At 39.7% G+C, this 57,671-nt stretch carries 57 protein-coding genes, 1 other RNA gene and 1 pseudogene (1 of these 59 running past the window's edge); 37 read left to right on the top strand and 22 right to left on the bottom strand.

Features of this window, described 5'->3' with window-relative positions:
* The 6 genes from QNI15_RS31705 to QNI15_RS31680 all read right to left on the bottom strand — a co-directional run.
* Nucleotides 1-83: the beginning of a hypothetical protein gene (locus QNI15_RS31705; protein ID WP_313983832.1), read on the bottom strand. Its footprint begins 1,459 nt before the window's first position; only the first 83 of its 1,542 coding nucleotides appear in the window; it begins with the start codon at nt 81-83; its stop codon lies off the left edge, out of view.
* Nucleotides 84-275: 192 nt separating this feature from the next.
* Nucleotides 276-1,592, bottom strand: a complete 1,317-nt coding sequence (locus QNI15_RS31700; RefSeq protein WP_313983830.1) for an ABC1 kinase family protein — start codon at nt 1,590-1,592, stop codon at nt 276-278.
* Nucleotides 1,593-1,643: 51 nt separating this feature from the next.
* Entirely contained in the window at nt 1,644-2,288 is a 645-nt protein-coding gene (locus QNI15_RS31695) for a TetR family transcriptional regulator C-terminal domain-containing protein (RefSeq protein WP_314035766.1), read from the bottom strand.
* 516 nt (nt 2,289-2,804) lie between these two features.
* Nucleotides 2,805-3,602 carry a LytR/AlgR family response regulator transcription factor gene (locus QNI15_RS31690; RefSeq protein WP_313983828.1) on the bottom strand — a complete coding sequence of 266 codons (798 nt, stop codon included), beginning with the start codon at nt 3,600-3,602 and terminating at the stop codon, nt 2,805-2,807.
* A 3-nt stretch (nt 3,603-3,605) separates the two neighbouring features.
* A complete protein-coding gene (locus QNI15_RS31685; protein ID WP_314035764.1) occupies nt 3,606-4,805 on the bottom strand; it encodes a sensor histidine kinase in 1,200 nt (399 codons plus the stop codon).
* A gap of 14 nt (nt 4,806-4,819) precedes the next feature.
* Complete coding sequence (locus tag QNI15_RS31680) at nt 4,820-6,385, bottom strand: sensor histidine kinase (RefSeq protein WP_314035762.1); 1,566 nt, start codon at nt 6,383-6,385, stop codon at nt 4,820-4,822.
* A 486-nt stretch (nt 6,386-6,871) separates the two neighbouring features.
* Between QNI15_RS31680 and QNI15_RS31675 the strand changes: the two genes are divergently transcribed.
* From QNI15_RS31675 to QNI15_RS31570, 22 genes are all read left to right on the top strand, one after another.
* Nucleotides 6,872-7,126: a hypothetical protein gene (locus tag QNI15_RS31675; RefSeq protein WP_314035760.1), complete on the top strand. Its 255-nt coding sequence runs from the start codon at nt 6,872-6,874 to the stop codon at nt 7,124-7,126.
* Nucleotides 7,127-8,274: 1,148 nt separating this feature from the next.
* Nucleotides 8,275-8,589 carry a hypothetical protein gene (locus QNI15_RS31670; protein ID WP_314035758.1) on the top strand — a complete coding sequence of 105 codons (315 nt, stop codon included), beginning with the start codon at nt 8,275-8,277 and terminating at the stop codon, nt 8,587-8,589.
* A 147-nt stretch (nt 8,590-8,736) separates the two neighbouring features.
* Nucleotides 8,737-10,110, top strand: coding sequence for a hypothetical protein (locus tag QNI15_RS31665; protein WP_314035756.1), 1,374 nt, complete (start codon nt 8,737-8,739; stop codon nt 10,108-10,110).
* A 64-nt stretch (nt 10,111-10,174) separates the two neighbouring features.
* Nucleotides 10,175-11,218 carry a hypothetical protein gene (locus tag QNI15_RS31660; protein ID WP_314035754.1) on the top strand — a complete coding sequence of 348 codons (1,044 nt, stop codon included), beginning with the start codon at nt 10,175-10,177 and terminating at the stop codon, nt 11,216-11,218.
* A gap of 454 nt (nt 11,219-11,672) precedes the next feature.
* Nucleotides 11,673-11,849, top strand: a complete 177-nt coding sequence (locus tag QNI15_RS31655) for a hypothetical protein (protein WP_314035752.1) — start codon at nt 11,673-11,675, stop codon at nt 11,847-11,849.
* A gap of 399 nt (nt 11,850-12,248) precedes the next feature.
* The gene (locus tag QNI15_RS31650; protein WP_314035750.1) at nt 12,249-12,476 is read left to right on the top strand and encodes a helix-turn-helix domain-containing protein; all 228 of its coding nucleotides are present in this window, start codon (nt 12,249-12,251) and stop codon (nt 12,474-12,476) included.
* A gap of 167 nt (nt 12,477-12,643) precedes the next feature.
* Nucleotides 12,644-13,207, top strand: a complete 564-nt coding sequence (locus QNI15_RS31645) for a restriction endonuclease subunit S (protein WP_314035748.1) — start codon at nt 12,644-12,646, stop codon at nt 13,205-13,207.
* 4 nt (nt 13,208-13,211) lie between these two features.
* Nucleotides 13,212-14,741: a type I restriction-modification system subunit M gene (locus QNI15_RS31640; RefSeq protein WP_314035746.1), complete on the top strand. Its 1,530-nt coding sequence runs from the start codon at nt 13,212-13,214 to the stop codon at nt 14,739-14,741.
* 18 nt (nt 14,742-14,759) lie between these two features.
* On the top strand, nt 14,760-16,100 hold the full coding sequence (locus QNI15_RS31635) for a Fic family protein (protein WP_314035744.1): 1,341 nt from the start codon (nt 14,760-14,762) through the stop codon (nt 16,098-16,100).
* Nucleotides 16,101-16,269: 169 nt separating this feature from the next.
* Nucleotides 16,270-17,544 carry a restriction endonuclease subunit S gene (locus QNI15_RS31630; protein ID WP_314035742.1) on the top strand — a complete coding sequence of 425 codons (1,275 nt, stop codon included), beginning with the start codon at nt 16,270-16,272 and terminating at the stop codon, nt 17,542-17,544.
* Between the two features lie 42 nt (nt 17,545-17,586).
* The gene (locus QNI15_RS31625; protein WP_314035740.1) at nt 17,587-17,733 is read left to right on the top strand and encodes a hypothetical protein; all 147 of its coding nucleotides are present in this window, start codon (nt 17,587-17,589) and stop codon (nt 17,731-17,733) included.
* An 87-nt stretch (nt 17,734-17,820) separates the two neighbouring features.
* Nucleotides 17,821-18,690 carry a hypothetical protein gene (locus QNI15_RS31620; RefSeq protein WP_314035738.1) on the top strand — a complete coding sequence of 290 codons (870 nt, stop codon included), beginning with the start codon at nt 17,821-17,823 and terminating at the stop codon, nt 18,688-18,690.
* Between the two features lies 1 nt (nt 18,691).
* Nucleotides 18,692-19,108 carry a hypothetical protein gene (locus tag QNI15_RS31615; RefSeq protein WP_314035736.1) on the top strand — a complete coding sequence of 139 codons (417 nt, stop codon included), beginning with the start codon at nt 18,692-18,694 and terminating at the stop codon, nt 19,106-19,108.
* Between the two features lie 144 nt (nt 19,109-19,252).
* Nucleotides 19,253-19,717: a hypothetical protein gene (locus QNI15_RS31610; RefSeq protein ID WP_314035734.1), complete on the top strand. Its 465-nt coding sequence runs from the start codon at nt 19,253-19,255 to the stop codon at nt 19,715-19,717.
* Nucleotides 19,689-20,654, top strand: a complete 966-nt coding sequence (locus QNI15_RS31605; RefSeq protein ID WP_314035732.1) for a hypothetical protein — start codon at nt 19,689-19,691, stop codon at nt 20,652-20,654. Before QNI15_RS31610 ends, QNI15_RS31605 begins: the two co-directional genes overlap by 29 nt.
* Nucleotides 20,655-20,836: 182 nt before the next feature.
* Nucleotides 20,837-24,070, top strand: a complete 3,234-nt coding sequence (locus QNI15_RS31600) for a type I restriction endonuclease subunit R (protein WP_314035730.1) — start codon at nt 20,837-20,839, stop codon at nt 24,068-24,070.
* The gene (locus QNI15_RS31595; RefSeq protein WP_314035729.1) at nt 24,070-24,771 is read left to right on the top strand and encodes a M48 family metallopeptidase; all 702 of its coding nucleotides are present in this window, start codon (nt 24,070-24,072) and stop codon (nt 24,769-24,771) included. The genes QNI15_RS31600 and QNI15_RS31595 overlap by 1 nt, the downstream gene beginning before the upstream one ends.
* 278 nt (nt 24,772-25,049) lie before the next feature.
* Entirely contained in the window at nt 25,050-25,469 is a 420-nt protein-coding gene (locus QNI15_RS31590; RefSeq protein ID WP_313989888.1) for a hypothetical protein, read from the top strand.
* A gap of 166 nt (nt 25,470-25,635) precedes the next feature.
* Entirely contained in the window at nt 25,636-25,890 is a 255-nt protein-coding gene (locus QNI15_RS31585; RefSeq protein ID WP_314035727.1) for a hypothetical protein, read from the top strand.
* A gap of 273 nt (nt 25,891-26,163) precedes the next feature.
* A complete protein-coding gene (locus QNI15_RS31580) occupies nt 26,164-26,349 on the top strand; it encodes a hypothetical protein (RefSeq protein WP_313979795.1) in 186 nt (61 codons plus the stop codon).
* Nucleotides 26,350-26,427: 78 nt separating this feature from the next.
* The gene (locus QNI15_RS31575; protein WP_314035724.1) at nt 26,428-26,718 is read left to right on the top strand and encodes a hypothetical protein; all 291 of its coding nucleotides are present in this window, start codon (nt 26,428-26,430) and stop codon (nt 26,716-26,718) included.
* A 100-nt stretch (nt 26,719-26,818) separates the two neighbouring features.
* Nucleotides 26,819-27,340 (top strand): N-acetylmuramoyl-L-alanine amidase, encoded by a 522-nt coding sequence (locus tag QNI15_RS31570; RefSeq protein WP_314035722.1) that lies wholly within the window; start codon nt 26,819-26,821, stop codon nt 27,338-27,340.
* A 265-nt stretch (nt 27,341-27,605) separates the two neighbouring features.
* Here the strand turns inward: QNI15_RS31570 and QNI15_RS31565 are convergent, their stop codons facing one another.
* The 4 genes from QNI15_RS31565 to QNI15_RS31550 form a co-directional block, all read right to left on the bottom strand.
* Entirely contained in the window at nt 27,606-28,289 is a 684-nt protein-coding gene (locus QNI15_RS31565; RefSeq protein WP_314035720.1) for a porin family protein, read from the bottom strand.
* Between the two features lie 93 nt (nt 28,290-28,382).
* Nucleotides 28,383-28,517, bottom strand: a complete 135-nt coding sequence (locus QNI15_RS31560) for a hypothetical protein (RefSeq protein WP_314035718.1) — start codon at nt 28,515-28,517, stop codon at nt 28,383-28,385.
* 1,195 nt (nt 28,518-29,712) lie between these two features.
* Nucleotides 29,713-30,870 carry a transaldolase gene (tal, locus tag QNI15_RS31555; RefSeq protein ID WP_314035716.1) on the bottom strand — a complete coding sequence of 386 codons (1,158 nt, stop codon included), beginning with the start codon at nt 30,868-30,870 and terminating at the stop codon, nt 29,713-29,715.
* 753 nt (nt 30,871-31,623) lie between these two features.
* On the bottom strand, nt 31,624-32,172 hold the full coding sequence (locus tag QNI15_RS31550) for a hypothetical protein (protein WP_314035715.1): 549 nt from the start codon (nt 32,170-32,172) through the stop codon (nt 31,624-31,626).
* Nucleotides 32,173-32,361: 189 nt separating this feature from the next.
* Here QNI15_RS31550 and QNI15_RS31545 point away from each other — a divergent pair, with 189 nt between their 5' ends.
* Entirely contained in the window at nt 32,362-34,038 is a 1,677-nt protein-coding gene (locus tag QNI15_RS31545) for a glycerol-3-phosphate dehydrogenase/oxidase (protein ID WP_314035713.1), read from the top strand.
* A 38-nt stretch (nt 34,039-34,076) separates the two neighbouring features.
* Here the strand turns inward: QNI15_RS31545 and QNI15_RS31540 are convergent, their stop codons facing one another.
* From QNI15_RS31540 to QNI15_RS31525, 4 genes are all read right to left on the bottom strand, one after another.
* A complete protein-coding gene (locus QNI15_RS31540) occupies nt 34,077-34,709 on the bottom strand; it encodes a porin family protein (RefSeq protein ID WP_313979816.1) in 633 nt (210 codons plus the stop codon).
* 235 nt (nt 34,710-34,944) lie between these two features.
* The gene (locus QNI15_RS31535) at nt 34,945-35,469 is read right to left on the bottom strand and encodes a hypothetical protein (protein WP_314035711.1); all 525 of its coding nucleotides are present in this window, start codon (nt 35,467-35,469) and stop codon (nt 34,945-34,947) included.
* Between the two features lie 112 nt (nt 35,470-35,581).
* Entirely contained in the window at nt 35,582-36,313 is a 732-nt protein-coding gene (locus QNI15_RS31530) for a tRNA threonylcarbamoyladenosine dehydratase (protein WP_313979821.1), read from the bottom strand.
* A 43-nt stretch (nt 36,314-36,356) separates the two neighbouring features.
* Entirely contained in the window at nt 36,357-37,091 is a 735-nt protein-coding gene (locus QNI15_RS31525; protein ID WP_314035709.1) for a TatD family hydrolase, read from the bottom strand.
* Nucleotides 37,092-37,141: 50 nt separating this feature from the next.
* Here QNI15_RS31525 and rnpB point away from each other — a divergent pair.
* Nucleotides 37,142-37,542, top strand: an RNA gene (gene rnpB / locus QNI15_RS31520) — RNase P RNA component class A.
* Between the two features lie 56 nt (nt 37,543-37,598).
* Here rnpB and QNI15_RS39035 read toward each other — a convergent pair.
* Nucleotides 37,599-38,492: pseudogene (locus QNI15_RS39035) on the bottom strand (GAF domain-containing protein); the annotation flags it as partial.
* Between the two features lie 1,087 nt (nt 38,493-39,579).
* On the opposite strand from QNI15_RS39035, the gene QNI15_RS31515 reads away from it, so the two are divergent.
* Nucleotides 39,580-40,737 carry a sigma-54-dependent transcriptional regulator gene (locus tag QNI15_RS31515; protein WP_314003708.1) on the top strand — a complete coding sequence of 386 codons (1,158 nt, stop codon included), beginning with the start codon at nt 39,580-39,582 and terminating at the stop codon, nt 40,735-40,737.
* 137 nt (nt 40,738-40,874) lie between these two features.
* Nucleotides 40,875-41,699 carry an SGNH/GDSL hydrolase family protein gene (locus QNI15_RS31510; RefSeq protein ID WP_314035706.1) on the top strand — a complete coding sequence of 275 codons (825 nt, stop codon included), beginning with the start codon at nt 40,875-40,877 and terminating at the stop codon, nt 41,697-41,699.
* Here the strand turns inward: QNI15_RS31510 and QNI15_RS31505 are convergent.
* Nucleotides 41,683-42,744: a hypothetical protein gene (locus QNI15_RS31505; RefSeq protein ID WP_314035704.1), complete on the bottom strand. Its 1,062-nt coding sequence runs from the start codon at nt 42,742-42,744 to the stop codon at nt 41,683-41,685. The two genes, QNI15_RS31510 and QNI15_RS31505, sit on opposite strands and share 17 nt — an antisense overlap.
* A gap of 254 nt (nt 42,745-42,998) precedes the next feature.
* Between QNI15_RS31505 and QNI15_RS31500 the strand changes: the two genes are divergently transcribed.
* From QNI15_RS31500 to QNI15_RS31485, 4 genes are all read left to right on the top strand, one after another.
* Complete coding sequence (locus tag QNI15_RS31500; RefSeq protein ID WP_314035702.1) at nt 42,999-43,787, top strand: helix-turn-helix domain-containing protein; 789 nt, start codon at nt 42,999-43,001, stop codon at nt 43,785-43,787.
* 91 nt (nt 43,788-43,878) lie between these two features.
* Complete coding sequence (locus QNI15_RS31495; RefSeq protein ID WP_314035700.1) at nt 43,879-44,295, top strand: DoxX family membrane protein; 417 nt, start codon at nt 43,879-43,881, stop codon at nt 44,293-44,295.
* A gap of 13 nt (nt 44,296-44,308) precedes the next feature.
* A complete protein-coding gene (locus QNI15_RS31490; RefSeq protein ID WP_314035698.1) occupies nt 44,309-44,674 on the top strand; it encodes a dimethylsulfonioproprionate lyase family protein in 366 nt (121 codons plus the stop codon).
* Nucleotides 44,675-44,832: 158 nt separating this feature from the next.
* Nucleotides 44,833-45,738, top strand: coding sequence for a DUF6929 family protein (locus QNI15_RS31485; RefSeq protein ID WP_314035696.1), 906 nt, complete (start codon nt 44,833-44,835; stop codon nt 45,736-45,738).
* A gap of 117 nt (nt 45,739-45,855) precedes the next feature.
* Here QNI15_RS31485 and QNI15_RS31480 read toward each other — a convergent pair whose 3' ends face one another.
* The gene (locus QNI15_RS31480; RefSeq protein ID WP_314035694.1) at nt 45,856-46,590 is read right to left on the bottom strand and encodes a DUF305 domain-containing protein; all 735 of its coding nucleotides are present in this window, start codon (nt 46,588-46,590) and stop codon (nt 45,856-45,858) included.
* Between the two features lie 474 nt (nt 46,591-47,064).
* Here QNI15_RS31480 and QNI15_RS31475 point away from each other — a divergent pair, with 474 nt between their 5' ends.
* Both QNI15_RS31475 and QNI15_RS31470 read left to right on the top strand, forming a co-directional pair.
* Nucleotides 47,065-47,217 (top strand): hypothetical protein, encoded by a 153-nt coding sequence (locus QNI15_RS31475; protein ID WP_314035691.1) that lies wholly within the window; start codon nt 47,065-47,067, stop codon nt 47,215-47,217.
* Nucleotides 47,218-47,386: 169 nt separating this feature from the next.
* Entirely contained in the window at nt 47,387-47,608 is a 222-nt protein-coding gene (locus QNI15_RS31470) for a hypothetical protein (protein ID WP_314035689.1), read from the top strand.
* 25 nt (nt 47,609-47,633) lie between these two features.
* Here QNI15_RS31470 and QNI15_RS31465 read toward each other — a convergent pair whose 3' ends face one another.
* On the bottom strand, nt 47,634-48,587 hold the full coding sequence (locus QNI15_RS31465; RefSeq protein ID WP_314035687.1) for a rod shape-determining protein: 954 nt from the start codon (nt 48,585-48,587) through the stop codon (nt 47,634-47,636).
* Between the two features lie 29 nt (nt 48,588-48,616).
* Nucleotides 48,617-49,282, bottom strand: a complete 666-nt coding sequence (locus QNI15_RS31460; protein WP_314035685.1) for a hypothetical protein — start codon at nt 49,280-49,282, stop codon at nt 48,617-48,619.
* Nucleotides 49,283-50,274: 992 nt separating this feature from the next.
* Between QNI15_RS31460 and QNI15_RS31455 the strand changes: the two genes are divergently transcribed.
* Nucleotides 50,275-50,772 carry a hypothetical protein gene (locus tag QNI15_RS31455; RefSeq protein ID WP_314035683.1) on the top strand — a complete coding sequence of 166 codons (498 nt, stop codon included), beginning with the start codon at nt 50,275-50,277 and terminating at the stop codon, nt 50,770-50,772.
* A gap of 83 nt (nt 50,773-50,855) precedes the next feature.
* Here the strand turns inward: QNI15_RS31455 and QNI15_RS31450 are convergent, their stop codons facing one another.
* Nucleotides 50,856-51,689 carry a family 16 glycosylhydrolase gene (locus QNI15_RS31450; protein ID WP_314035681.1) on the bottom strand — a complete coding sequence of 278 codons (834 nt, stop codon included), beginning with the start codon at nt 51,687-51,689 and terminating at the stop codon, nt 50,856-50,858.
* Nucleotides 51,690-51,902: 213 nt separating this feature from the next.
* Nucleotides 51,903-53,003 (bottom strand): pectate lyase family protein, encoded by a 1,101-nt coding sequence (locus QNI15_RS31445; RefSeq protein WP_314035679.1) that lies wholly within the window; start codon nt 53,001-53,003, stop codon nt 51,903-51,905.
* A 683-nt stretch (nt 53,004-53,686) separates the two neighbouring features.
* Here QNI15_RS31445 and QNI15_RS31440 point away from each other — a divergent pair.
* Complete coding sequence (locus QNI15_RS31440) at nt 53,687-53,890, top strand: hypothetical protein (RefSeq protein WP_314035677.1); 204 nt, start codon at nt 53,687-53,689, stop codon at nt 53,888-53,890.
* A gap of 64 nt (nt 53,891-53,954) precedes the next feature.
* On the opposite strand, the gene QNI15_RS31435 is transcribed toward QNI15_RS31440, so the two are convergent.
* Nucleotides 53,955-54,437: an SMI1/KNR4 family protein gene (locus tag QNI15_RS31435; RefSeq protein ID WP_314003737.1), complete on the bottom strand. Its 483-nt coding sequence runs from the start codon at nt 54,435-54,437 to the stop codon at nt 53,955-53,957.
* Between the two features lie 110 nt (nt 54,438-54,547).
* On the opposite strand from QNI15_RS31435, the gene QNI15_RS31430 reads away from it, so the two are divergent.
* The 3 genes from QNI15_RS31430 to QNI15_RS31420 are packed head-to-tail and all read left to right on the top strand — an operon-like array spanning nt 54,548 to nt 57,655.
* Nucleotides 54,548-55,507 carry a TIGR03885 family FMN-dependent LLM class oxidoreductase gene (locus QNI15_RS31430; protein ID WP_314003739.1) on the top strand — a complete coding sequence of 320 codons (960 nt, stop codon included), beginning with the start codon at nt 54,548-54,550 and terminating at the stop codon, nt 55,505-55,507.
* A gap of 10 nt (nt 55,508-55,517) precedes the next feature.
* Nucleotides 55,518-57,143, top strand: coding sequence for an alpha-amylase family protein (locus QNI15_RS31425; RefSeq protein ID WP_314003741.1), 1,626 nt, complete (start codon nt 55,518-55,520; stop codon nt 57,141-57,143).
* Nucleotides 57,144-57,190: 47 nt separating this feature from the next.
* On the top strand, nt 57,191-57,655 hold the full coding sequence (locus tag QNI15_RS31420; RefSeq protein ID WP_314035675.1) for a hypothetical protein: 465 nt from the start codon (nt 57,191-57,193) through the stop codon (nt 57,653-57,655).
* The last annotated feature ends 16 nt before the right edge of the window (nt 57,656-57,671 follow it).

Genomic DNA, 57,671 nt, shown 5'->3' with positions numbered 1-57,671 from the left:
AAGACCTGATTGAGCTGTGCTCTGGTAAGTATTGGATTAATCCAGGCTAGTAAAACAGCAAGGATAAGTATGCGTTTTTTCATCGGGAGTCTGGTGTATATGATTATAGATCATGTAAGCTGGTACTGTAAATGGATTTCTCCAGTGTTTTTATTACACTTAGTTAAGATACAAATAAGTTGTAAATTCCATATAAAAAATGGAAATATTTTACTGGAAAAACAGATGACCCCCGATGCAAAACTCTTTTATTGAAGCATTTATATAGTGTTAGTTCAGATAGGTTGCCATAGCCATGCCGGACTGCTGGTGCGAACTACTGCCTTCAGTTGATTCAGCATGGAATACAATCCATAATACGTCCGGTTAATATATAAAGAATCTTTTGAACCACGTGCTACTTTTGATTCTCTTAATTCTTTTAGATTGGAAAGATATTCTGCATAATCATAAATAGACTGGAAATAAGCATCATCTCCAAAGTCAAACTCTTGGGTATGAAAAGGTTTGCCCAACAAGCCAATCATAGTAATAAATAAATCACTATAAAATTTTCGTTCCTGAGGAGTGTCTTGTTCGTGTAAAAATTCCAGATTAACAAAAACTTTATCACAGATAGCCGGGTCTTTCAGATTATCAGGATTGATCAGCGTGAAATAATTGCGGTAATAGTTTTCCGGAATCTCTTTGACACAACCAAAATCGATAACACCCATCGTTCCATCCGGACGCATCAGAAAGTTTCCCGGATGGGGATCTGCATGTACTTTCCGTAGTATATGGACCTGAAAGTCATAGAAATCCCATAAGGCCTGACCTATTTTATTACGTACTTCCTGAGAAGGATTGGTTTTAAGAAAGTCGTCCAGATGGAAACCTTCCAGCCAGTCCATAGTAAGTACCCTTTCGCTGGAAAATTCAGGATAGTAGGTCGGAAATACCAGACCGTTAATGTGGCCACAGGCTGTTGATATTTCTTGAGAACGTTGAAGTTCAAGTTGATAGTCTGTCTCTTCCAGAAGTTTCGTCTCAACTTCGTCCATATACTTATCTACATCTTTTTCATTCAGATTCATCAAACGGACAGCAAAGGGCTTAACCATTTTCAGATCTGACTTAACGCTTTGAGCTACCCCCGGATACTGGATCTTCACGGCCAGCTTTTTGCCATTTTTTGTAGCCTGATGTACCTGACCGATAGATGCTGCATTGGATGCGTCCATCGCAAACGTATCAAACAATGCTTGAGGCGCTTTGCCGAAGTAGCGGGTAAAGGTTTTGATTACTAATGGACCAGATAGAGGAGGTGCACTGTATTGTGCCATTTGAAATCGTTCAGAGTAGGCTTTCGGTAACAGATTGCGGTCCATACTCATCATCTGTGCTACTTTTAGTGCGCTGCCTTTTAATTCACTAAGAGTTTCATAAATATCAGCTGCATTGCTTTCATGAAGCTCATCACGGGATAGGTCCGGATTGATGGCTTTCTTTGCATAGTGCTTAATGTAGTTTCCTCCAACTTTAATACCTGTGGTAACAAACCGGGTTGCTCTTTCAACTTTGGTTGCTGGAATATTATTCTGCGATTTCATAGTGTAGGTTTGATTGATGACAAATGCCTGTTTTTACTACGTAGTCCGATCTTATAGTCCGTATCCTGCTCGCTGAGTCTGATAAAGGAATTTGCCAAAGTCAAACAATGTATCCAGTGCTGACTTACCAATAAAGTCAAACGATGTATTTACTGCTTTTTCTATAGCGGCATCTGTCAATTCATAACCAGCACTATTGTCTTTTACCCAAAAACGTAGTACAAATAAGGCTTGAACCCAGAATCCATCAGCATATCTTTCAGTCACAAATGGTCTGTTTACAACCTCTCCTGTATTACGACCTTCAGTAATTAATTCATTTGCATATTCGGTAAATGCTCTCTTGAAAGGACTTAGCAGGGCTGTTTCCTGGTGTAGATGTCTGGTTCCTGCAGCAAACAGTACAAAACTCCGGTGATTTTTCAATACCTCCACCCAGGTATAATAAAAGGAAAGAAGTTTTTCACGGACAGAATATCGTTCATACACTTCCTGGGAAATGGTTTGTTGTTTGGCTTCCTGAAAAAACTGGAGCCAGATATCTGCCTCTACTGCCTGTAGCGAATTGTAGATGGCATAAAAATCTTTTTCATCAATTCCGGCTAGTTTAGCTAAAAGATAGGGAGAAGGAGGGACCTTGCCATTTTCAAGAAGGTACTCGATATAGGTTTTTTGAATAAGTTCTTGGTTGTTCATAGAAGTAATGAGTCAGGTTTACAAAATAACCCAAAAGTCAGGTAAATGGTTTTGATTTAGGATGATAAATAGTTGAGTAACTATAGGTCACCCATTCTATCTGGTAGACGTATGGGTGTTGGATTTATTTTATTTCAACAACCTTCTTATTTGTTTGATATCTGACATTTCTATCTGTCTGTGTATTTTATTGCGATACACATTGTTTTGTGTATAACTATGTTCATACAGACGTGTTGAACTGGTTTCAGTACATGATAAGTCGTGCGGTGAAGTCACCGCAGCGGAGATGTAGAAGTGTGGATCATGGTAGATTGAGTCAAAACAATTTTTGCCCAGAGTTGACGGCAAAATTGCCGATGTGTTGAATTCACCGCAAAAAAGTTTTTGCATAGAATTAACCACAAGGTTGGTGTTTAAACGGAATTCACTACAAAAAAATTCATGCGCATAGTTCAGGTCAAAACAAAGATCCATAAAACTATGCGCATGTAGGGCTATGTTATGCTATACATGTTATTTTCCCATCCATTTCTTAAAATCCTGTACTTTTTCGCGGCTTACCAATATTTCTTTGTCAAGAATAGGTTTTAATACCAGTGATAGCCTGTTACCGAAATAGGGTTGAATCTGGTCAACAGACTTATGGGTAACAAGCATTGCCCGATTAATTCGGAAGAAATGGGCTGGATCGAGTGACTGGGATATTTCATCAAGTGTATAATCTACCAGAAACTTCTGATTGGTATGGGTGACAAAAAAGCTGTATCGTTCATCTGTAAAGAAATAGGCGATCTCGCTGGTTTCAATAGACAGATACCGTTGCCCTTGCCGTACCAGAAAACGTTTGCGGTAATCTTTGGCAGATTGTAACTGCAGTTCGCGTAATAGTTTATCTACATTTAAAGTAACATTGGTTTCAGTACCTGCCTGAGTCATTGATGTTTTCAGATCCTGAAATTTTTTGAGGCTGCGCTGCAAATCTTCTTTCTGAATCGGTTTGAGCAGATAATCAATGCTATTTACCTTAAAAGCTTGTAAGGCATATTCATCATAGGACGTAGTAAAGATGACCGTACTATATACTTCTACCTGATCAAAGATTTCAAAACTTTGCCCGTCTGCCAGTTCAATATCCATAAATATCAGATCTGGCTTGGATGGATGGGTACTGTCATATTCTCCAAGCCAGGCAACCGTATCTTCAATGCTGTTGGTGACGCCAACAATGGTTAAAGAAGGATCAACCTCTGTCAGTAACTTTTGTAATTTGCGGACGGCTAGTTCTTCGTCCTCTACGATTAAGATATTCATAATTTATGGGAGAAAAAGCGGTAAAACAACAGTAAAGTAATGATCGTCACAAAGGATGGCAGGCTCGGTTATACCCGTTTTTCCTGCTCCTGCTTTGTTTCGGTTTAGCAATCGGTATTTGGCTGTAATATTGGTTAAGCCAACACCATTGGACGTATCCCTGTTTGAATCCGGTAAATGGATGGTTGCGCCGATTTTGCGCTGAAGGTTATTGCGTATCAACAGATTTGTTGCAGCTTGATCCTGCTGAATAAATAGTTCCAGCAGAAGAGGCTTTCTGTTTGAAATTACATTGTGCTTAACAGCATTTTCAACCAGCATTTGTAATGCCAGAGGAGGTAACCGATAGGTCATATATTCTCTATCTATCTCAATTTGCAGCTCAATACCAGCACGGTAACGGGTTTTAAGCAAATGGAAGTAGGATTCAATAAAATCCAGCTCAGTTGCTAAAGTTGTGAGTTCTCCATTGCCTTCCTGGCCATTGTTTGTTTGCAGAAGATAGCGATATACTTTGGCCATTTCGTCTACAAAATGTTCCGCTTGTTGGGGTTCATCAGCGATCAATGATGACAGTGAATTGAGACTGTTAAATAGAAAATGGGGATTTACCTGATGCTTTAAGCTTTCATACTGACTTTGAAGAGTTACTTTTTCCAGCTCTTCACGTTCTAACGCATTTTCTCTCCATTTACGAAGCGAATAGACTGTTTCATCGATACCTACAGACAATATATTGAATCCCACATTATAGAGTAGAATCCGTGTGGTTAATCCTGGGGTATGTTGAAATCCAAACAGGTGAAAATAACTATAGATAAAAATTCCAACTACTAAATAAGAGGGTGTAACAAGAAAAAATACCAGAAACGTACGACCTGCACGGGCTGCACTTTGATCTAATCCAGGGTATTGGCGAATAACCTTTTGGGTTAGAGTATCTAGTGTAAGTACACAGCAACCTGTCAGGAAATAGTTAAGAAGTGATGCCTGCAGAAATATTTTTCCATCAGAGAAATAGGCAGGACCAACCAGCCAGTAGGAAACCAATGGAATGAATACCATAGGCATTAATAAAACATGCCATCGCAAACCTTCTTTTTGCGTTACTGGTATCGTATTATGTACAGTAGCATTCTGCTGGTGTTTAGGTAAACGCCTGAATGGTAGTTTGGAGATGATATGTTTTAGTCTGGAGTTCATACTATACAGTGCCCTTATCGATTGCTTTCGAGAAGAGGTACGATTACTTCAAAATATTGATCATTTTCTATGATTTGTGGTTCACTTTTACATACTAACTGATACTTGGCTGCCAGATTAGCTAATCCGGACTGACCTGTTTCCAGGCGCATAGTTTTACGTTGTATATTATTTCGTACTCTCAAATGTCCGGGATCACTTGTTGTAATGCAGATAGTAAGAGGACGGCCCGGAAGCATACTATTATGTTTCATGGCATTGTCAATTAATGTTTGCAGAGTGAGTGGAGGTAATGTACGGTTTTTGTATGCCTCGGCTATGTGTTGCTCAATAAGAAGGCTTTTGCCATACCGGGTTTTTAATAAGCTGATATAGGAGGCAATAAAATTGAGTTCGGTTTGCAGTGTTACCAACTCACTATGTTCGCCATCAGGTTGAGATGATCTGCCTGTTTGTAAAAGATAACGGTATACTTTAGCCAGATCATCCACAAAATGTTCCGCTTGTTGGGTATCTTCACTGATCAAGGAAGAAAGCGAATTGAGACTGTTAAACAGAAAGTGTGGATTTAGCTGGCCCTTGAGTGTATCAAACTGGTGTTGTAGTTTCTCTTTTTTTAGTTTTTCAATTTCAACCTGTTGTTTTTGCCACATGGATAAGGCATAAAAATAACCATGTGCTATACAGAACAATAAATCAAAAATTAAACCTAACAGAATAAGAGTATATATATTATCGTGAGAAAACCGGACATCCAGTATGTCGATTTTACTAAGTACCCACACACTTCCAATTGCAGAGATACTTGAAACAATTCCGGTTAACAACAACATGAACCCAATGCGAAGTACTGTACAATGCAGGCTGGGATAACAATAGATTGCCAGTCGTACACTCAACGTTAACAAGGCTGCAATGGGAATATATAGGAGTGTTACTACCGCTGATCCTAGTGCGAGTAACAATCCATTGGTCCAGTAGCGGGGGCCAATAATCAGATGGTTGGCAATCGGTATAAAAACCAGTACGGCCAGTCCATGAAAGCCCCAACCCAGAGGTGAAATTCCTAATCGTGTCAGAGCCGGATTAGCCAGAGCTAGCCAACTGGCTGAATTAGTGGGGGTGTTGGATTTCCAGATCAGATTTGAGTTGAAAAGAAGAACGGCTGTACACAGAAAGAAATCAAAGACTCCACCCAGAATAAGGATTGGACAAACTGTTTTCCACGAAAATTTTACACCTGTCTGATGAAATAAACTATAGATCCAAACATCAAAAAAAGCAAGAAAGAAGGTAAGTATGCCTACTACCAGAAACACGAAAGAAGTTCGTATCCACACCTGTTCTTTTTCTGACCAATAAGCCAATACTTTTCGTACTGCCACTGTGAGTATACTAATGGAAAACCAGTATAAAATGAATACCAGCAGAGTACCGATAAGAAACAGGCTGGGTTGCTGAAAGTAGGACGGACCAATAAGGTAATAGTTGCCCAGAGGGAACAACACCGGCATCATGAGAAGGTGATACCTCCATTCTGCTTTGGAAAAGAAGCCAGGATGCAAACCTGCTTGTATCAATATGCTGAAGAGTTTCTGTGGAAAGAGTATATATGCACTAGTATCCAAAAATACTAACTCTTAAGCCAGATATCAGACCGATATTGGATGAATTGTCAAAAAAGATGTATGAACTGTAAAAGAGAGATTTGAATAGTAGTGGTTTTTTTAGTCTACATGTAATTGTCTGATTGAGAAAGTTCGGAAAAATAAAAATCACTGGCGCAAAAAGAGATTTTCATCTTTCTCAATTGCCAATCGGCTTTCAGGTCATGGTTTTCTTTCCTGAATTTTCTATTCCTGATCATCCTACTCACAGGACTTGTAAAGCAGCAATGACTAGCAAATCAAATTGCCGTTTTCCTTTAAAATCTGGAAATGAAACAATGTATTTTGTTGGTAATGTGTGATATATGCAAGATTGATTATGTGATATGTAATATTATTACGGTTAAATAAGTATACCTTTATATTGAGTACTTACTTATAAACGTACTCACAAAATCCATGGATAGGCAAAACAATAATGGTGTAGCTAAATATCCTGTAGGTATAGCTCCTTTTAAAATAACTGGCGACTGGTATCTGCAAGCCAAAGCCCTTCAGCAGAGGTTTCCTCAATTAACGGATGCTGACCTGAGGTTTCAGACAGGTAAGGTAGAAGAACTCCTTTGCCGTATAGTGACACGGCTCGATCAGACGCGCGAAGAGGTGATTGAGTGTATCAAAATAATTCAATCAGGCATTCCAATCAGACATTAACAGAAATAGCTACTATATCTATGAATAACTATCTGAACATAGGAGCAAGGTATAATGGCATTGATCTGTTGAACTAATTGGAAACTAATGGAAACATTACCCTTTTGATACATAGGAAGTAGGATAGAATAATATATAATTTCATGAGATGTAAACCATTGTAAATCGGTGCATTTAAGACAATCTATTATATTTTTATTTTCTTCCTGTTGCTTATATTCACAATTAATCGATGAGACTGTCCCGCTTATCCTTGAGAAAAGAAGTATATACTAAAACGGAAGCAATTTGTATCAGTATCTATTGCGGAACAGTATGAAGGCAGTCGCTACAGAATTCAATAGAATCTGGCTTTGATCACTTGAGTTTTAGTAAGGGAGTGTACACAGCCAATAGAAAAGGTATCCCCACCTTTGTAGGTAAGAAACAGATTTGCCTGTAGAAACAAGAATAGAACATCCTCCCTTGATTGACTTGAGGGTATACTATCCTCCAAAACCAGTAGTCCTATGTATTTGTTAGTCTGAATTTATAAGCTTCACTTATATTTTCTCTCACTTCCCGCAGTTATAAATCTATAATCAAATATCTCTCCTCGAAATTGCAATAAATCTGGATAAATATGCCTGTTGTTACAAAATGACACTTCCCGTATATCCAAGAAAAATCATATAAATTTTATTTTCGCCATAAATTCTGCTTATTTCATTTGCACCTGTTATCGGTTTGGATTATTTTTGCTTTTAGAGATTCAGACCTGAGAAATGATCAAAATCAGGTGCTGAATTTTGATCAGTCTATTTACTTTTTTAGTGCTTCAAACCCATACAACTTTCATGAGAACCGTAAAATCATCCGTCGAAAAAGGTGTTCCTATTGGCCATTTATCCACAAAAAACACTTTATCTAAAAATCAACCCTTATCATTTTTAGTACACACAAGTTTGTCACTTGTGAACAGTTTCTCAGTAATCGGCTTATTTGTATCTGGTAGTACCCCGTTATTTTTCAGTAATCCTCCAAGTATCCCTCGTCGACCGGGACACTAACCTGCCTTCCGCAAAAAAGTACAATTAATCAGTTGTACACCCTGCCTCTGCATTCTTTTCTGTTTTATTCTTTTTTTAATTCTCATCCAGGTATACACTATGGACGCATTGCGCCTATCCCAGCAACTAGAACAGCTACAAACCGAACTAGCCTGTTTACAGTCAGAAGTCAAACGATTGGAAGCCCTATACATCCATCAGGCTACAGGTCAGACTACACGCATCACAATGGCCGATGCGGAAAATCAACTGGGCGTTTCGCGGTTTCATATCCATAGACTCATGGGAGCTGGAGTGATCCAGAGTGGTCAACGGATAGGAGCTGGCAAGAATGCTCAGTGGACATTTGAACACGCCGAGATTTTGAAGCTGGTCGACAATCCGTCATACCTCACTATCGAACCTGTTTCCTAAGAATAGGAAATCCTTTTATCGTTTCTCATTCCCAATGCCCAGTATTGATACTGTCTGCATTTGCCTGATCTAACCATCGGGTAGTGGAATGCTATTGTCTAAACCCAATTGTCTATTCATTCATCCACTCTTTGTTATCACACTTTTATGAAGTACACACTCATTTATCATGACCTGCTTGGACATTTTGACATCAGCATGAACGAACATGCATTGATGAGTCTGATCGATAATTTTTCTGCTCAAACGGGTTGGTGTTACGCCTCCAAAGTAGAACTGGGTAAAGCGCTTCGTCTAACCTCGCGCTGGGTGTTTGATGCCATTACCCGGCTAGAGGGCAAAGGATTGGTAGAAATAAATGCAGAATCCCGTTTTTTGCGTGCCTGTCCGGTTTGGAAAAAAGCAATACATCAGTGTCAGAATCAACTTCCTTTGTCTGAAACTGTACAGGGGTCAGAGGAATGGATACAGGCCATTCAGCAAAAAAAGCGCAGAGCTGTGCAATACAAACATCGGCAGGCTATGCAGGATGCACACAACCATGATGCAAACCAGGAAGACTCAGAAGGGTATGCAGAAAATGCACAGCAGCCTATGAATACTTTTCCGTCTACAGCTGAAAAAACTTCAACGGTTGTGAATAGTTTTCCTATGCAGCAGGAAGAAAATTCCGTATCTGGTATGGACTATTCGATGAGCGAATTTCATAACCTATATGAAGAGACTTCACCATTGCCTGTGAATAATTTTCGATCAGGGTATGAAGAGAGTTCGCATCAGGATATGAAAACTATTCCATTTGCCTATGAACAGAATGCACACTATAATAACATATATAGTAACAGTAATAATAACAAGTATAAAAACAAAAATAATAACAATACAATAATAGAAAAAAGCGCATGCGCGCAAGATTTTCAATTTTCAAATGAAGATCAGATTTTTAAAAATGAACAAGCAGGGGAGAAGCAAGAAAATTTTTTGAAGAGCGAAGAAAACAACCAAACTGTTGTAGAAGCCGCTATAGTAACCCCTCCCCAGGTTGCGCCGGCCCCCTCCCCTAAGAAGGCTGTACAGAAAGAAAATGCTATGCAAAACGTTCATAGCCTTAAAACCGATTCTAAGGCTACTCCAGTCGATCCGTGTCTTGTACCCTGTCGAGAGGTCTATCTGCTATACTTCGGGGCTTACAAGTGGATCTATGGACGCGATGATAAGTTTCTCAAACAGGTATTGGAACAGATCCGCTACAAGATTGCTGTACAGTGGCAGCAACCCACTATGAATCTGGCAGAGATTCCTGATGAGTCAGTGATTCATTCCTTCCAGAGCCTGCTGGAAATGATTCCTACCTGGTATCGCGACAATGGCTACACAGCACCCAACGATCTGAATCGTTTTTTTGAGAAGTACTATGCGGCTATTAAGTCAGGCAATGGAGGAGGAGCCCGTTCATCATTTGCTCCACCCAGAGATCAGGATGAGGAATATCTCCGTCTGATGCGTTTGTGTCGCGATTAATGCCTGAATACAAACTAATCAGCAGACAATTTTTTACTATTCAATAACCAGCTAATTTTTTATTATGTCCCTGATTCAACATCCGTCATCATCTGCCCTGCTGGGCAAGCAATCCCAGCCTGTGAATCTGATTCAGCAAGCTCAATCGCGTATCACAAACCTGCTCGAATGGTTTCAACAAAACAACCTTCCGGCTCAGTTGACCGTAGCCAAAAAATACCAGATCTATGCCCAAACGCTGATGGAAGGGCTGCAGGCTATTCCGCAACAAAGTGAAAGTTTGATTTACAATATGCAATCTCTGCAAGCGGACTACGGTGTACTCATTACCCAGATGTACAAGCATGCCAATGAGGAGATTGCCTCTCGTGCTCCGGCTCTGGAGGTGTTTGCCCGTACACAAGGCGATGAAATCACCAATCGGCTTTTGTTTGTGCTCATCAAGTATTTTACCGAATCGATTACTATCAAACAGTCGCTAACTGTGAAACAAACCACTGCCATGGCAAGTATGGTACAGGTAGACTTTCGGGATCTGTCGCTGACCGATGTGCTCTTATGTCTTCGCAATACCCAGAGTGGCAAGTATGGGCAACTCTATGAGTCGTTTGATTTTGTGAAGCTGGGTGAATTTCTGCGAAAATACCGAAAAGAGAAAGAAGAGGTGAAAGCCCAGAAACACAAAGATCTGAAGTATTCACAGAGTTCTATTCTGTTTGACATTGTGAGCAACCTGGACAAAGCCCCTGAACAGTTCAGAGAGCCTTTCCAAAGCCTGTCGGCTCAAAAGATTGCCCAAAAGTTGTCAACAGAACAGGATACCCACTCAGCTACACCCGACAGACCCGCGATAGGCGTAGACCTGGACGCAGTGTTTGCAGAAACAGGCAAACCTACTTCCAAACTACCTCGTCCCAAGCCATTGACAGAGAGCGAAAACCGCCAGCGAATTATAGCTGAACTGACGCTGTATATGGATCATATGACAGAAGCGGAATTCCTCTACTATGTGGATTACTATGAAACCTATCGACAACCCGAACTGGTCGAATGGCTCAAGGTAGAGTGGAAGAAGGTGCAGGAGAAACAGAAAACCAAAGCATCGTAAACAGGCTGGCAAAATGTCGATTCTAGCAACAATGATTCCGATACCCTGTAGGGGCAATCACGCCCAAACATTTCCCCTCCGAACGATTGGGAATATGCCAAACCAATGTAGGGGCGCACCCACGTGTGCGCCCAGTTTCCCACAGACCCGGTTTAGGTTTATAAACCAACGTCGGGAAATGTAGGGATGCCCCTTGCGGGTACCCGTGTTTCCCACAACGAATGCCTGGGATAAATCCGAAATCGTCGTCTAACAGACCCAAATCATTCGTGAATGGAAACCGGGCAGGGGCAAGCCCAGCCAGTACAATATCGGAAATGCACAAACGCGGTCTGTGGGAATCAGGGCGCACCTGTGTGTGCCATGTTTCGTGTAGCAAATGGTTGGATTGGCGAATTACCATTGTGAAATGTAGGGGCGATTGGCAGATCGCCCTGGTTCGTGCAGACACGGCATGGGATACATCCGAAATGATGGTCGGAATAGCATAATCATTCGGCGGGGAATCAGGGTGACCGCCAGTCGCCCCTACGATATCGGATTACCACAGACATTGTTTGCGGGAAACCGGGCGCACACATGGGTGCGCCCCTACATTGGTTCGGAAAAATACCTATGTGTTGGATGGTAACAATCAGGTGATTTGCCATATGTGAACAGAACTCCGGTCACACAGAAGAAATATCCGAAGTATGGTCAACAGCCGTGATTGATCGGAACTATGGTCAAAATGGTAATCGCTGACTGAGTGAACAGAAAAATGTTCAGCAAACGAAGTGAACAGAAATCGAATCACTTTGTAAAATGACTGGAACTCTGTTCGCTTTTGGTTTTGACCATACTTCCGGTCGCTTTTTGTTTTGACTGGTATTCCAGTCACTTTCCAGAAATATTCGAACTCTGTTCATTTTACAGAATGACCATACTTTTAGTCAACTTATTGGCTGACCATAGTTCCAGTCACCAACCTGCATGACCATACTTCCGGTCAGCAGAAAACAAATACATACGAAACCAAACCAGCATTACAATGAACCTAAAAGACATCAGCGAACGCATCCGCCTCTTTCGAATGGACATACTCAACCTTTCTCAACGTGAATTTGCTCAGCGAATGGGAGTAGCCCAGGGCAATCTGTCTTCTCTGGAAAAAGGCCACCAACTACCAAGCTGTTTCTTTCTCTGGTGCCTGCATGCCACCTATCAGGCTAATGTGCATTGGTTGTTTACGGGAGTGGGGGAGCCAGTGGTGAAGTAATAAGTCTTAATTTTGATTAAAGCTCTGAGCCAATTATCAGAGCTTTTGTTTATTGCTTACTATTTTGATCCTATAAAGTTGATTTTTGTATTTTGAAAAACTCTACAAAAATATTTCTTGCTTTTGTAATGCTATTATGTTAGTTTTGAAATTAGAAAGCCTCTACAATGATAAAAAAAATAAAAATAGCGGACTTTACTGAAATTAGGTTTGGATTATATGAGCAATCCAGTCCTACTGGAGAGGTAGCATATTTACAGGTAAAGCAATTTAATGAAGAAGGGGTGATGGTAAGACCTCCTGATGAATTTATTGAATTAACACCAAAGAATCAAACACATATATTGCTGGATGGAGATATATTGTTTGCAGGAAAAGGGAATCGATTGGTAGCCTGGTGTTACAGACAGATAGATAAACCTGCAATCGCCTCTTCCATATTCTTTGTCTTACGTCCTGACCTTACAAAGGTGTATCCGGAATATCTGGTAGCCATATTAAATGCTCCTTCCAGCAAAGAAGCTTTTCGGCAGATTGGCGCAGGGACTAATATCTTGTCTATTCGTAAGTCGGAATTAGGGGCTTTTGAAGTCCCTCTTCCAGCCCTGGAGCAGCAACAGAAAATAGCAGCTCTGGCTGCCATACATCAACAGGAAATCGTATTGGCTGAACAACTCATTCAGCAGAAAAAACAATTATATACCGCTGTAATCAGCCAACTTGTAAAGTAACTATATGGAAAAGAAACTAACCCAGAAAGAGATTAATAATATTGTTTGGAAAGCCTGTGATACCTTTCGGGGTACCATTGATGCTACCCAATACAAAGATTACATCCTTACCATGCTGTTTGTAAAATATGTAACAGACGTATGGAAAGACAAGCGGGCTGCATATGCTGAAAAATACAATGGTGATGAAGTGCGTATCGAACGTGCCTTGCGCAACGAACGTTTTCAGGTTCCTGCCGAATGTACGTTTGACTACCTGTTTGAACAGCGCAACGAAAACCATCTGGGTGAACTAATCAATATTGCACTCGAAAAGCTGGAAGATGCCAACCGGAGCAAGCTGGAAAGAGTATTTCGTAATATTGACTTTAACAGCGAAGCCAATCTTGGGCAAACGAAAGATCGGAACCGCCGCTTAAAAAACCTGCTCGTTGACTTCTCTGCCTTAGACTTGCAACCTTCGCATCTGGAAGGAAATGACATTATCGGGGATGCCTATGAATACCTGATTGCACAGTTTGCCAGTGATGCAGGTAAGAAAGCCGGTGAGTTTTATACGCCTGGCGAAGTGTCAACGCTGTTGGCAAAACTGGTAGATCCGCAACCTGGCAACCGTATTTGTGACCCTACATGTGGTTCTGCATCCTTACTGGTAAAAGTAGCCAGAGAAGTTGGGAGCAATAACTTTTCGTTATACGGTCAGGAAAACAATGGCAGCACCTGGGCATTAGCCCGGATGAATATGTTTCTGCATGAAATGGACAATGCAGAGATTAAGTGGGGCGATACATTAAACAATCCGCTGTTGCTGGAAGGTGACCATCTGATGAAGTTTCATATTGTGGTTGCCAACCCACCTTTTTCGCTCGATAAATGGGGAGCTGAAGACGCAGTAGCTGATCAGTACAACCGTTTTCACCGGGGCATTCCTCCCAAGAGCAAAGGGGATTATGCCTTTATCACCCACATGATTGAAACTACCTATGAGGACATTGGCAAGGTAGGTGTGATTGTGCCGCATGGGGTACTGTTTCGGGGAAGCAGTGAAGGAAAAGTACGGGAACAACTAATCAAGGAAAACCTGCTTGAGGCTGTAATCGGCCTGCCTGCTAATCTCTTTTTTGGTACGGGTATTCCTGCTGCGATTCTGATTTTCAACAAAGGCAAAGGCAACAACAAAGATGTATTGTTTATTGATGCCAGCCGTGAATACCAGGAAGGCAAAAATCAAAACCGTTTACGGGAAGACAAAGACATTCCACACATTGTCAATACCTATAAGGCTTTTAAAACAGCGACTCCATTGACTACGGATACCGGCATGGTAATCGAAGATAAATATGCCTACCGGGCTACGTTGAAGGAGATCGAAGAGAATGACTATAACCTGAACATTCCACGCTATGTAGATACGTTTGAAGAAGAGACACCTATCGATATCAAAGCTACCCAGGCGGAGATTGAACGGTTAAAGGATCAGCTAGCGGATGTAGAAAAACAAATGAGTGCATACTTAACCGAACTGGGATTCTAATACCGGCTTGTACTGAATATGGCATTTACAGATAAACTCGCAGAGATCAACAGGCTACAGCAAACCATAGAAGAGGCCGGGAAAATACCGGATGAGGTATGGCGCAAGATTAACTATAAGTTTCGGCTGGAGTGGAATTATACCTCCAACCAGATGGAAGGCAATAGCCTTACCCGTCAGGAGACCCAGAGCATTATGGTAGGCAACATTACTATAGAGGGAAAGCCCCTGAAGGATGTGCTGGAAATGAAAGGCCATGATGATGCCATTCAGTCTATTATGAAAATAGGACGTGGTGAGCTGAATATCTCTGAAACGCGGATACGTGAGTTGCATAAGGCTATTATGTATGAAGAAAGCGAAACGGAACGGCTCAAAATAGGCCGCTGGAAGGAGATTGGTAATCATATTTATAACCACAAAGACGAGCGGTTTGATTTTACCCCTCCGCATGAGGTACAAGACGCCATGCATAAACTGATTAACTGGCTCAATGCAGAAAAAGAAAAGATTCAGCGTAACCAGTCTGACGCTTTGCATCCGGTCTCTATAGCCTTTCAGTTCCACTTGCGGTACCTAACCATCCATCCGTTTTACGATGGCAATGGCCGCACCGCCCGCATCCTGACCAACCTGATTCTGATTAGCTACGGCTTTCCACCCATTTATATTAAGGATCAGGAAAAGAAGAGCTATTACCGGTATTTATCAGAAGTGCAAACTTACGGTGCCCCTGAAGATTTATTCTACGAACTCATGGCTGACTACCTACTCCGATCTATGCAACTGGTTCTGGATGCGATTGAAGGCAAGTCAATTGAAGAGCCGGATGATGTTTTGAAGGAGATATACTTGTGGAAGAGTCAATTAAATCCGATAGATGTCGAGATGCTGAATGATGAATCCGTAATCAGATTGTATCATTCTAGCTTTGATTCTTTTCTAGTTCAATACCGAGAGAAAATGGAAACTGCTTTTGGGGATTTGTTTACGGAATGGATAGAGGGCGGGCAAGTAAATAGAGAGGGGCAACAGGGTTTGGGTAAACAATACATTGATGAATTTATGGCTCGGCTTGCCAAAGGACAGGTGCGACCAGAATATGGTCGGTCTAGCGTTTCATCTATCGCTTTAAGTCTGGAGATGAAAGGTTTTAAGAAGAATGGTCGAAACCCATTTGGCATATTTGTACGTCTGGAAATTGAAATGGATCGCTATAAATATCAGATAAAGTTTGAAAATAAAGTTCTGGCTGAACGACTTTACTCGGAAAATTTTTCAGAAGAAGATCAACAAGAACTGATTAGCCAAATATTGAAAACTACGTTTGAACAAATCAAGCAGCAGGTGCAAGGATAGTATGTCGGTAGATAATATGTTAACATACTTGCTTTTACAATAACATACCTAAAGTTAATATGAAAGAATAGAGGATAATACATTGATTACCTGAGATATACAGATTACTAGGGATACGATTGCCCTACAGGCAAATTTTAATTAATGACCCACAATAGTATACCGCCATATGAATACTGAATTACAACTAAGTCTGTTTGAAAGTACAGAGAAGAAAACTAACTATAAACATACACCTTTAGGATGGATACCAGAAGAGTGGCAAGTAAAGGAGCTTATTTCAGTCTCATTAAATGGTACACAAAACGGGTATTATAAAGGAAAGGAGTTCTACGGTAGAGGCTATGAAATGGTACATATGACAGAAGTATTTGCTAGAGAAAAAATAGAAAATGGAGGTATGTCATTAGTGGATTTAGATGAAGAAGAACTTAAACGATTTTCTTTAAAAGAGGGAGATTTACTTTTTGCGAGAAGATCTTTAGCTCTTGAGGGTGTTGGTAAGTGTATTGTTGTTGGTAAGATATCTTCACCTATCACATTTGAATCGTCTATCATTAGGGTGAGCCTGAAAAAAGACGTGATAGAGGCTTTATTTGCATATTATTATATTTCGAGCATCAGAGGTCGCATAGAAATGCTCAGATTGGCACGACAAGTGGCCGTATCTGGAATTACAGGCGAAGACCTAAAGCGTTATAAGATACTTATACCACCTCTTCCCGAACAACGCAAAATCGCCGCCATCCTCTCCACCTGGGATGAGGCTATCACCCAGACTCAGCAACTCATTGCCCAACTGCAACAACGCAACAAAGGCTTGATGCAGCAGTTGCTTACAGGGAAGAAGCGATTGCCAGGGTTTGAGGGAGAGTGGCGGAAACTGCATCTTCACGAAATAGCAAAAGAAGTTGTTCTTAAAAACAGAGAAGGAAAAGATCTAATCGTTTTATCCTGTACGAAATATGATGGGCTGGTTCCGTCTTTGGAATATTTTGGAAGAAGAGTTTTTGGCAGTGATACCAGTACCTATAAAGTTGTACCATTACATCATTTTGCTTATGCTACTAACCACATAGAAGAAGGTTCAATAGGATATCAAAGTAGGTTTGAAGAAGCGTTAATAAGTCCTATGTATACTGTCTTTAAAACTAATGGGCAAGTTTATGACGATTACCTTTTTAAACTTTTGAAATCACATCAATACATTCATGAGTATCAAAAGCGAATGGAAGGATCTATAGATCGTCGGGGTGGTTTGCGATGGGATGAATTTTCGAAAATCATAGTCCACCTTCCTGATACAGCAGAGCAAGTTGCCATCGCAGCATTATTAAACCAAGCTGATGATGAGGTGAAACTTTACGAACAGAAGCTTGCAGCCTTACAACAACAGAAAAAAGGACTAATGCAAAAGCTGATGACAGGTCAGGTAAGAGTCTGAACAGGATTAAGAGATTAAAGGATTTCAGGATAAAAAAAAGCTTTGAACAAGATTAAAAAGATTACAGGATGGACAGGATTTATCAGTGTACAGAATGTATTCCTGTCCATCCCGCAATCCTTTAATCATGTTCAAGAATATTTCATCTTGTTCAAGAATCTGACAACAACAGAAAAAGGAGCCATTTAAAACTGCTGATAGATAAAAGTGAAAACGTAATAAGCTAGAAATTCTTCCAAAAAATATATCTACAAATCAACTTAGTAGTACATATCAATGACAGAAATATCTTTCCTGTTTTGGAATATTAAGGATCAGAGTGAACAGTCTTCTTCTTTTATAGGAGCCTTCGCAGAGATGCTAAAGGAGGTGAATGCAGGAATCGTCTGTCTGGCAGAAACGAATATCAGTGATGCTTGGATGCAAACGTCTGGATACAAACTTATCAGCGAAACGCATCGGGAAAGTCGAAGGAGTTCAAATGTAAAGAAATGGCTGAAAATATACGCCAAGCCAGGTATTCGATTATTGCCTCTTGCCGAGCCTTATGGCAATGGTGAATTATTGGCTACTCAGCTGGAAGTAGAGAAAAAAAGATTTATCATTATGGGAGCACACTTATTGTCTCAAAAAACAAGTCCTACTCCTGCAAGCCGGTTTGATCGTTCTATAGATTTAAGAAATTTTATCGAAGGGTTAGAGAAGCATCCTAACCTGTCTACTCAGGGAACACTGGTTTTTGGAGATTTTAATATGAATCCCTACGAGCCCGCATTTACATCAACCCGTGGGTTTTTCGCGATTGACTTATGGCAGCCTTTTCCACGAAGAATGCAAAATTATCCGTATTTTGTTAATCCCACTCCTGCTCGCTTCGGATCACAAATAAACAATGGTACTATCGAGCCTGGAGGTACCTATTATTTGAGAAACAAGCGGTTTAATACACCTGATGAGTTTGTATGGAATATGCTGGATGGATTGTTCTTCAGGCCTTCTATGGTTAAGTATTATGTGGCAGGTTCTCCATTGACTATTATCACAAAAACGCAATCTCACCAACTTTTTACACACGATTTGATTCCGCCTATTGATACTGAGTATTCAGACCATTTACCTATTACTTTCACCTTTAACTTTCACTGATATGACCGACTTCTTTGCAAAATATGATAAATCAACCAGTGAAACCACTGTTGAAAAAATTCTCCTGGATTTGTGTAAATCCATTGATACGCGCTGGGCAAAATACCAGATCACTGCCGACTTGGTTACAACTACTGGTAATTGGGAGGGAAAATTAACCCGCGCCATACATTTATCAACCCCTATGGGAGCCACATATTACATATATAGATTTATTGAACTTGAGCAACCTGTAGATAAAGAATTTCCCATACAGGTGCGGGCATTCCTCAACCCAGCACAAGATTTCGGAACGGCTGATGACCCAGAGACTCTGACATCTATCTTGGTTGACATCATGGGTGATCCCAGAACCAAGATTGTGGAATCACATCTGAAACAGATACCAAAAGATCGGGATGAGGACGAAGGATTCTAAGTGTGTTTATAGTGAAGCTAATCCTGTAATCCCGAAATCTTTTAATCTTGTTCAAGAATCGAATCTTACAGCAACAAAGAAAGGAGTCATGTAAGAACTGCTGATAGATAAAAGTGAAAATGGAACTATGAAATCATTACGCACATGAATATCAACCAACGCCAAAACATTCTCAATTGGATCGAGACACTACAGAAAATAGACGTACTTGATGCAATAAGTAAACAGTTTCCAAAGGAAGCAGATGCTAATAAAATTGAGTTTGGAAATTATCGCGCACCTGAATTTGTAATTCAGTATCAGAGAATGCTGGATCAGTTAAAAGAAGAATTGTTAAATGGCTTGGGACTGTTCTTACCTGCAAGTTATAATTACCCAAATGATTTTGGAAATGTGAATCTGGAAAATGATTTGAGCAATATTCAAAACTGGATTAATCAGAAAAACTTTGCTCAGGTTGCTCTTATGGTTGATAAACTCATCTACTATCAAATTTCACACGGCTTTTGGAATAAACCAATTTCTAAACCAGAGGGTACAAAAACAGATTCCAAGAAAATATTGGGGGAGCAAGAAAATATTGGGGGAGCTAGAAGTAATATCTGCTAAACTAAATTCTTATATAGATCAAGCTCAAACTTTAACAGAAGAATTTAATCGCTCTATTCAATCTGCTAACCAATTTCTATCGACAAAACAACAGGAATTTGATGTGCTTTCGGCCAACCAACAAACCTCTAATAATCTGGTTCAGGAAATACAGGGCTTACTAGGCGAGGCCAAAGTGAAAGAAGCTAATCTGACAAATATTCTGGATAACCAAACCAAACGCATAACCGAAATAGAGACCAAGCAGAAGGAAGAACAAATACACTTTGAAGAGTATAAAAAAGAATCAAAAGCACTTTCTTCTGAATTAGAAGAGCAAATTACAGCTACTACCCATACATTAAACCAAGTGGTTGATAAATTAGCTGAGTTTAAAAAGCTGGATGAATATCTTACTACCAAAAGGGCAGACATAGAGAAACTAGCTGGTTTTGCAGCGGATTCATCTTTAGGACACAGCTTTGAAAAACGTCAAAAAGAACTTACTACTTCTTCCTATACATGGCTTATTATATCGATAGTTTTAATGGTAGGAACAGGGATTTGGTTGTCTTTGGTATACATGAATCCTCTTTTTAAGCCTAATACAGGAAACATCTGGCTAGATGTAGTATTGTATGCAGTCAAATCAGCCATTGCCTTTGTTATTCTCGGCTTTGCAGTAAGGCAATATTCCAGGGAACGAAGTTTACAGGAAGAATATGCCTTCAAACGTGCTGTTGCTGTAACCATTAATGCCTACGCAGATCAGCTTCAAGGGGAGTTAGACGAGGATCGGCGTAAACTTATAATGAACACTGTCGAAAAGATGTATCTGCAACCTCGCATTCATTCTGAAACTAGTGGGGGGCTTTTAGGTTTACGTTCAAAAGAAACCAAAGAGCTATTGGTAAAAGTACTGGATGAAGTGAAAGAGCTAAAAAATGGAAAATCTTGAAATGCAGTACTTATAAAAACGCGCAAGGCTCGGTGTATATCGCAATACATCGAGCCTCGAAACTCATACTTCCGATCATTGGTAAGATGAGCACTATAAAGATGGCAGAATTATGCTGATAAAGCAAGAGGCTAATTAAAAGAAGTTTAGAAGAAGATTTACAAGAGAACATACACTAGCCAATGGAAAATCCATCCTTCCTTGAGGATCACATTTCACAAATACCCGCCCTTCAGTTATTGATGAAGCTGGGCTATCAGTACCTTACCCCCGACCAGGCACTGGAGGCTCGGGGAGGGCGTAACTCCAATGTGTTGCTCGAAACCATACTCAAAGAGCAGCTTACAGCTATCAACAAGATTGAGTACAAAGGCAAGGAGTTTCCGTTTAGCGATGCCAATATCAATACCGCCATTCTGGCTCTGCGTGATCTGCCCTTGCAAGATGGATTTATGGCTGCCAATCAGGCATTCTATGACTTGGTGACGCTCGGGAAGAGTCTGGAGCAAACCGTGCTGGGAGACAAAAAGAGCTTTTCGTTTCAGTACATAGACTGGGAGCATCCCGAAAACAATGTATACCATGTCACCGAAGAGTTTTCGGTGTTGCGTTCCGAACGGGCTGATACCTACCGTCCGGATGTGGTGTTGTTTATCAATGGCATTCCAGTGGTAGTAATCGAGTGCAAGAGCCCAAAGATCAAACATCCAATGGATCAGGCCATTGAGCAGCATCTTCGCAATCAGCAGGATGATGGCATCCGGTCACTCTACTACTATTCCAATCTAGTGCTTTCTATGGCTGTCAATGAAGCCCGGTATGCGACTACTGCTACTGCCAAAGAATATTGGAGTGTCTGGAAAGAGCAGTTTGTAAACGAACGGGACGAACAAGCCTATCTGCATACCTTACAGCAGATCAAAAATACACCACTGCCCAACACCGAACGCACTGTATTGTTTAACGAGCGGTTTCGATATGTGCTCCATTACTTTAACCAACTGGAGCTGGAGGACCTTACGGTTACTGAACAGGATAAGTTGCTATACAACCTCTGTCGAAAAGACCGGCTACTGGATCTGATGTATCACTTCATCCTCTTTGATGATGGCATCAAAAAGATTACCCGCTATCAGCAATATTTTGCTGTAAAGCGTACTCTCGAACGCATCAGCAAGGTACAACCCAACGGAAGGCGACAAGGGGGCGTTATCTGGCATACACAGGGCAGCGGCAAATCCCTGACAATGGTCATGCTGGCTCAGCTTATAGCGATGCATCCGGATATCAAAAATCCGAAAATCGTGCTGGTCACTGACCGTGTAGATCTGGACGATCAGATCACTGAAACTTTCAAAAAGTGTGGCAAGCCTGTCCTAAATGCTGCTACTGGTGAAAAGCTGGTAGAATTGCTGAAAAGCAATGGGGATGCCATCATTACTACTATAATCAATAAATTTCAGTCGGCTGTCAGCAAAGCTCCGGATGCCTTTACCAGTTCGGATATATTTGTACTGGTAGACGAAAGTCACCGTACACAATACGGTACCTTCAATGTAAAGATGCAAAAAGTGTTTCCACAGGCGTGTTATATTGCCTTTACAGGTACCCCACTGTTGAAAAAAGACAAGAGCACAGCCGATAAGTTTGGAGGCATCATTCCGGGCACGGTATATACCATTGCCGATGCCGTAGAAGACAAAGCAGTAGTTCCCCTTTTGTATGAAGGCCGCCACAATATCATGGAGGTCAATGCCAAACCCATGGATGCCTTTTTTGACCGGGTTTCTGAACCTTTGACAGATTATGGAAAAGCCTCTCTGAAACGAAAGTTTTCTGCAAAGAATAAGATTGTTCAGTCAGCCGCCTTTATTGAAAATACTGCATGGGATATTGTCAAACATTTTACTGACAACATTCAGGGAACAGGATTCAAAGGCCAACTGGTAGCCCCCAACAAACTATCAGCACTCCGTTACCGGGAAGCCCTTAACGAAATAGATCGTGTATCGGTTGAGGTACTCATCTCAGGCCCCGACGACAGAGAAGGGGAAGAGGACGCTTTTGAAGAAAGTAATGATAAAGTGAAAGTCTTTTATAAGGCGATGATGGATAAATACGGCAATGCAGAAAAGTATGAAAAAGCCATCATCAACAGTTTTAAAAAACAGGATCATCCGGAAATCATCATTGTAGTAGATAAACTGCTAACGGGCTTTGATGCTCCCCGGAATCAGGTATTGTATCTGACCCGTAATCTGAAAGAGCATACTTTACTGCAGGCTATTGCCAGAGTAAACCGTCTGTATCCGGGCAAGGATTATGGCTATATCATTGACTATTACGGCAACCTGGAAAATCTGGACGAGGCATTGCATACGTACTCGGCATTGGAAGAATATGATGCCCAGGAAATCGCAGGTACGCTTACCAATATTGCCAAAGAAATAGAAAAACTTCCGCAGGCACATTCTGATTTATGGGATGTCTTTAAAGAAATTAAAAACAAATACGACGAACCTGCTTACGAAGAGTTGTTGGCAGATGAAGCGAAACGACACAGCTTTTATGATAAGTTATCTTTCTATGTGCGGATTCTGAAGCTGGCCCTATCCAGTATAGATTTTAATAACAACACAGCTGAAAAGCAGATTGAAAAATATAAAAAAGATGCTGAGTTCTTCCTGGCTTTGCGAGTATCTGTGAAAAGAAGATTCTTTGATGAAATAAATTATAAAGAATATGAACCACAAATACAGAAGCTGATCGATAAGCACATTACAACCGATGGACAGGTATTGAAAATAACAGATCTGGTAAATATTTTCAATAAAGAAGAGCGACAGGCCGAACTGGAAAAGATCACAGGCCAGGCAGCCAAAGCCGATCACATTACCAGTCGAACCATGAAGGCTATCAGCATCAGTATGAACGAAGATCCGGTTTATTATAAAAAGCTATCAGAACTGATCAGGCAAACCATTGAAGACTATCACCAGCAACGGATCACAGAAGCGGAATATCTGCTGCGTGCCAAAGACTTCGAAAACCGATTCTTTGATGATCGCCGGGATGATATTCCAGCTAGCCTTAAAGATAACCCAACCGCCATTGCTTTTTATAACTTAGCAACTGAAGAACTGAAAGAAGGTTTGTCTGCAAAAACCAATAAGGTTACTATTGCGACAGAAATAGCTATGGGCATTGACAATGTTGTAAAAGCCAATGTATTTGAAAAAGGTTTTCCGGTAATTGACTGGCAAAAAAACAATGATGTAAAAGGCCGGATTAAGATTGGAATGGATGATTGGTTGTTTGAGCTCAAAGATAAATATGTGTTAGATGTAAACCTTACGCAGATAGACCAGTTAATAGAAGCATGCCTTAAGGTTGCTGAAATAAAATACAAGAACTAATGCAGCATCAGTTAACATTCGGAAGCAGACAAATTGACTTTACGCTATACTATAAAGAGCGGAAATCCCTTACTATACGAGTTCATCCAGATGCAACAGTGGAAGTCATTGCACCACTACATACCAATGATCAAACCGTATTGGAGAAGATTAGAAAGAAGGCTCCCTGGATACTCAAGCAAATAGATCACTTTAATTCCTATAAGCCAGGCACTCCGGCAAGAAGATTTATCAATGGAGAAACACATCTTTACCTGGGACGGCAGTATCGGTTAAAAGTAGTAGCTGATACAAATGATGTTATAAAAGCGTATCGGGGGCAATTATGGATACATGCAAGGAATTTAACTCCTATGGCATTAGAGCAGCAATTAAACATATGGTACAGAGAAAAAGCTACTAGAGTATTTCACGAATTACTACAAGAAGTGTTACCTAAATTCACAAAATACAAAGTAGCATCCCCTCAGTTACTAGTGCGTACTTTATCCAAACGTTGGGGCAGTTGTACACTTTCAAACAAGATTATTCTAAATATAGATCTCATAAAAGCTCCTAAAAGTTGTATTGAGTATGTACTTGTCCACGAACTCTGTCATCTCATTCACCATAATCATACAAAAGCATTCCAGAACTTATTAAGTAGCATAATCCCTGACTGGGAAGAACGAAAAAAAAGGTTGGAATATATGCTAGTATAATCCACTGGATTAAATACTTACAATAAAGCAAATCCTTATTTAGGCTTGGATATGAGCCTTTGGTTTTATCGACATTTTCATAGTAGAAATCCTGACCATAGATCGGATGATCCGAACTATGGTCAGTTTCGTATTGTCCAAATCCCGATCTTTGTATCACTCATCCGGTCAGAAAAAGACAACGCAACCGCAATTTTTTACTCTGTCCATTCTTCTGTATCCGGCTATTTTTTCATCTATTTTTTAACCATTTTTTTCATCTAACCCTTTTTAAAACTATGGCACTTAGTGTAGCCCTATTAACCTCACGAGCTGATTGTGACAAAGTCCTTAACGAGCTGTCAGACATCAAAGGCAATCTGGAATTCCGTCAGATCTCCCTGACACGTAGTAAAGACAATGCAGCCGACAGAGCCTCTACCATCGATGCCGATCTGGCAGCTGCCGAAGCAGAAGTTACCTCGCTGATTGCCATCATCGCAGCCCTTCCCGAAAGTGCCACCAAAACCGAGATGGAAAACCGGAAGGTACGTGCCGATTATCGGTTGTTTACGTTGCAACAACGGAAGGCACAGTTTGGGACTACGGCTGTGATTCTGTATGAATCCGAGTTGGGAGAGATCGAACAGCGTTTGTCTGTGATTGATGGTTCCATGAATGACGTTACCGTTCGTAAAGCTGCTTTGCCAGCAGGCTAAGCGGATAGGCAACGAGTATACGCAGAGGCAGCGTAGACAATAGTCGCATAAAGAATAGATTGGTGGTTTTGGGAAGCAGTTCGGTCAGTTGACCAGCTGCTTCTTTTGTAACCGTTCGGTTGTGTCTAGCTGATTCTGCTTTGTTTCACTCTTTATTCATTATTTTATGAAAGTACTGATTCTGATTTCGGCGTTGTGTTTTGTGGTGGGTTTGGCTAGTGGCTTGTTTGTGGAGCATCATTTCAATCCAGCGGAAGTATACGAGTGTGAGGTGATTGACTACAGCCAGATCGAAAAGATTGTGGCGAAACAGGTTGCCAGTCATCCGGTGCAGATGCTGGATGTAGAAAAGATAAAACATGTACGCCAGTTTACGTATGCGCCTGTGTTTTGTGTGAGAGATACCTGTAAAGGACCGTGAATCATTGTAGGAGTAATCACTGTGTAAGGGATTGTTTCTCTTTTTTTCTCAAAAAGACCCTCCTTTTTTGTACTCCTGAAAGGAACTCGTTGCAAGACCGGCGACCTTTCCGACTGGAGATTATTTTCTTTCTCAGAAAACAAACGCAACACTATTTGTCACAAGATTCTTTCAGAAGGACAGGGACGAAAGAGTGATTCTTTCAAAAGAACAGCCAGAGGAGATGTTCCTTTGAAGAGGACAGAAAGTAGTATTACTTAATCTTAAAACCACATGGCAAAATCGATATACGACTATATCCAGTTTGTGCTAAACAACTGGAAAACATCTACCCTTGGGCTCTTTACTTTTTCAGGATACCTGCTCTGGATGATCAACCGGATCGATACCCAATCGTTTGTATCACTCCTGGCTTTTATCTCTACTGTCGGATTCTTCTCGATGCGAGATCCTAAATAATACTTCAGAAGGCGAATAACCGTCCTCTGATTTTTACCCTTCTTACATATCAGTAAACCTCTAACAAACCCTACCAAAATGACTAGTGCAACTACTGCCGTTCAACCAATTTGTGAATCCAATCTGACTGTTGATAACATCTGTTTGACCCTTGCCAAAGAACAGTTAGCCTTTGAGAAAAAGCTGCTTGAAAACGAAATCCAGCGCCTGCAATTATTGCTTGAAGATACCCAGCTACAGCTGGAAATGCTCAAAGAACAAAACGAGGAGCTGGACGGTGAAAACCAGGATCTACATATGGAAGTATCTGAACTAAAAGACGAAATCATTGACCTGATGGAAACAGTGGAAGATCTGATGGACGTGTAATCACTCAAATGATGAATCACTCAAACGATCATTCTGGTTGCTCAACGATCAGAATGATCGTTTTCCTCCAACATTCCTTCACCAGCTAAATCACCCAACCATGAAATTTCAATACTTAATCATTCACTGCACCGCTACACCCGCCGGACGCTGGGTATCTGCCGAAGACGTCAAAAAATGGCACACCAAACCCAAGCCTTATGGCAACGGCTGGAAACAAGTAGGCTACTCAGATTTGATCCTGTTAGATGGCTCCCGTCACCAGTTCGTCAAACACAACAACGACCAGATTATTGACTCCTTCGAGATTACCAATGGGGTAGCAGGCATCAACTCTATCTCTCGTCATTTGTGTTATGTAGGTGGCCTGGACTCTTCTCACAAAGCACCATTGGATAGTCGGACGCCTCAACAGATCTCGACCATGCTCGATATAATAGGGGAGGTGTTAGGCTATGCACCCAATATCAAGATTGCCGGACATAACCAGTTTGATAACAAAGGCTGTCCGTCTTTCTTCGTCCCAACATGGCTTAAGCAGCTAGGTATTCCCGAACACAACATCGAGTGGCGCGATCCGTTTGGCTATGAACGGTATTTTAAGCAGGCCTGGAAGCGATAAACATGGGGTCTTTGAGAGAAGAGTAAGATACAAGTAGCTTGGTGACCTACTTTTCTTTTGTACAAACATAACTGAAGAAGTCGGTGGAAGAAATGTATCAGAACAATAAATAAACATAGGTAGCAAGATTTGTCAAAAATTAACCAGCGGCTATACTCTTTTCAAAAGTATAGCCGCTGGTTAAAAGACCCACAGTATCATTCAGGATGGCTCATGTATCATAAGTATAAACAGATGCGTTGAAACCTGGCTGATATGTTGTGTGTTAAAAACCGAATCCTACATAAATCTGGAAGACGCTGTTTTTAGAGTCTCTTAGCAACCGACTGGCATTGGTAGAACCATTCAGGCTGATCCCTCCATCTTTTCCTACCTCACGTAAACCATAGTTATAACGGAATCCCAGTGTAGCTCCCTTCAGATCAAAACCGAGACCTCCAGCCAGACCATAATCAATGCTATTGAATTTGTCTTTATTCAATTCGGTTACCCCATCTATCGATCCATCATCGTCTACATCTTTTATATTCACATTCGTCAGAAAGGCCGCATACGGACCGGCGTGAATGTTGAGAGGGCCCAGATTTACCATCAACAGAATAGGTACCTGAATATATCCCAGGTTGAAACGGTACTTACCACTGCCCTGTAAAAAATTGCTATACTCGGTTTCAGAGCCTACCAGTGTATATAAAACCTCAGGCTGTATGGATAAAACTTCTCCTGCAATGGGTGCCTTTAGAAATACGCCTGCATTGAATCCGGGTTTAATCTTTTCGTCTCCGACTTCTGTTTTATAAAAGTTGGAAAGGTTAAGTCCCCCCTTGATCCCAAATTTTACTCCATCTGCTTCTTGTGCATAGGAATAGGTACTCACACTTAACAAGGCGAGCAAACTGAAAGTTAGATGCTTAAACGCCTGTTGTTTGATTGCAAAAAGATTTTTCATGCTGGTTGTGATTAGTTAGTATAAGTAAACTTAGTTGTTGTAGCGATTGATTGTATATCAGTCAGATCATACAGCGTATAGGTATGTTTCGTTTTACATACCTGGGCAATCTGTTTTCGCTTTACCAGTACCACAGTAGGCCATGCTGGTAAAGTTTACGTCCATATCTATATATCCTATTCCGTCTGTTGAAAACACATCTGCAGAAAGCAGGAACTTTATTTTCATACTGAGATCTCAGGAAAGCAAATCGAATGAGTCAGTGAGTACAAAATTTGTGAATTGCTACATAAGTGAGAGGGTGTAGTGTTGGGAGTATGCCAGTATGCATACTATTTCTTCCAAACATTGGTAGTAGAAAAGAAAGTAAAAAAAGTTATCAGCATCGCAATAACTCTTTCTTGGGATTTTCTATGGACATTACTTTTATCTTATCTCATTTTTATCTCACATACTCTTCTGATTTTATAGAGTCCACGTAGAGAACCCATAGTCGCAGAAGTATTAGTAAAGACATACTATGCTAACAAAGAGAATCAACTACAGTTTGTCAGTTAGCTTTTACAACAAACGGTACAATATATATGTGATAAAACAGTGCCACCAAATCAGCTGGTAATTGAGAATCAGTATTCTATGTGGTAAATACTTAAACTGATAAATAGGTGTTTTGTGCAGAAAGTCTTCTTTATACACTTTCTCTCAAAAAGTATATTGCGTTTTATGCTCAGATGACCACAATTGACAAAAATACATACTTGCGTAGGGTGTGGCAAATACCATAATACACTTCTTTGGTACAAGTGATAGTTGTTTATATATGTTGAGGTACAGTTTTTACAGAGAACAGGTAAAATAATGTGTAGATTTTTAGTCCGGAATTAATTTCTCATCAGAGACTTTATGCTACATGTTTTTTTGTTGAGAAAATTTTTGCAGTTATATCATATACTTTGTCTGCTTAACTTCTAACTTCAGTAATCAGACATGCCACATATAACAGTATGATTGTTTGAGTAGGAATAGGATCTCAGATAAGCCTGGGAAAACTAACAACAAGATTAGATTTCAATTCCCCTTCCTGTGGCCGCCATAATTGGTACATTGATATCTTTGTTGCTGGTCATTCCAAATATCGCAGTTGTATGAACGCTGGTGGGAGGCCAGAATTACATGGTCGATGGGGATATTTATGACTTTTCTAGAGTAATAAAAATAGAAAGATCAGACTATCTTAGTCTGATCTTTTTGTTGATTCCGGATATAGTTATTCTTCCCGGAATTTAGTTTACAACCGGCTGTTTACAAACTGACCAGGGGTCTAGATTTATTTTTACAAGATCTTTTAACTCTGTATACTCAAAAGGCTTCTCAAAAGCACCCTAGATAGCAATAGTAATATAGGATAGTCTGCCAGGCAGGTTTACAAACCAGCCGTTTGAGTGGCGAACTGCTCACGTTTTTCTTCCAGCCCTTTCATCAACTTCTCAAATGGGTCATTGAATTTGTAAATACCTTCTTGTTCTAATTGAGCTGCGATAGTTTCCAAATCGATTCCTAGCTCTGGTAAACGGGCAAGTAAGGATTTTGCTTGTTCAAGATTATCTTCCAGACGTATTACGGGCTTTCCATCTGCCCGGTAAATCTGTAACGTTTCCAACGGAACTGTATTAACTGTTTTGGGACCAATCAGTGATTCAACGTATTTGAGTGGGGAGTAGAGAGGGTTTTTATTACCTGTGCTAGCCCATAACAATCGTTGCGTGGCTGCTCCTTTATCCATTAACTCCTGAAAACGCATGGATGAAAATACTTCTTTATAAACGCGGTAGGCTGTTTTGGCACTGGCAATGGCTACTTGACCCAACATTTCCTGAGCAAGTGCTCCTTTTTCACCACCTGACTGGACTATCTTTTCCAATAATGGATCTAGTAGCAAATCAATCCGGGAAAGAAAGAAGCTGGCTACTGATGAAATGCCATCAATTGGTTTACCACTGGCGGCACGTGCTGCCAGTGCTGCTATGTATGTTTCTGCTACAGCCCGATAACGCTCCACACTAAATAATAAAGTGACATTTACATTAATGCCTTCGGTCAGAAGCGTTTGAATGGCAGGTAGTCCTTCTTCTGTCCCTGGTACCTTAATCATCAGGTTAGGACGGTTAACGGCTTTCCATAAACGTCTGCCTTCTTCAATCGTACCCTGTGTATCATGTACCAGCGTGGGGGCAACTTCCAGGCTTACATAGCCGTCGGTACGATTGTTATCCGGATCATTATACACAGGAAGAAAAGCATCACAGGCTCGTTGTACATCAGCTACAGCCATGGCTTCGTATATCTCTTTGGTCGTATGCTCCTGTTGAGTGAGCTGACGAATATTATCATCGTATTCATTACTGCCTGTCATAGCTTTTTCGAAGATAGCCGGATTAGAAGTCATTCCACGCAAACCGTCTTCATCAATAAGCTGTTGCAGATTGCCATCTCTCAGGAGCTGGCGGTTAATAAAGTCTAACCAGATGCTCTGACCTAGTTCATTGACCTGTACCAATGGATTTAACGTATTCTTTTTCATTTCATTTGTTGGATTTCATTACAAAAAGCTGGATATAGATTCTGCTATACCCATTTATTTTATTTTCTGCTATCGGGATAGTGAATAAACCTATAATAAATCAGCATTCCTTTCCTGAATAGAATACGATTTTGAACACTGACCCACACAATGGCTTATCTCAAAACTATAGGTGAATTTTAAATGGAAAAGAGAAGTGAGAGAATGAGATTGACTGAAGCTGAAGAATAAAATTATACATAACTATCTGTTACTCATAAATAAGCATGCCTGTTGCAACCTCAGGAATTTGTTTTTACTAAAAGAGGACAGCGATAGGTTGATGTATCTCTTCTGATTTTCTACCAAACAAATTCAGAAACGAGGCTGACAGACTTTTAAGGGAATAATTTGACGTGCTAACAGGAAAGAGGCAGGCCGAAAGTGATTTAAATTGTTTTAATCCCTAGTAACATATTGTATCAACCAGGCAGATACTTTACCTGGTAGCAGCATTGTAAACTCTATTGTACCTAATTAAAAGTGAGATAATTACTGACAGTGAGATAATAAGGTACATATAGTGTCAGATCTGCCCCAACAAGGGCTTAGATTGAAAAATGGTAATTTTGTCTCAACACAGTATTGACATTTGCCATTGTCTGTTTCAGATTCATACTGGCATTTGTATAAAATGAAATAGTACAGTTCTTTCAAATGAATTTAAAGAACTGTACAAACATATACGATCATGAAAGGTAATTCCCGCAGATATTATTCACTTGGATCGAAATCAAAATCCGCGCCATCATTCACACTAGGCGTCGTGCTTATATTCATCACAGTTTCTCCCTGACTGTTTTTGCGAATGACATAATAATACTTTTGCGTTTTTAATTCGTCTGCATGTGCATCACGTTTGAAGTTTTTACTGGGTGCGCAGGAATAATAGCCACGCATAGTGCCTGATAGAGGGCGAATGGTAAATGTACCTTCGGACTCATTGAAGGTGACATTACCTGTATTGAAGGTAAATGCCTGCGTGCGACAGTTGTAACTCGTGGCTGCATTGATAACATAGAGTTCATATTTTCCATTGGGCTTGAAATAAAATACCATCCCTTGTTCAAATGCTTTTCCTCCATAGGACCCATCATAGTTTTCGAAGTCATTGAGTGAGAAAGAACCTCCAAATGCCCACTTGCCTTTTACATTGGAAGGAATAGAAGTTCCAGGACCTGGGTCGTCTGAGGAGTTGTTTTTGGTACATGCAGATGTAGCCAGCGTAAGTAAGGTCAGGAAATTTAAAAATAATTGTTTCATAGTGTAAGTGTTAAATGATTACTGAGCCAAAATTGCTGCTCAATGATCTTACTTGCACTGTTATTCGGTTGAATTGATAGTATTATTACATGAATTGAAGTGACTATGAGGAAATTGTAGCTAGTGAATTGCATTGAATATATCAATAGAATAGTTACCTTCGATTATCCGGATAATAGCTAATTGATCATGTCTGAATTCTTTTCAACTCAAAACAGAGCCCGATTTATTGAACAAATGTGCCAAAAGCCTCTTGATCTTTTGGTGATTGGTGGGGGCATTACAGGTGCAGGAATTGCGTTGGATGCAGTGACACGGGGCATGAGAACAGGATTGCTGGAAATGCAGGATTTTGCAGCGGGTACATCAAGCCGGTCAACCAAGCTGATACATGGTGGATTGCGTTATTTAAAGCAGCTTGAAATTAAGCTTGTGGCTGAGACTGGCAGAGAGCGTAAGATTGTCTATGAGAATGGTCCACATATTACCAAAGCAGAACCTATGTTACTGCCTTTGGTGAAAGATGGTTCATTAAGCAAATGGAGTGCCTCGCTGGGACTGGCTGTATATGACTGGCTGGCGAAAGTTCCGGTATCAGAAAGAAGACGGATGTTATCTGTTGAGGAGACGAAGACGATGGAGCCATTGCTTGACAATAGTTCCCTAATTGGGGGGGCTCATTACTATGAGTACCGGACAGACGATGCCCGACTGACCATAGAAGTATTAAAAGAAGCAGTTGACAGGGGAGGGAGGGCCGTAAATTATATGAAGGTGATTGACTTCCTATATAAAGACAAAAAGATTGCCGGGGTTGTGGTGGAAGATCAGTTGACAAATGACAAACATGAAATATATGCTCAGGTAATTGTAAATGCTACCGGCCCCTGGGTAGATACGCTGGATGTATTGAATGATACAACAAAAGGAGAGAAGCTGTATTTAACCAAGGGTGTACATATTGTAGTAGCACAATCCCGGTTGCCTATCCGGCAGGCTTTGTATTTTGATACACCAGATGGACGAATGGTATTCGCTATACCCCGTGCCGGCAAAACGTATATTGGTACTACAGATACTCCTTATAAAGGAGAGACAGCACATCCTCATATGACAAATGAGGATCTGACCTATCTGCTGAATGCTGTCAATCATATTTTTCCATCTGTTCAACTGGTAGCAAGTGATGTAGAATCACATTGGGTGGGGCTGCGGCCACTGATTCGGCAGACAGGAAAAGGTCCTTCTGAAATTTCCAGGAAGGATGAAATATTTCAGTATGAATCCGGGTTGATTTCAATTGCAGGAGGAAAGCTGACAGGATATCGGAAGATGGCAGAACGGATTGTGAATCTGGTAGCGATTCGTTTAAGGCAGAAGGAGGGACGTAAATTTACTGCTTGCCAAACACATAACTTGCCTGTATCCGGAGGAAATGTTGGAGGGTCAACAGGGTTTGAAAACTTTGTAAAGGAAAAGATGCAGCAAGGGGTTTTACTGGGATTAACTGCTGGTGAATCCGAAAAACTGGTACGTATGTATGGGTCTAATGTGGGACAGGTATTTTCATACTTACAAAACTGGAAAGTGGAAAGTGCTGCTTATGGGCTGACACCTGTACTGTTTGCTCAGTTGCAATATGCATTGAATCATGAAATGGTTGTGACACCTGCCGACTTTTTTATACGACGTACAGGGGCTCTATATTTTCACATTGACTGGGTACGCAATTGGGAAACTGTTGTGTGGACGTATCTGATGAATGAATTGAAATGGAGCAAAGAAAAGGCTATAGAATACAGACAACAAATGCGAGAGTTGATTCAGGAGGCAGAAGGAGAGGCTCTGGTGAAGAACACCAAATGAGGAGTTATATAGTACTACTATATAACTCCTGAAATAGATTACAATATTTTCAGACCCAGAGAAAGTTGATAAAGACCACCTTTGGGCTTTCCAAGATTTACCCGGTCCCAGTCTCCGGTTTCGGTAAATGAACCTTCATATCGTGCATCAATGGTAAACGATCCGAGATCCAGTCCTAAACCTGCCTGATAGCCCAGAACAGCTTTTTTATACGCTTCTTCTACAGAGCCTGTTTCTTTCAAAAAGTCTTTAACTCCTTCTCCATTCAGATTATAAGAGGCCATCGGTCCACCAAATACACGAATGTTAAATAGCTTGTTCTGAATCAATGTTAATCCGATCAGAACAGGGATATCTACATTGTATAATTTGAGTTCGTATTTACCCGACTTTACATCCGGATCTACGGATTGATTGATAGTAATGGAAGCACCTTTGGTAGAAAAGATACCTTCTGGCTGGATGTACAGGCGACCTACGTTAAAGCGAAGAAATAAACCAGCATTATATCCTAAACGATAATCTGCAGAAAAGTTGCGTGTGTCCCGTACCAGTGTAGAAAAGTTCACACCCGCTTTGGGACCGAATGTAAAGAACGGAGGCTTATCTTGTGCTTGTGTCAATTGGATACAGCCCAGAAAAAGGCTTACCAAAAATAGTTTTTTTAACATAATTGTAAGGGTTGTGTGTTGCAATAACGTCAGAATAAATAATAGATTGCATGAGCCGGAATGTTCTGAATCAAAAACTATACCTGTTAAATAAAAAAGCATAGAATGGGTATATTCCATTCCATGCTTTTTGTGGGCAATAACCAATAAGAAGTAAACAGATTTAGCTGTTAAAAATAAAATTGTGTTAGTGAGGAAGTTGTGCTATTTGATAGGACACTAAACTGAATAAAAGTTACTTAAACAGGCCTCCCAGTAAACCACCCAGTGGGTCTTGTTGATTCTTCTGTGTAGAAGGAGTGGATGTAGAATTGTTTCCCCCCATCATTCCACCTAATACAGAACCTAATAATCCACCACCTGCATTGCTTCCACTTCCCAGTAGACCGCCAAGCAATCCACCCAGATCTCCGCTCTTTACTTTCCCATTCAGCATATTTAAAATGATAGGAATTGCTATAGTAGCTATAGTTTGAGCTATGGCAGGTGAAATGTTTAATTTACTGCTTAACTGAGATACGACAGTAGGAGCCAGACCATTCACTACAGGGCTGTTGGCATGGGTTTCTTCTCCTGAAAGTAATTCCTGAACTCCAGACATATCTCCGTTTTGTACCTGTTGCATCAGTGAATCCAGAATAGCATTACTGGTTACACCAGCTACTTCCTGTGTATTTACATTCAGACCTTGTACTGCTGGATTTTTAGGCAAACTTTCCCCTAATTGAGACTGAGCCATTGATAATAATTCGTCAAACATAGTATTTTCGTGTTAGGTTATAAAAATAATACGATACTCAGTGACTGTATCCTTCTTCCATAATTGGCAGAAAGTACAGGATTTTTTTGACCAGAGTCAAACATATTCTTCTTTATTCGATAGGCCATCCAATCAGATCTCGGATCACAACCGACGCGCAAGTCATGCCAAATACAGCAGGCAGATACGATATAGTACCATAGGCTGATTTTTTAAACCGATTTCCGTCAGTATACATTAATGCCTGATCTACATGCTTTTCACGGGAGTATACGGTTTTAATACCGGAATGGATACCAAGTCGTCGGAGTCGTTTGCGAACATCAGACGCGAGTCGGCAAATCCGGGTGTCTGCTATGTCTGCTACGCGAAGCTGGGTAGGGTCAAGTTTTCCTCCTGCACCCATAGAACTTACAATTCGCTGTCCTTGTTTGTAAGCTGTACTTAACAACATGAGTTTAGGGGTAAGACTGTCAATGGCATCTACCACATAATCATAGTTGGAGTTAAGTAGAGAAACCATTTGATCTGGCTGCAAAAACTGTTTTTGTGTAAACAACTGAACTTCCGGGTTGATTTGCTTCATGCGTTCAGCCATAATATCTACTTTGTATTGTCCCTGTGTGGTAGCTAGTGCCGGGAGTTGTCGATTGCGATTTGAAGCCTCTACTTCATCTCCATCTGCAATCGTTAGTGTACCAACACCTGCCCTGCAAATAGCCTCCGCTGCAAAAGATCCTACTCCTCCCAGACCCACAATCAGCACATGGGCGTTTTGCAGTTTTTGTATGTTTTCGTCTCCAATCAGTAAAGTTGTTCTGGATAACCAGCTTAAATCAGACATTGTTGTATAAAATGGGTTTTAAAATAAAACAGGCCAGAGCATCTCATTTCTGAGATGATGTATATGTATGAGCTATTGCAGGAAATAAGTTTAATACTCTTGTGAAAATATCTTTAGTAAGTGTCTCAATGGAATTATTTAGAATAGAAGAAGCCATCTGATAAATCTCTTCTATTGTAATATACTTGTCATCCGTTTCCAGGAAAAAACGATCCGGTGGTATGACTTTCAGGAGTTGTCCCGCATTGGATGTTGTATGTAGTAATGCTGAACCTAATGAAAAGTAAAATCCATGATCTAATAACTGTGTAGCAATAGTAAGATTGGCATTGTATCCATGTACAATCCAGGTAACTGTACTCTGTTTTTGTTTTTTTAGTTGTATAAGTTCTGGAAATGCCCGTACACAATGAATCACGAGCGGTTTCTGGAGGTGTTCGGCCAACGAAATATGTTTGGTAAAGATCTCCATCTGCGTTTCTATTGTAGCCTGTGCGTTGCGGTCCAGACCCGCCTCTCCAATGAGTAATGCAGATGGCTGCTTTGCTTGTTTTTCTACATAGTGCCATTGTTCATCCAGATCCGGTAAATGCACATCCCAGGGGTGAATACCTACAGATATATATTCATTTGTTTGTGATAGAGAATTACGTTCAGATGCCCGTACATTCCGAAAGGCTATTTCGTCACGTTGCCTGGAGGAATGTGTATGAAAATTGACAAACGGATATGGCATAGTTACCTCATTCTTTTGAACATTGTGGTGCAAGTTAGGCATTCGGTACAAAATATGTTTTATGATTGCCGTTTTCTATGCTATCTTTGCACTATGCAAGCCGTCCTATCGCTATTCTGTTTTGGCAGAGTGGAGGAAAGTCCGGGCAGCACAGAGCAGCGTACTTCCTAACGGGAAGGCTATGAACGGGCAACTGGTTATAGACAGATAGTGCCACAGAAAATATACCGCCAGATTCTGGTAAGGGTGAAATGGTGGAGTAAGAGCCCACCGCATTGATGGTGACACCAATGGCAGGGTAAACCTTACGCGCTGAAAGACCAAATAAGCTGGCGATGTAAGTAGTGCATACCCTGTACTACGTATGAAAGGGCTGCTCGCCCGAGTCAGTGGGTAGGTCGTTAAAGGCCAATGGTGACGTTGGTTCAAGATAAATGATAGGAGTCTGAATCTATTCAGAACACAGAACCCGGCTTACAGGCTTGCATAATTTTTACGTTGGTGTAGCGCTTCTACCATTTTCAGGTGAGCAAACGTAGCTGCAATACTTTGTCCTACCTTTTCCAGAAATTGAATCTCATGAGGCTCAAAGTAATGAAAAGAGGCTAGTTCCAATACACCTTCTTTGGTATGATTGGCAATCAAAGGCACCAGTAAGATAGAACGCGGTGTAGCATCTCCCAATCCGGAGGTAATGGCAGGGTAATCCTGAGGGACTTCCTTCATATAGATATATTCTCCTTCCTTCCAGCATTGACCTACTAGGCCAAAGGACTTATCAATCTGCTTCTGAATATACTTTTTCTTGTCAAAAGCAATACAGGCTTTCATTTCCAGTATATCTGTATCAGGCAGTTCTACAAAAATAGCTCCCTGGCATGCCCTGACGTACTGTATCAGTTCACGAAGTACTTCATGGCTTATTACAGTAATTTCTGCATTGCGTTGAAGAATCTCGGCAATTCGGGCATAACCTACATTTATCCAGTTTTGACGTGTTTCTTCTTCCTTAAGCAAACGTAATTGCCGGGTCAGATGCAACAGAGAATTATTCAACTTATCTTTTGAAGATGCAACCACAATATCTGTTTCCAATTTTCCTTCTGAAATCTCTGTCAGATGCTGAGATGTTTGTTGCAGTCGGTCTACTACTTTGCTAAAACCCGCTAATAGTTTATTAAGAGAGTTATGATGCAAGGATATGGCTAATGAGGTATCAATGTTTCCCTCTGCTATATGTTGTGTAATAGTGGTAAGTTCCTGAATTGGTGTAACTACCAGTCGCTTGAATAGATAACTGCTTACTGCCAGCCCAATGATAGATAATGCAATCAATAGTATAAGAATACCTACTATCCAACGTATGGCTGTATGCGCATACTGATTCAGATCAGAGTTTATCGTAGCTATATCAGTTTGGATTTTCTGATACGTGAGGTTCATTTCCTTACGCAATCCTTCATTTTCATCCAATCCTACTCTTTTTTCTATTTCTACAATTTTGAAGAACACAACTCCATAGGTTTCCAGAGCTGCTTTCACATGGTCGCCAATTTCCGGACTTTTACCGCCTGCAATGATACTATCTATTTTATTCTGAAATTTATTGAGCTGATACGCAAACGTTTTTACATAATGTTTGTCTTTACGTAAAAAGAAATCTTTCTCTTCCCTACGAAGCAGAAGCAAATCTGTTTTATCTGTTGGGAAATTTGCTTCTTCCACAAAATATACTGCAACGCGCATTTGTCCTTCCAGTCCCATATCATTGAAACCTCTTTCCCGGTATAATTTTCCAATGGTTTCAAACGCAGTATTATAGCGGGCAAGATCCTGTTGAAGGGCAACCAGAGCAAGTTCATTCTTTTCAGACTGGCAAACACTAATTTTCTGAAGAATTTTGATAAGGCTATCCGACTCCTGTAAAATCTGTTGATTTTTATCGAAAAAAGCACTCTTGCCAGTTCTGATAAAAACTTCACTGTTAAAATCTTTGAGAAGAAAGTCTTTTTCTGCTCTTCTGGCTTCTCCTATCTTAGTAAGCACCTCCTCAATAGTAGTGCTGGCCTGATAACTTTGTTTCAGCTGATTAATTAAAAAGAACAGGGCAACAACAATGCCTCCTATACTAATGCAGAGTATGGCTGCAATATAAACTTTAGAACGAGCAATCCGGTTGAAACCGTGAAACATATAAACAGGAAGCGATACTAAGTATAATAATTTTAAAATCAGCTAATTATTAAATCTACAAAGAGGATATACATTATTCAAACAGTCCGTTGTTATCATATAAGCCAATGAAAATCAAACTTCTTTGATTTGTCTGATAAAGAAGAGGAATACCAGAGTTTACTGAAAAACTTACATATTTTTAGCTACAGTTCATTTAAAGAAGTAAAGGAACAATTAAGTAATTCTGCTGGGAGATAAGTATATGACTAACTTCTATTCAAAATATTATATATAGTTTTGTGTAGTTCAATTTTATCATTTGATTTGCTTTGTAACCTATTAAACATACTGATACATGCCCCGATTATTAATTATTGATGACGAAAAAAGCATTCGGTATACACTGAAAGAAATTCTCGAATATGAGAAATATGAAGTAGATGAAGCTCAGGATGGAGAAGAAGGACTACGCAAGCTAACTGAAAATCATTATGATGTTGCCTTGTGTGATATCAAAATGCCTAAAATGGATGGCGTAGAGGTACTAACCAAAGCAAAAGAGCAGGGCATAGATACACAGTTTATTATGATATCCGCTCATGGAACTATTGAAACGGCTGTAGAGGCTACCAAAAAAGGAGCCTACGATTTTATTTCCAAACCACCTGATTTGAATCGCTTACTGGTAACTGTGCGAAATGCCATGGATAAGTCATCACTAGTGACAGAAACCAAGGTGTTGCGCAAAAAAGTAAGCAAGGGATCTGATATTATTGGAGCTTCGGAACCCATACAACGTGTAAAAGAAGCGATTGAGAAGGTAGCTCCAACAGAAGCACGGGTATTGATTACCGGGCCAAATGGAGCAGGGAAAGAACTGGTGGCTCGGCAGCTGCATGAAAAAAGTAATCGTTCTGGTGCAGGATTGGTTGAGGTAAATTGTGCGGCTATCCCGAGCGAATTGATAGAGAGCGAATTGTTTGGACATGAAAAAGGTTCTTTTACCTCAGCTGTAAAACAACGGATCGGAAAGTTTGAACAGGCCGATGGCGGTACACTTTTTCTGGATGAGATAGGGGATATGAGTTTGTCTGCTCAGGCCAAGGTATTACGGGCTTTACAGGAAAACAAAATTACCAGAGTAGGAGGGGATAAAGAAATTAAAGTAAATGTACGTGTACTGGCGGCAACCAACAAAGACCTAAAAAAAGAGATTGCCGAAAACCGTTTTCGGGAAGATTTGTACCATCGGTTGAGTGTCATTCTGATACATGTCCCTTCTCTGGATGATCGCAAGGATGATATTCCGTTATTAGTAGATAAGTTTCTGGGTGACATTGCAGAAGAGTATGGAACCGCTCCCAAACGAATTGATGCAGGTGCGCTTGCTTACCTGCAAAGTCTTTCCTGGAGTGGAAATATTCGGGAACTGCGAAATGTAGTAGAACGACTGGTGATTATGAGTGGCAATGAAATCAGTGAAGCAGATGCCAAAGCCTATACTGGTAAGTAAGCTGATGTAGTATTTAAAAGAAGTTATCAGGAATCCTGTAAAGCTGCCTTTACAGGATTTTTTATTGAGAGAAACTATAATTCTGGTAACTCAACCTCTTTATTGTCTATATTCACTAAACCTGAATAACAAGCCCTATGAAAAAGCTTTTTCTACTAATCTCTCTGTTTCTACTTTTTACATCTTTTAAACCCAAAGAACTTACCTGGGTAGCCATTGGCGATTCAATTACGTATCTCAACGACCATCCTGACGAAACAGGCAATCGAATCACCAAAGGATACCTGACAGGAGTGACAGAAAAGCTTCCACATATACATGTCATCAATCAGGGACACAATGGGTGGACTTCTGGAGGTATTGCAGAGTCAGTAGACAAGCTGGGATTAGTAAAGGCTGATATCTATTCCATTTTTCTGGGCACTAACGACTGGTGGCGTGGTAGACTACTAGGTAAACTAAGTGATTACCAGAATAACACTGGCAATGGTACCGTCTATGGCTCCTTTCGTCTCATTACCAATAAACTACGCGAACTGAATCCACAAGCCAAAATTATTCTGATTACGCCAATGCAGCGGGGTGACTTTGTATATATCAATAATCCTAAGAACAATGCGTATGGTTCCTATAAGCCTAAAAACGAACAAATGCTGGAGCAGTTTGTCTGGGCTATTGATAGTATTGCAAAGGTAGAGAAATTTGCATTGGTAGACTTATACCATCAAAAAAAACTGGATTTGAAACACATGGTAAAATTTAAACGCTTAAAAGATCCTACTACAAGTGAGTATAAAAATTATCCCTATCCGGAGTATATAGGTATACCCTATAATCCTGAAACAGACGAATATCCGTATCCTGTACAATCCATTGATATGACCTACGATGGCCTACATCCTTCAGACAAAGGGTATGAAGTTATTACCCGGATGTTGGTGGCGATTATGAAGAAGTATTGATGTTTTCTGATTTATTCATTTTTTGTTTCAGATATTTATCTATTTGCCACAGTATTGGCCAATACACCAATAAAATCAGAGGATAAAGAAATAGTGTTACAAACCTATACCCGTGATTTTTCGCTGCATGTTCTCCTATCACATAGTCGATAAGATCGCAAAAGTACTCATACATAATTAGTATGAAAAAAGGAATTAAGATACTTCCTGCAATCATTACCCATGAAAATTTTTTCTCTGGATGGTGTTTTCGGTAGAAGCGGATAGCTAAGATGTGCAGAAGGAAAACAATCAGAGTCAGAATTAGTGTTAGCGCACCTGGTTCGATAGCTATTAGTAGTTGGGCAAATTTGGATGGAGTAGGAGTGTAGGTAATAAACCAATATTCTGCTGGTAATGAAGCAAAATTCCATATCGCGATAGTCTTAAGGCTCCCCTTTGAAGGTTGCCCTAAATTGGTGGTGAGAGGTAGGTGGATGCTTCTGGTATCCAGGGTAATTTCCAGGCTTCCAAATGATTTCCAGTATTTAGCAGGTGAAAGAGAATAACGGAAATGATATTCGTTTACCCAGTTGCTACCATCAATCCATGGAGTGGCTATATAGTCAACGCTGATGGTATGAATCCCCTTGGTAAGAGTTGCTTCAAAATAGTGAAGGTCTTTAAGTGTATAAATTGAACCTGATTTCTTTTCCCAATAAATAATTGTACGGTCTGTATTCTCATATTCATAAGGTTTGCTAAAAGAAGATGAAAATTTTTCGAAAGGTGTTTGGGATAGTGTTTTATATTTTTCCGGAATGGGTAATAGAGTAGTTGTAATTCCATCTATCCGAACTGTAAAGTTATTGGCATAATCCTGTGCATGAAATAGAAGTGGAATTTGTTTGCCGTCAGATTTAACTTCTATTATATATTGAATATGATATTCTGCGGTCTGAAAATTTGGACCAATAGTCAGGTTGATTTTTTCTTTTAGAATACGAACGTCTCTGCTAGAAAAAGGAGAAACAGATAAGGTGCCTTGTTGAATTGGAGATGCCATATTCGCATAGCAGACTTGGCTTCCTACCAGGAAAAGGAGGATAATGAAAATACGCATGAAGGTGTTGGAATGTACCTGTTTAAACAAGTTTACCAGAATGAAGGGAATTTCCAAATTCGTTACTTTTAGATAATTTGGTATAGATGCAAACATTAGGCACTAACCGATATTATTCAACTATAGAGTAAAGATAATGCACCTTTTTCTGCTAATCATAAATTGTTGATATACATTGTCTATTTTAAAACAAACAGATGATTACTATACGGTTACTGGAGGAAACAACAGACTTAAGCACACCCAGACGTGTCATGCGGTATGTGCTGGTTTATTGCTCAGAAGGAAGCGTCTGGATGAATATCGATGAAAAAGATTTTATTCTGCAAGCTGGAGACGTGATTACAATTACCTCAGGACAAATTCATGCTTTGCAAACCAATTCTTATACGAAAGGATATATCCTCGAATTTACTCTCGACTTCTTTTGCAAGGATGATCATGATATTGAGCTGATCTTTCATAATGGTCTTTTCTGTCACTTTGCGATGAATGAAGTAATTCAGGTGGATAGGCGTATAACAGAAATGTATCTTCAAGCTATTCAGTATGAACTGGTTCGACAACCATATCAGTATTTTGTATCAATCCATAGCTATATCAAACTCATACTGGTTGCGATCAACCGTGCCAAGGTGGGACGGGGTGATGAAATCTGGAAACCTGACACCTTATTTCTTCGATTTCTGGAAGCTGTTCGGAATAGTTTTGAACACAACTATACAGTTGCACAACTAGCCCAACAACTGGGTACTACAGAAATAAAACTCAACGAACTGGCTAAGCTCCATACTGGTAAGACTGCTCAAAGTGTAATATATGGATTGGTAACTTCAGAAGCTAAACGCTTACTCACCTATGAGAAGCTGACAATAAAAGAAGTGGCTTATAAACTTGGCTTCAATGATCCGTTTTATTTCTCCAATTTCTTTAAAAAACAAACTCAAATTTCTCCCTCCCAGTACAAGGAAACATATGCTTTGTAAAAAGTACATGCTTTTCTGAAGATTCTCTATTCTTTTTGGATGTTGTCTCCTGCATCTTTGTATCGAATTCTATTATATACAAAGTCAGAAGATGAATACCTATCAGAATATAGCTGGTTTTTTAGTACGTATAGCATTGGCATCCGGATTTCTATCTGCTGTAGCTAGTCGCCTGAGTTTATGGGGTACAAATTCTTCTGGCTGGAGTGCCTTTGTAACCTATACCGCCAAGGTAAATTCTTTTGTACCCGAACGTCTTGCTCTCTTTCTGGCTATAATAAGTACCATAGTTGAGGTAGTTCTCGGCCTTTTGTTGCTGATAGGCTTTAAAACCCGTTGGGCAGCCTTCGGAGCCGCTGTGCTTTCCTTGTTGTTTGCTTTAGCCATGACATATTCCTATACCATCAAAGAGCCTTTAGACTATTCGGTTTTTGCTTTTAGTATGGGTGCTTTTTTGTTGAGCACATTGCCTGTGCACAAATGGAGTATAGATTCTTTATTCACCTAATCATTTTATGAATATGAAAAATACAAGCACCAACATTCAGGATTATCTGGTACGAAAAGATACCAAAACCTGGCAACCTTTGATTGAGAATAGTGTAGAGTATAAGGGTATCTCGGTCATATCACTGCGATATGATACTGACACTCATCGGTCTCCGAGTATATTGCTCAGATTTGAGCCAGGGGCCTCTTATCCTTACCATAATCATCCGGGAGGAGAGGAGATTTATGTAGTGAGTGGAGAGGCTATATTGGAAAATACTACTTTGAAAGAAGGTGATTATCTTTATACACCACCCGGTTTCAAACATTCCGTAACTAGTCAGACTGGTTGTACTTTACTACTAATCATTCTGGAAGAAGTAGAGATCCTTGTTTGAGTATAGTAGAAGAGGATTTAATAAAGCCTGTATGGGAGATCCTGTACTGGCTTTGGTCTAATAAGAAGTTACCTAAGGAAATGAAAGTAATTGGAGTAATAGTGAGAGTCAGATAATTATATCATTTATTTTTATGAGATCACTAATCGACTTGACAAATGGATTCAAATTTTAGGTTGCTGAAAACCCAGCTACTTGCTGATTTTCCATCAGGTTCATCCATCATCTTTTATAAAGGACAATTTTATATCATTGGGGATGATGCTACATGTATCCTGGTTCTTGATAGGTCTTATCAAAAAGTTGATTCAGTGCAATTATTTGAGTATCCGGATAAAAGAATTCCCAAAGCTCATAAAACTGACTTTGAAGGCGCTACTATACTGACTATTGATGGTATAGAGTATATTCTGATTGTAGGATCTGCTGCAACTGAACTTCGCAAACGAATATGTTTAATTCCATTGCTGAACAATAAGTTAGGTGTCAAAGCACAAACAACTCTTTTTTTTGAAACTCAGGTATTTATTAACAGAATCCAGGATCAGGGAATAAAGGAGATAAACATTGAAGGTGTTTGTACCATAGGCAACGAACTCTTATTGGGAAATCGCGGGAACAGAACAAATCCTACCAATCATATCATTATCACTAGTCAGAATTTTTGGGAACATCAGGAAGATGCCAAACTTAAGATTCTGAGTCTGATTATACCTGGCACTGATCTTCAGAATATAGTAGGATTATCAGAGCTTTGTTATATCGCTGCATCCGATTTGCTTTTAATCACACTGACAAGTGAAAATACAACCAATGCATATGATGACGGAGTTATTGGCGATAGCTACATAGGTTTGATTGAAAATGTAAGTGAACAGCTAAAAGATACTACACTAACAATCAATCGGATGGTTAACCTTTCACAAATAGATTCACGTTTTAAAAATGAGAAAATAGAAGGTATCTGTGTAGAATTTATTTCGTCATTAGATATCCTGATTCATTTGATTACTGATAATGATACTGGAGAGAGCCGATTGTTTACTCTGAAGTGGTTGTCTTAAAGATTATTTTCAATATTGAAATACATAGAAAGAGGGGTCTTTGAGAAAAGACCCCTCTTTCTATGTAATAATCTCATAAATGAAACCCTTATTCTTCTGTTGGTAACAAAAGAGAGATTATCTACTGGTCAACGTGTTGTTTTCCAGTAAGGATTGGAATTGATTCACCTCATCCTGAAATGCTTCAACGGTATTTTTCGCTATTTGCTTTGTGGCCATATCCCTACCATGCTCAACTTCTGCCTGTGCTATATCAATAGCTCCCTGATAAAGAGTCTTCATCAAAACTACAAATTCCTGATCTACATCATCTGTCAACTCATCTTCGCTTATATGCTGATCCATTTTTGTAAAAGTTTTGGAAACCATCTGAGAAAATTTATTGGTAGTGAATTGTTTGTTATCCTGTTGTTTAGATTGTTTTTCTATTTTTTGTGTATGTGCTGTTAGCCTGGACATCTGTTCTTCCATAGTCGCAACAATTTGTCTGGCTTTCGCTTTCAATACATTGTTTTTGCCTAGTTCTATTTCTATCTGTGCCATGTCGATGGCTCCTTGGTGAAGTTCCTTCATCAGTCCTGCAAAATCTTTGTCCGCATGGTTGTTTAATGTGATCTGCTGCATATTTTCCCTCATTTCCACTATAGCATCCGCTACCATTATCTCATCCTTGGACTGTGCTTGAGGCTGAGGTGCGGTGAGGTTTTCACGAGTATCTATTTTATGTGTTTCTACTGGAGTATTTTCCACATTTGTAGCTTCTCCATTGTTGGAATGAATGGATACAGCGAATATATAGAAGGATGCAATAGAAAGTAGAGGGACACTCAGAGCCATTCGTAGAGTTTTCATAGTCTTATAGCATATTATTTAGGTTATAAAATAGGTAAACAGAGACACAAACTGTGGTATAAACTTTCCAAATGAACATACACAATATGACACAGCTTATTCCATAATTTGACAAAGTGAAATAGTATTTCGCATTGTCTATAATGCAAAATAACTATGCCATAGAGAAAGCTGCTCTACTATTTCTGGAGACTTTTTGATAAACGGTTAGTTTTAGAAGGATTTTGGTTAGAGAAGAGTTATTTACCTTCTATATTTCTTGTGGATTAATATCTATGTTCTATTACTAGCTATGTTTTTTAGTAATATATCCTCTTGCTATAACTCTTATTATATGAGTGAAAGTTATACCTGCTACTTCATTTAACGCTTTTAACTTTTAAATCTGAAAACCGATACTATCTGAAGATTAGAAAGATGACGGGAAAATAACTATCGGATAATCATGAGCCCGCAGAAAAGGAGTGGGAAGAATTGTCTAACTATTTCTCTATAGCTGATATTGCTAATCTTACCTTAGCCATTACTCAAATCAATACCTGGAACCGTATTAACCGAGCTTTTGGTACTGTTCCGGGCAACTATCAGCCAGGCGAACATGAAGTGGCTCCAGCCGTAGCGGTTTAAATAGATAACTATCAGCAGCAGGAAATACCTCCTGTTGCTGATTAGGTACCAACTAAAAAAGTGAAATATGTATAAAGTAAAAGCTGTTTTTACCCGTCTTCAAAGGTAAAAGAATTAATGTAATACATATGGTTACCCGCTAGTATTCAATATCTTATCAACCTTGCTTATGCGACACATACTTGAAAAATTCAAAACAAAGATTTTATCCTGGTTAATCGGCTATCCAGGTATTATCCTTCTATTGATCTTATTAGGAGAGGTTCTGATGCGGATTCATCCTGTACCAGTCACTACATTAGTGGTTCTGTTGATAGGAGTGCGTTTGCTTGTGTTTCTTCTCACCCCTTGGATAAACAAATACTTTCCAACCTGGAAGCATATTTTATAAAATACTTCTCAAATTCCTGGATAGCCTAAATCATAAGATAAGGTTTGTAGGCTGTTGGTTGGGTAATTACCATTTTTAATCCATTGATAGTATCCAGTAAAGGACTTTGGCTAAGAGTATAGGAAATTTCCTGATCAAAGGTGAGTTGTTTCCTCATATATTCAAAGGTCGATCCTCCACCGGTATAATGAACTCCTTTGCTCATTACTTTTTCAAAATCTATTGAAGTTTTGACAGCTGCAAGAGTGTTCTGAATTTCAAGGTTGACAAAGGTAAAATAGGCATTCAGAATAGGTTGGATACTCTGAAAAGAAATTATTGTTGTACCAATTCTGAATTCATTTTTAGAAGAGATTGCCTTTAAATCCATTAAGATATGTTCTATATCTTTGTTGATAATAGGAACCTGATAATTGCTGGAAAGATGATTGAGAAGGAGATTACTCAATGTTCGAATACCCATGCGGACACTTCCTACTGATACAGGAAATCCTTTAACAAATACAGAAATATCAAATTTACTGGCACCCCACTCAATCAGAATGAAGTCTTTCTTTTCGTGTAGTATATTCATTCCTAAAGCAGCACAGATATTCTGATGAATCATATATACCTCTTTAGCTCCTGCATGTTCTGCACTGTCTTTGTATGTTCTTTTTTCTGCTTCGGTAGCCTGAGTAGGTAGACTGAAAAAAACTTTGTATGATTTATAGGAGCTATACCTGTTTGCTAAGCCTTGTTTCAGGGCCTGCTTCATTAAATGCTCAAAGCCAATAAAGTCACTTATTGTGTAGTTAACTGGAGATACAACTATGCTTTCTTTGGTTGTACGTGTCGTATTGCCAATACCTGAAATTTTGTTTTCAACTGAATCAATAGAAAAATGGGCAGGTTCATTAAATATTAACTTGTTGTTATGAATAATTCGTAAATATTGACTACCAGGATCTATACCGACAGTTTCAGAAAAAGTGAACATAATAGGTTATTGGAGTAAGATGACAAGTTTTACTTGGTTTTAACTTTGTCTGGAAGATCATACAACTTAGAACTTTTAATCGTTCCATCCGGATTATATCTCACATGTTTGCCATATTGATATTTGGGCTTAAGCCGATCACTAAGCGTTTTTTCAAATTCAGGAGAAACAAGAGAATAGGTGTCCGTTAGCACTTCGTTTTTGTCATACACTCTCCAATTCTCTATTAACACTACTTTCTGGTTCAGAGTGTCTAGAGTACTTGTCATCTTTCGTACTCTGATAAGTGAATCTGTTTTTCCTTGTAAAAAAACATCCTGGGCAATCATATTTCCTTTTTGATCGTATTTCCTTTCGATATGATATGCTCCGGTTTTCAAATCCAATGAATTTTTTTTGGGAAATGTGACGTACCATTCTCCTACCTCTACAAAGTTGTACATGGTACCTTGTTTTTCTACCAGGATTTTGCCATTTTCCACTTCATTTCCTTTTCTGTCATAGAGAGTGATTCCTTTGACAAGAGTTCTCTTTTCTTTAATTAAAGCTTTTTCACTTTCAGTTAATGATCTCTCATATAGAAGATACAATCCGTTAGGTGCTCCTTTGCTGCCTATCAATCCACAAGCAGAAAAAAATATACAACATCCAATCAGGAAAGACAATTTTGGGAAGTATAACAGATATAATTTCATAGGTATAGGCAGGTTCAATGGCTCGTTCTTAACTCAAAGTTTGGTTAGTCGTCTGTTAAATATGCAACAAAGCTATATACGTTTATGGAAGGTAGATGTTATCAACCTTCAGATGAATTAGTTGAATCTATAAAGGTAGCAATTAAGGTAATCTGGTTGTAATATTCGTCTTTTTTCAAACTAAGATTACCTTTTTCAGTGACAAGAAATTAATGGTTGACTAAAGAAATAAAGAAAGTGGGTGACTCAAAACAGATAACTGTAAGCAAACAGGTTAAACGAGCAATATATCTGTTGGTATTACTTTCTTTTATTTATGGAGTATTTCTGCCTGGCATACTGTGTCGAATACTAATAGCTACGAGTAAAGCTGAAAAGGTAACTGTGGTGGTTATGTTTACACTTGGTGTTATGCTTACCATTCTATTGGATTGGTATGTGGTAAATAGCAAAAACAAGCGTATGCAAATGCTCTTGGCTTTGCCATGTTTCGTGTTTACAGTGATCTCACTACTACTATTATGGATATTCATTCAGGGTATATTGTTCACCTTGAATGGGTATCGTCTTACCAGCCATACTATAGATGAGATCTGTATATTCTTTGTATAAGTTCGATGAAAGTATTCTTCACATATTATTTCTGGAGTGTACTATTATTGATAGTAATACTCTTTACATATGAATGGGTACTGGCAATAGTATTAGATCAGTTAAATCAACAAGTAAAGCTTTTCATTGTTATGGGTGTAATGATTTATGCATTACCTTATACGATATTCCATTTGCTGCATTTCTTTTATTTTAAAGGAATTACGATTGTGCAGTTTTTACCCTTTATAGTTTTGTGTTTTATTGTCGTACAATCTGATAATGATATGCAGGATTGGATATCTTCTGCTCTGATAGTAGTTTGTATATATTCACTTATGAACTGCATTTTGATTGGCTTTATAAATAAAAGACAATGAGAAACCACATTACTTAATTATATGAATTGGGAAAAAATTGGTTTTGCCTTTTATAGATATTTTTTGAAACCGCTCCTGGCTTTGTTTGGGAGAGATGATAAATACTATGAGAAAAGTATTAGAAGAGGTTATGAACATAAGTTTTCAATTATAAAAAAATATGCTGAAAGTAAACTGATAGAACCAATAACCAATTTATATCTGATTGGGTATTTTGAAGGATCTCTGGAAAGTGTAGAAAAACAGCAAAAATTGGTGGAACAAGGCAAATATGAGCCTTTTATTGAATCAAAGCCTTTTGATCCTTTTAAAACTTATATCGAAATATATCTGATCAAGAGTATTTCAGAAAAGTACTGTGTAGCAGCTTTTGGAGATGGATATGATCCTGAAATTCTGCTTCAATGTTTATGGTTCGTAGAAGTAGGCAAAGAAAAATTAGAGAATTTGAATGAGTTGATAGAATTTCAATCAACCATTCCAGATTATCCTGTAGAATTATCACATTTTGTAGGATAAGTGTTGTAAAAAAAGCATAACTAGTCTATGATTCTCAGTAATTGCAATCAGAGATATTTCTCTGATTGCAATCAATACTTAATTTAATAGGCACGGCTTCGGCCAATGTAGATATCTTTAGCCTTGTATATTGTATTTGTAGTAGGGCCGGGACTTCCACTGGAGCCTTCCATCTGCAGATTGATAATAATCCACATCGGTTTGCCCACAAAGTTACCTCTGTGTACCCCTTTCCAAACTCCATCTATATAATAGTGGATGTCTACTTCTGTTGCATTCACTTTGGTAATCCAGGCTTTATAAATATGCCAGCTTCCAGGTGAGGATACTGCAACTCGTGTAGTAGAGACATCAGATGAAGTCCGAAATGTATTAAACCAGTTTTCATTGTTTCCTTTGAATTCCAGAATGTCACTTTCTGGTGGCCAGCTATTTACAGCTGTTAACCAAAATGCAGGCCAAGTTCCTGTTGTTGATGGTGCCTGGAAGGTTCCACGTACTTCATAATTGGGGAACTGGTCATTGATGAGAATCTGATGTTTGGCATGAATAGCTCCGGAATGGTAATGGATTGGTACATTGTGAGTAGAGCTATTTCCTTCGTTCCAGGAGATTTTGCTGGCTGTCAGGGTTAGCTCACTATTGGATAAAGAAATATGGTTGTGATCTGTGGTACTACCGTACATGCGGGCACTTCCATTGTGATCACTTCCCCATGGGTAGAGATAGTTCCACTGAGATTCAAAGACTGTGTAGTTACTGAATGAACTAGCATCAATGATGGTTTCAAAAACAGATGCCTGAACAGCTTCATCTATGGGTGGCTTAGGTAATACATCCTGCTGATTAGCCTGTTCACAGGAAAAGATACACAAGGGACTAGCCACTAGTAAAAAAATGTATGCTACTTTTTTCATCAGTCAATCAGATTTAGGTAAAAGTAAAAAGTGAATGTAGAAGAGACAGGATATTGTTCAGTGACTGCTTTCTCAGAGGCTCATGGATTTCAACAATAAATGAGAAATTGAGTTAAATATCCAATGAGCCGAATAGCAGGATAGTCTTGTACACACTGAAAATTACTGTCTGATAAGTCTATCAAATGCAAAGTGTGATTCTGTTGAACCAGTTTAGATACCGCTGTAAGTACAAACATTTCCTGATAAAGTAGCTCCTGCTCCAGTAGAAGAAGTTACAGTACTTTTAACACTGGATGTACCCAATACAGATACAGTGTATGGAGGCGTAAAGGCTGTTTTGCCGTTGCCAGCTTTTGTACCTGATACACTGGTAAATAGATTAGAGATTTCCTGTACTGCTGTTGATTTGTTATCCATCAGGTCAATTGGATTTTTTACGCTTTCAAATACATTTGACTGGATACGAAGATCTGCTTCAAAGCCGGCCTGTATACAGGAGCTACTCACTGTACTGTTGAAATAGCTGTTTACCACATGCACCTTGCCAAATCTCACACGAGGCATACGTGCTTTGCACCCTGGAGCCCACCAGCAACGGGCGAAGGTAATCCGTAGTTTTCCTCTGTCTCCTGTAGCACCATCTGAGGAGCCAAGTAGGTTGGAGAATCGGTGATCATCCGAACCACCTGAACCACCCGGTTTGGGAGCCTTTAGATACGAAAATTTGGTCCAGGAGACAGTGATATAATCAGAAGCATTTTTAATATCAAGGTTGCCATCTACACCATCTCTGAACTCGCAGTGATCTACCCATACATTGGTGCTGGCATCTATAGTACAGTTGTCCCATCCATCTGTATCATACGCTCCAGGGCCTTCAAAAATTAGATTACGAAAGATGATGTTTTGGCATCGTTTTACATACAGGATTCCGGAGTTGTCCTTTGTCTGATCTGTAGAAACCAGTTTCGCTCCCGCTGTTCCAAAAATAGTTTTCCCTGTTTGATCCTGAAACGAAATTCGTCCACCGGAAGGGATAGTTATAGTGCCGTTTACTTGTACAACTTTTACACCGGTGTTGGTAATAGCAGCCTTGAGTTGAGTATAGTTGGTGACAACCGTCGGAGTAGCTGTGCCTCCACCCGTTGTTCCGCCATTTTGAGAGGCCCAACCCTGTGCTCTACAAGTGGCTGCAGCTGTTATAGTTTCATCATCAGAAACAGGCTTAATGGTTTGATGATTCACTTCACAACTTAAAAACAAACTGGAAAGGGTTAGTAATGAATAAGTAAAAAGAAACTTTGTTCGCATGAGAGATATTCTTTAGATTGAACATAGGAAAAAAATATATCCACCAGATAAAGCCCTATAACTGGCATTATCTGTAAAGAGGATTCCAAAAAATGTAATAGGTTATTATGGACCTTACATAACAGGTTACTGAAGTTCCGAACAGACATATCCTCCTGACAAAAAAATAGGAGAAAGAATCTATCCAGGAAGGCACTTACTTTGAATAAAAAAGATTAGGCTACATCTGTGAAAAAATGATGTCGTTTAGCTAGTAACACCTTGTAGTTGTATAGCATAGCAAATATACTGGGTTACTATTAAAAAAATACCAATTTTAAGATTTTGTATGGATATTGGCTAGCTTTTGGTTGTCAAATATGCATTGAAGTTATAAATCAATGCAAGTTATGGAATAAATAAATTTGCGAAAACGTTACCGGGAACGTTTGCATATAGGAGTTGAAAGTTTGATTTATTACTAATAAGAGGTTTATAATACAAAGTTTAGAATAGTGGAATTACTGGTCCTATTTATCTTACTTGTACTGAAATAAGAATTGAAATTTCTACCCGTTATTTGTCTTCTAATAGGTTACTTAATCCTGAACTGTCCATTAAGAGTTTGAATGCCAGTTAAATAATTGAATTTCGATAGCTGGTTATACATTTTTTGAAGAACAATAAAAACATCTATTCATGATATGATACCAGCAATTATTATTATAGCTTCAATTAGCTTCTGTTTTTTGTTAATTTATTATAAGTATCGTCAATACCAAAGGGTAAAGAACGATCCTGAAGCTTTAAAGAAATGGCAGAAAAAATACGAAAAATATGAAGCAATTGGTAGTGTTTTATCTGGTATTGGTTCCATATTAGAGATACTAGGTGCAATCTTTTTTTAATAACTGAGTTTCGGTCAGGAAAGATAGCTTTCAAATACAATATTTGTATTTGCATACTAATCTCTTAATTATATGCATCTCCCAACGAATGAAAGTCATCTCGTAACCAATACCAGTACTCTCCTTTGTGCTGATAAAGTGATTCCAATAACTCAGTAAAGCTTGTCGCAATAACAGGACAATTGCCCTTAAGTGCATGGGTTTCCCAAAAGCTATCATAACACCGACCTAATCTTTCCTGAGCCAGATCAATCGTAATATATTGAGAGCCGGATTCTCCAATAATAAACCAATTATAGCTTCTGTCATCCTCTCCATCTGTTCCTGCAATAATCGGATTGGCTCTTACAAAATCCTGAGGAGCTACTATCTTCATCGAATAATTTTTATTCGGAAAGAGTTCTACCCCACCACAATGGGTATAAAATAGTATGATATCTTCTGGCAAAAGTAGACCTTCAGGAGGTCGAGGGATAAACGATCTGTCCAGATAAATGCATTCTTTATCTTCTCTGATTTTAGTAAGTAATTCAAGGAAGAGTTTCATACAGACAAAATAACCCACTTATAGCCAATTTCTCCAAACAAGCTGGCACTAAATTTTTGCATAGTAGGACATCTGTATGGTAATTTTTTACACTTAGCTCGTATACTGGAATGGCTTTAATTGGATACCACGCATCACACGAACAGTTTAAACCCAGTGAACTGCTCACTTATGTCTCTATGGCAGAACAGGCTGGATTTCAGGCAGTGAATTCATCAGACCATTTTTATCCCTGGAGTGAACGGCAGGGGCAAAGTGGGTTTTCTTTTGCCTGGCTAGGAGCGGCCATGAATACCTCTTCTCTTCCATTTGGTATGGTAGTGTCTCCGGGGCCACGGTATCATCCTGCTGTACTGGCACAGGCTATAGCTACCTTATGTGAAATGTTTCCTGAGCGATTTTGGGTGTCATTGGGTAGTGGCGAGGCATTAAATGAGGCTATCACAGGCGAACTTTGGCCTGCAAAGCAGGATCGAAATATACGCTTGAAAGAAAGTGTAGAGGTTATTCGTCAGCTATTGAATGGCGAAATGGTGCATTACAAAGGTTCGTTTACAGTTGAAAATGCAAAGCTCTATACACTTCCCAAAATTAAACCTTTGCTGATTGGTGCTGCTGTTACAGCTGAAACTGCCGGTTGGATGGGAGGCTGGACAGATGGGATAGTGACTATATCGAAGCCAATAGAAGAATTGAAAAAGACGGTTGACGCATTTCGCCAGAATGGAGGGGACGGGAAGCCTATGTATCTGAAGGTACAACTATCCTATGCCCGTTCAGAAGAAGAAGCTTTGATAGGTGCCTATGATCAGTGGCGTACCAATATCTTTCAGGGAAATGTGCTGGGACAATTGCGTACGGTAGCCGAATTTGACGCGCTGGGTGAGTTGGTTAAACCCGAAGATCTACCCGACAAAATAGACATTTCTTCTGATACAGATTTTCATATTGAGAAAATACGTCAATACAAGGCGCTTGGCTTTGAAAGGATTATCCTCCACAATGTAAATAGAGATCAAAAAACATTTATACAGGATTTTGGAACAAAAGTCATCCCTCAGGTAATTTAAGCACTTAACTATGTTAGAACATCTCTGGTACAAAAACGCAGTAATTTATAGTCTGGATCTTGAATCGTTTAAAGATGGAAATAACGATGGAGTAGGGGATTTTGAAGGTCTTATCGAACGGTTGGATTATTTGCATGCATTAGGGGTAGATACAATATGGCTGGCTCCGTTTCAGCCAACTCCCAACAAAGACAATGGATATGATATTTCCGATTATTATGGTGTTGATCCACGACATGGCTCCTCAGGTGACTTTGTAAATTTTATGCATAAAGCCAGAGGACTGGGTATACGGGTTATCATTGACCTGGTAGTGAATCACACCTCGGATCAGCATCTCTGGTTTAAAGAAGCTCGTGCTTCCAAAGACAATCCCAAACGGAACTGGTATGTGTGGTCTGATCACAAACCTTCCAACTGGAACAAGGGTATGGTGTTTCCAGGTGTACAGAAAGCTACCTGGACTAAGGACCCCAAAACCGGGTCTTATTACTTTCATCGGTTTTATGACCATATGCCCGACCTGAATACAGACAACCCTGAGGTGCGGGATGAAATCTTAAAGATTATTGGATTTTGGTTGCAGTTGGGTGTTTCGGGTTTTCGGATGGATGCCGTTCCGTTTGTGCTGGAATCTCCCAAGCCGGATGTTGACAGCACGAAGCTACATTATGGCTATCTCAAAGAATTACGGCGGTTTCTGCAATGGCGAAAGGGAGATGCAATTTTATTGGGAGAAGCCAATGTGTTGCCAGAGGAAACGGTCAACTACTTTGGCGAGGCAGGTGACGGCATTCATCTGATGTTTAACTTCTTTGTGAACCAACATCTGTTTTATGCGCTAGCCTCAACTGAAATCGAACCTTTACAAAAGGCACTAGAAGCTACTCGTGAAATTAATCCAACTTCTCAGTGGGCGCATTTTCTTCGAAATCACGATGAACTGGATCTGGGACGGCTTACAGAGGAACAAAGACAGCGTGTATTCCAGGAATTTGGTCCGGAAAAAAACATGCAGATCTATGACCGGGGCATTCGTCGCAGGCTCGCCTCTATGCTGGGCAATCGCCAGCAGATTGAGCTCGCTTATAGCCTGATGTTTACTTTGCCTGGTACTCCGGTAATTCGCTATGGAGATGAGATTGGGATGGGAGACGATCTGTCGCTGAAAGAACGTGAAGCTGTTCGTACACCTATGCAATGGTCCTCAGAAGGTCAAGCTGGGTTCTCTGATTCAAACAAAGAAGTAAAACCTGTAATTTCAGAAGGAATCTATTCGTATAAGCAGGTCAATGTGAAAGACCAGAAACGAGATCCCAATTCGTTGTTTAACTGGATGGCATTCATGATCCGCCTTCGGAAAGAATGTCCCGAGATAGGCTTTGGTTCCTGGGAGATCATTCCTGTAAAGCCTAAAGGTATTCTGGTGATGCGTTACGAATTCAAAGAAGAGATCCTGGTTTTTGTTCATAATTTCACTGCCAAAGGGGAAGAATTGGTTTTAACAACCCGGCAAGCAAAGACTCAACGGTTGATTGATCTAATTAATAAGGTGGAAAGTATTGCCGATGAGGACGGCAGACACACAATTATTCTCAATGCCTATGGGTATCGATGGTTTAGAGGAGGAGAATAAGGATTACCTTTGACTTATTATTGTGTGAATTTTATACTTTTGTATAAATGAAAACACTTCATACTTTTCCAACCCTGGAATTAAACGACGACCTGAAACTAAAAGGTTTTAGGGTATATGAAGCTGCCCTATGCCAGACAGGCCATTCCATGTTTGGTCGCAGGCATTTCTATAAAATTGTATTAAGCACTGGCAAAACAGTAATCACCTATACTGACCGCAGTAGTGTTGAACTAGACGGTGTGTGCCTGTATTTTGCGAATCCACACATTCCTTATAGTGTTGACATTCTTTCTGGCGAGCCGGGAGGATATGCGTGCATTTTTACAGAAAACTTTATCAAGCCTCTGGAACGTTCGGAAATTTTGCTACAATCTCCCTTGTTTAAAGCAGATGGAAACCCAGTCATGGTCGGAAGAAATATCTTCCGACTTTTTTATTTATTGGCAACAAAATACAAGAGTGATAGAATATGGCTAACTTACTTATATAGAGTATGTTCATCAAAGTAAGGCTTTATCTGTATGT

It is taken from the genome of Xanthocytophaga flava, from assembly GCF_030068545.1.
Lineage (GTDB): Bacteria > Bacteroidota > Bacteroidia > Cytophagales > 172606-1 > Xanthocytophaga > Xanthocytophaga flava.
The sequence above is the reverse complement of the archived record's forward strand: the minus strand, read 5'-3'. Positions and strand labels throughout refer to the sequence as shown.

Coding starts and splice junctions, on each gene's coding strand:
- QNI15_RS31700 (WP_313983830.1), bottom strand. CDS start 1,592: ATGAAATCGCAGAATAATATTCCAGCAACCAAAGTTGAAAGAGCAACC.
- QNI15_RS31695 (WP_314035766.1), bottom strand. CDS start 2,288: ATGAACAACCAAGAACTTATTCAAAAAACCTATATCGAGTACCTTCTT.
- QNI15_RS31690 (WP_313983828.1), bottom strand. CDS start 3,602: ATGAATATCTTAATCGTAGAGGACGAAGAACTAGCCGTCCGCAAATTA.
- QNI15_RS31685 (WP_314035764.1), bottom strand. CDS start 4,805: ATGAACTCCAGACTAAAACATATCATCTCCAAACTACCATTCAGGCGT.
- QNI15_RS31675 (WP_314035760.1), top strand. CDS start 6,872: ATGGATAGGCAAAACAATAATGGTGTAGCTAAATATCCTGTAGGTATA.
- QNI15_RS31670 (WP_314035758.1), top strand. CDS start 8,275: ATGGACGCATTGCGCCTATCCCAGCAACTAGAACAGCTACAAACCGAA.
- QNI15_RS31665 (WP_314035756.1), top strand. CDS start 8,737: ATGAAGTACACACTCATTTATCATGACCTGCTTGGACATTTTGACATC.
- QNI15_RS31660 (WP_314035754.1), top strand. CDS start 10,175: ATGTCCCTGATTCAACATCCGTCATCATCTGCCCTGCTGGGCAAGCAA.
- QNI15_RS31655 (WP_314035752.1), top strand. CDS start 11,673: ATGGGATACATCCGAAATGATGGTCGGAATAGCATAATCATTCGGCGG.
- QNI15_RS31650 (WP_314035750.1), top strand. CDS start 12,249: ATGAACCTAAAAGACATCAGCGAACGCATCCGCCTCTTTCGAATGGAC.
- QNI15_RS31645 (WP_314035748.1), top strand. CDS start 12,644: ATGATAAAAAAAATAAAAATAGCGGACTTTACTGAAATTAGGTTTGGA.
- QNI15_RS31640 (WP_314035746.1), top strand. CDS start 13,212: ATGGAAAAGAAACTAACCCAGAAAGAGATTAATAATATTGTTTGGAAA.
- QNI15_RS31635 (WP_314035744.1), top strand. CDS start 14,760: ATGGCATTTACAGATAAACTCGCAGAGATCAACAGGCTACAGCAAACC.
- QNI15_RS31630 (WP_314035742.1), top strand. CDS start 16,270: ATGAATACTGAATTACAACTAAGTCTGTTTGAAAGTACAGAGAAGAAA.
- QNI15_RS31620 (WP_314035738.1), top strand. CDS start 17,821: ATGACAGAAATATCTTTCCTGTTTTGGAATATTAAGGATCAGAGTGAA.
- QNI15_RS31615 (WP_314035736.1), top strand. CDS start 18,692: ATGACCGACTTCTTTGCAAAATATGATAAATCAACCAGTGAAACCACT.
- QNI15_RS31610 (WP_314035734.1), top strand. CDS start 19,253: ATGAATATCAACCAACGCCAAAACATTCTCAATTGGATCGAGACACTA.
- QNI15_RS31600 (WP_314035730.1), top strand. CDS start 20,837: ATGGAAAATCCATCCTTCCTTGAGGATCACATTTCACAAATACCCGCC.
- QNI15_RS31595 (WP_314035729.1), top strand. CDS start 24,070: ATGCAGCATCAGTTAACATTCGGAAGCAGACAAATTGACTTTACGCTA.
- QNI15_RS31590 (WP_313989888.1), top strand. CDS start 25,050: ATGGCACTTAGTGTAGCCCTATTAACCTCACGAGCTGATTGTGACAAA.
- QNI15_RS31585 (WP_314035727.1), top strand. CDS start 25,636: ATGAAAGTACTGATTCTGATTTCGGCGTTGTGTTTTGTGGTGGGTTTG.
- QNI15_RS31580 (WP_313979795.1), top strand. CDS start 26,164: ATGGCAAAATCGATATACGACTATATCCAGTTTGTGCTAAACAACTGG.
- QNI15_RS31575 (WP_314035724.1), top strand. CDS start 26,428: ATGACTAGTGCAACTACTGCCGTTCAACCAATTTGTGAATCCAATCTG.
- QNI15_RS31570 (WP_314035722.1), top strand. CDS start 26,819: ATGAAATTTCAATACTTAATCATTCACTGCACCGCTACACCCGCCGGA.
- QNI15_RS31565 (WP_314035720.1), bottom strand. CDS start 28,289: ATGAAAAATCTTTTTGCAATCAAACAACAGGCGTTTAAGCATCTAACT.
- QNI15_RS31560 (WP_314035718.1), bottom strand. CDS start 28,517: ATGAAAATAAAGTTCCTGCTTTCTGCAGATGTGTTTTCAACAGACGGA.
- tal (WP_314035716.1), bottom strand. CDS start 30,870: ATGAAAAAGAATACGTTAAATCCATTGGTACAGGTCAATGAACTAGGT.
- QNI15_RS31550 (WP_314035715.1), bottom strand. CDS start 32,172: ATGAAACAATTATTTTTAAATTTCCTGACCTTACTTACGCTGGCTACA.
- QNI15_RS31545 (WP_314035713.1), top strand. CDS start 32,362: ATGTCTGAATTCTTTTCAACTCAAAACAGAGCCCGATTTATTGAACAA.
- QNI15_RS31540 (WP_313979816.1), bottom strand. CDS start 34,709: ATGTTAAAAAAACTATTTTTGGTAAGCCTTTTTCTGGGCTGTATCCAA.
- QNI15_RS31535 (WP_314035711.1), bottom strand. CDS start 35,469: ATGTTTGACGAATTATTATCAATGGCTCAGTCTCAATTAGGGGAAAGT.
- QNI15_RS31530 (WP_313979821.1), bottom strand. CDS start 36,313: ATGTCTGATTTAAGCTGGTTATCCAGAACAACTTTACTGATTGGAGAC.
- QNI15_RS31525 (WP_314035709.1), bottom strand. CDS start 37,091: ATGCCTAACTTGCACCACAATGTTCAAAAGAATGAGGTAACTATGCCA.
- QNI15_RS31515 (WP_314003708.1), top strand. CDS start 39,580: ATGCCCCGATTATTAATTATTGATGACGAAAAAAGCATTCGGTATACA.
- QNI15_RS31510 (WP_314035706.1), top strand. CDS start 40,875: ATGAAAAAGCTTTTTCTACTAATCTCTCTGTTTCTACTTTTTACATCT.
- QNI15_RS31505 (WP_314035704.1), bottom strand. CDS start 42,744: ATGGCATCTCCAATTCAACAAGGCACCTTATCTGTTTCTCCTTTTTCT.
- QNI15_RS31500 (WP_314035702.1), top strand. CDS start 42,999: ATGATTACTATACGGTTACTGGAGGAAACAACAGACTTAAGCACACCC.
- QNI15_RS31495 (WP_314035700.1), top strand. CDS start 43,879: ATGAATACCTATCAGAATATAGCTGGTTTTTTAGTACGTATAGCATTG.
- QNI15_RS31490 (WP_314035698.1), top strand. CDS start 44,309: ATGAAAAATACAAGCACCAACATTCAGGATTATCTGGTACGAAAAGAT.
- QNI15_RS31485 (WP_314035696.1), top strand. CDS start 44,833: ATGGATTCAAATTTTAGGTTGCTGAAAACCCAGCTACTTGCTGATTTT.
- QNI15_RS31480 (WP_314035694.1), bottom strand. CDS start 46,590: ATGAAAACTCTACGAATGGCTCTGAGTGTCCCTCTACTTTCTATTGCA.
- QNI15_RS31470 (WP_314035689.1), top strand. CDS start 47,387: ATGCGACACATACTTGAAAAATTCAAAACAAAGATTTTATCCTGGTTA.
- QNI15_RS31465 (WP_314035687.1), bottom strand. CDS start 48,587: ATGTTCACTTTTTCTGAAACTGTCGGTATAGATCCTGGTAGTCAATAT.
- QNI15_RS31460 (WP_314035685.1), bottom strand. CDS start 49,282: ATGAAATTATATCTGTTATACTTCCCAAAATTGTCTTTCCTGATTGGA.
- QNI15_RS31455 (WP_314035683.1), top strand. CDS start 50,275: ATGAATTGGGAAAAAATTGGTTTTGCCTTTTATAGATATTTTTTGAAA.
- QNI15_RS31450 (WP_314035681.1), bottom strand. CDS start 51,689: ATGAAAAAAGTAGCATACATTTTTTTACTAGTGGCTAGTCCCTTGTGT.
- QNI15_RS31445 (WP_314035679.1), bottom strand. CDS start 53,003: ATGCGAACAAAGTTTCTTTTTACTTATTCATTACTAACCCTTTCCAGT.
- QNI15_RS31440 (WP_314035677.1), top strand. CDS start 53,687: ATGATACCAGCAATTATTATTATAGCTTCAATTAGCTTCTGTTTTTTG.
- QNI15_RS31435 (WP_314003737.1), bottom strand. CDS start 54,437: ATGAAACTCTTCCTTGAATTACTTACTAAAATCAGAGAAGATAAAGAA.
- QNI15_RS31430 (WP_314003739.1), top strand. CDS start 54,548: ATGGCTTTAATTGGATACCACGCATCACACGAACAGTTTAAACCCAGT.
- QNI15_RS31425 (WP_314003741.1), top strand. CDS start 55,518: ATGTTAGAACATCTCTGGTACAAAAACGCAGTAATTTATAGTCTGGAT.
- QNI15_RS31420 (WP_314035675.1), top strand. CDS start 57,191: ATGAAAACACTTCATACTTTTCCAACCCTGGAATTAAACGACGACCTG.